Below are 51,961 nucleotides of genomic sequence, written 5' to 3' on the forward strand. Positions count from 1 at the left end.
AGCTCGTACATCGCTGGGCACGTCCCAGCCGGCTCGGCCGGAGCCACCTTACACCGCCAGCGCTCCGCAGTCACCCAAACCACTCGTCGGTCTGAGGCGGAGCCTCGTTAGTTCTTTTCCCTGCCCACCGCGGAGATCGCATCTTCATACGTCGCTCAGTCATGCGGTTGATCAACTGCATACGCAGCACTATCTTCCATATGCGTCGAGAGTAATCCGCTGCGAAGTTCTCGCACCGGATGCCAGACCCGCAATAGGAATAGCATGCCACGGACCAACGAGATTCGGCGGACGTTTGGACAGCATCATGTCTACAGCGCCGGTGGCGGTCGGAGAACGCGTAGCCGTCTGCAACTTGCCCCGGTTCAGCAGGATTTAGGAATCGCGATCGCTTCCGGTGGGAAGGCCGGATTGACATAAGCGCGCTCACTCAATGCGACAAACGATGAGCATCGGAGGTTGCTTTTCAGGAGCGCACCCTTGTGAGGTGTCGTTTGATCAGGGACGTTGGATGTAATATCACTCAAAAGCTTGTTTGCGCCGTCTTCGAGGCAGGAGTCACTAATATGAGCACAAAGGCCGAAGTAACGGATGAGAGCGCGCGAGCCGCTTTGACAGCGTTTTATCGCGCTATGTCACAGAGGGATATGCGTTTGTTTCGTTCAGTCGTAACGCCCGACTGGCAATACATCCCGCCGTCTTCCGGAGCAGCTTCGGGTCCTGACTCAATGATCCCGGTGTTTGCAGATCTGTCGTCTGCGATACCTGACATGGACATCACGATTCTGGATGTGCTGGTTCACGGAAACAAGGTAGCCGTGCGGGCGAGGGTAACCGGGACGCATTCGGGGCCACTGATGGGAATCGCACCCACGTCGAGGCCGATCGATTTCGCGATTCACTCGTTTCACGAATTGCGCAGGGATCGAATTGCTAAAACGTGGCACCTTGAAGACTGGTTGGACGTTTTCCGGCAAGTCGGAGAGTTGCCGTCGAACCTACCGCGAACATAGGTCGACCGACATGTCGCGAGGTTGCCTGTTGCGGGTACGGCTATTGACGATGCGAACGCCGCTCTGCGATCAACGCGCCGAGAAGGAAGAATTGCACGCTAGCATCGACGGCCGCGCCATGCACGCAGCGAAGTCAATATGTTGGTCTGGTCTGCACCGACGACCAACTTTGTCGCACCGACGCTGCCCACGACAACCAGTCAAACACCGTGGTCGGCCCTATATCAACTTGGAAGACATGTTATGGAAAGTCAGATGAGGCATCAAATCCCCGCAACGCTGATCCCCGGCGATGGAATCGGTCCGGAAGTGGTAGCCGCCACGGTTCAGATTCTCGACGCTTTAGGATCTCCCTTCATCTGGGATGTACAGCAGGCCGGAGTCGCTGGGGTCACGCACTGTGGCGACCCGCTACCGGAGGCGACGCTCGCGAGCGTTCGCAAGAACAAGCTTGCGCTCAAGGGTCCGTTGACGACTCCGATCGGCGAGGGCTTTCGTTCTTCGAACGTTCGGCTACGAGAAGAGTTTCAGCTTTTTGGCAACGTCCGACCGGTGCGTACCATCATCCCCGGCCGCTACGATAAGGTTGACCTCGTGTTAGTGCGCGAAAATCTCGGTGGGTTCTATGTTGCCCACGAATACTACGTTCCCGTCGGCGATGATCCGAGAGCCGTCGCGGTCGCGACAGGAGTCAACACGCGCGACGCATGCACTCGAATCGCAAAATTTGCGTTTGAGTACGCCGTGAAGCACGAACGAAAGAAAATCACCGTCGTACATAAGGCGAACATCCTGAAGGTGCTCACCGGATTGTTCCTCGAGGCCGCTCGAGACGTGGCCCGGGAATATGAAGGCCGAGTAGAAATGAATGACGTAATCGTCGACGCCTGTGCCATGCAACTGGTGATGAATCCGTGGCAGTTCGATATGCTTGTCTGCACCAATTTGTTTGGGGATATCCTGTCGGATCAATTGGCGGGACTTGTCGGCGGACTGGGTATGGCGCCGGGTGCGAACCACGGTACTGACACCGCGATTTTTGAAGCCGTGCATGGGTCCGCGCCGGACATCGCTGGCAAGGGTGTTGCCAATCCCATCTCCATACTACTTGCATCAGGGTTGATGCTTGACCACGTCGGCAAAAGCGATCTCGCCGTACGATTGCGCACCGCGATCACAGAGGTACTCAACACTGACCAGATTCGTACACGAGACCTCAAGGGCACTGCATCAACGCGCGAGTTTGCTGACGCAGTGGTTCGCCGGATCGAGAACAGCTAGGCCAGTGCGAGGCGCTGGATCCCCGTGGACAGAGCACATTCTGCTGCCAACGGACGGGGCCGGCGATATCCGGGGAGCCATTTGCCGGGCGGTGGCCACGCCGGGAGGCCGGAGAAATCAAAAAATCAAAATCAGTCGTCAATAGCATGCGGAGCGCAGCACCGACACTTCTCGTAATTGCCGGCATGTGGTCATCCCGGAGGGCGACAGGGCGCGCAGTCAGAAGCGTTGGCGGGGGTTGCTGCCGCCGCTCACTTATCTCGTGTGAATTTTGCACCCCGAGTGCATCGAACCGTTGCCTGCACTGAGCAGAGAGATTGACCTTGTCGAGATCAACCAACCACTAGATTCACAACGAGAAGCAGCAACGCAATGAATGCCCCCAGTGCGGCGATTGCGGCAATAACAACGACCATAGGATTCAGTTGCGTTGCGTCCGCTTCAAGATTTTTTCGTTTGTTGACACCGAGAAATGCCCAGAAGACCGCGCGGAACGCACGCACAACCTGGGCTTTGGCGCTTTCAGCCATCCCTTGACCCTCCTTCAGAAATCACAAACGAGCTCGTGTAATCGTCGGCATTCCTTTTCCTCGGCCTTTTCGGCAGCCGCATCCACAAGCGGGTTTTGCCGTGGATCACCATGCACTCGGCGCACGGTGCTTACAGCAAAATATGCGATGCCCATGTCGCTGAAGGCACTGATCATGTTCTCAACAAGGCAAGGTTGCGCGAGATGTGGCGTCGCTCGCGGCCGCGAGAGGTGCATCAAATTGCAGCCGCCGTTATCCATAGTTGACTTCGCGAACCGTTGGATTAAACCGAACACCTCAATTTTCCTGCTGTCGCCCTGCTGATTTGCGGAAAACAGATCGCGCAACATACCGCTGGGCCGCGCAACCTAACCTTGCGTGCAGAACAGTTCATGGTAATGTCATTACCATGTTCTGTAAATGTGTTTCCTGGAATCATTGTTCCGTAAAGAGCTGTTTCGCCGTCCTGTTGATGCTCGCCATGTATTCCTACCGATATGGAAAACTCCGCGCCGGGCTTGACCGACATCCGTCTCAACCGGCTCAGATGGGACGGTTTTCCATCGGCTCAACGACCAATCGGAATTCCGGTCGGGTCGATGTAACCTAGCCAATGTCCCACCCATAAACTGAGAAACAGAGTGATCGATAGCCCCACCCGCACCGCAAGTGACCAAGCCATCCGTCCGGTGCGTCCACGGTCGTGGTTCATGAAATACAGCGCAGAAATCAGGCTACCGATGATCAGCGCGAATGCGATTGCTACGAGAACATCCTTCATTTTTGCTTTCCCGACAGGTACGGATCTGAATAAACCAGGACAGCCAGTTTGTGGCGCTCCGCTACCACATCACTTGCGCCGGTCGCCGGCCAATCCAACGCAATACCATCCCTCAGCGATTGGCGTGTAAGTGCCTGATAGTCCCAATCATTAATGCGGTCATGCTTCATTGCATTGGCAATCTCGCGGCGAAATTGCGGCGGAAAGTCCGTATACGCGTCCGACAGTGCCGCGTATTGTCGTGCATCGATTTCCTTTGAAGAAGGTATGGAAGTCCAGATGACCACGACAACGATCGCAATCAGTGGCACTGCGGTATAGCGAAGTACGAACTGAGCTGGACTCATGAAGTCTCACTGTTTTCGATCACTAACTAATGCTTGACGCTAGGGATCGCTACTCCGTGCGTTCAAGTCCCGGGTCTCGCAGATTCCCACCACACGGGAAGCGCTCTCAATTTTTAATCGTATTCACCTTGTCGCCGAGGTGTCGCCAAACAGACGGGCGGACTTACCTAAATTTCAGGCGTCGATTCTCCACTCGCCGTCTAAGCGAGCTATGTCGGCTTCGCCTGGAAGGAAGCGCGTCATCTGCTGTCAGAACAAGCGTTGCTGGACCATTCGAACATTCTATGTCCATGATCTCCGTTTATCCGCAACGGCTAGACGCCTGAAAGTGATGCCTATTCATACACACCTGATCAGACCCTCCTCAGATAGCAGGCCTTAAGCAGGAAACTGCCCGCGTCCATCCTGCAGTCCACTTCGTGATCACCTTCCGTTAGACGAATGCTCTTGATGCGGGTACCCACCTTCAGTGTGATTGAGGAACCTTTGACGCGCAGATCCTTTACCAGAATCACCGAATCTCCGTCTGACAGGGCATTCCCATTTGCGTCCCTGATAACGGTCGTCTCCGGCAGGTCGTCCGAGGCCTGCATCGCGTGGGGTGACCATTCGTGACCACAATCGGCACAAACATTTAGCGTGCCGTCAGGGTAGGTGTTCTCCTGGGCACAGTTTGGACACGGCCGTACATCCGACATACATTCTCCCTTTATTCGAAGCGCGCAAGAAACCAATGCGTAAGCCGCTTGCGTGGACCCGCCCGGCCACTCGGAGTAACGTTTCAATATACACATGTTATTATAATAGAATTCGGCTGTAATTACACTTTCTGACGCAAGGGTCAGTTACGTCCTGACCTGGCGTTGCTGAACACAACCGGAACCAGCCCGACGAGGACATCACTATGTTTGATCTGGACGGAGCATTGCTATCACCTTACCGTCGACCGACTTCGCTGAGGGAGCAAGTGGGTATCCGCGGAATTGTCGTCGTTGGCGTGGGCAAAGGCGGAGAACGCGGCTTCCAGATGGCCTATCGGTTCAACTGCATTGGAAAACAGTTGGTGAAGGCGTCAATCCGGTCCTGATCTACCATCCTCACGACACGTGCTGGACCCGTTGTCCGTCGCAAGTAGCCGCTCCCAAAGCAGCCCCGTTTTGCTGCTCGACGGGGATGGACATTCCTTCCGACGGCCGCAGCAGGCGCGCTCGTTGAGCGTCACACACATGGATCGCGACCGGACAACGCATGCGCCGCTTCGCTGCAGACATTCCTGTCCAGCACCCTGGAATCGGTGGTGATCCAGCAATACAGATTGATTGTCACCGTAGTACGAGGTCAGACTCACAGTGCCCGCCTTGAAAAAGCTTTCCCGACGGGCCCCGGTATGCGGGGCGTGCCGTCTCCGCGGATCTGCCGAGCGTAATTGAGGTAGAGAGCTGTATGTTCCGAGCCGGGCCGGATGCGGTTGCGCTCGGTCCTGCAGATCGATATTCGCTGCGGTGATCAGTCGCAGGCCAGGCGAACCGGGATAGGCCTCGCGGTGGTGCGCGGCGACCAGTCGCACATCGGAACGATCGGCCTAGGTGACGCATCGCTTATAAAATACTTCGACACGCTGCGAGGTGACGGATTTTACTCTGGAGGCGCAATGGGCGCTCGCATGCAAGAAATTGCACAGGGGCCGTGATACGGCGTAACGGTGGCGAGGTACTCATGTCGAGTTTCCTGACAGGCGATTGTCGTTGGGTCGCCATCGGGCCGAACTGTCTCAAGTGTCCGGATCATCTGTCATCATCGTTCTCGCGGAAAGTAGCCCAGCTGCCTGGTTGCGCTTGCCGAAAACGTGCTTCCGTTCCACTTCTGGGGATATTAGCCCGACGCGTCGCACTCTAGATGGGCGACGGTCGCATAGATCGTTTGGACGCGGGAGGCGCATCAGCAAAGACCGACAGCGCGGTCCGGCGACGCTGAACCTCTCGAGCTGCTCGCGAAACACCTTATCCGTCGCCCTCCGACAGATAGCAAAACCGTGAAGATGTCGTGAACGACGAAAACAGACCGGATACCCGCAACCTTTCCCCGTCGGCCATATGGACGCTCCCAGTACCTTGCCGAAATTCACCATGACCGGGGTGTGCCCGCCCTTGGATGGGCGGTGACCCGAGAACTCATTAGCGCCGGACTCGTTAGCTATGGCGCAACAGGGCGAACCAGCTTGTCGGTTGCCCTCGCAGGCAGGACGTTCATGAAAAACCGAGCCTCGTCTTTGAGGCCGACACCAGCCCCAATTGCGACGGCAATGACGGAAGTGCACTGCCAGCAGGCCAATGACCTGGCAAGCCTGCTGGGCCTTAGGTGTTGTCGGGGAATCTCCTGAAACGGACAGGCTTCTGAATAAAAGCCCGTGAACCCGCCGGCAAAAGCGGTTTGCTGGTTTCGAGGAGCCGACGAACCTGAGAGAGGCTGCGGTCTGGCGCGATGGACTCAGGAGGGGCAAAGGGCTCGTCACCGGCATCACTTGCTAACGGGCCGGCGAAAGGGCCATGACTCGCATGCCGATGCAAGGGCGCGTGGTCCCAATTGCCGACAACGCCGGTTACGCCTTCAAACAGCGAAGCACAAACAGGCAGAATTTTTATGGCACGCAAGAATTTAGGGAATGCTCTGGCCACTCGGGGCAAAGCACTCTTCCTTCCCATGCCACGGGCCGAAGTAGATGCACTCATGCTCCAACACCGGTTGGCATTCGAGGCTGCGCGCGGCAGATACGGCGACGCTTCCATTACGCGGCGGCTTTATATGGTTATCCTGATGACCCGTTATCTCACGGAGGACGGGCACGGACTACTCGCTCTCGACAGCGTGTGTGAGGCGGAGCAGGAAGTTGCCGCGATTTTTGATCGTGGAGAAGCCGTGAGCGACTGGAGCTACCCGGACAAAGTGATTAAGCTGATTTCTACGGTCATCAACGAGTATGACAGGCAACTCAGGGAAACCCGTCTTGAGGCGATTCTTCTGGCGAACGAGCGCCTGGGCCGCCTGATCGCACGCGGAGCTGCCCTTGCCGCAGCGGAAGACAGGTGTTAGTGGATAGAAGGTATTCCGCGTCGCGGCCTGAAAGAACGTCACGTCGTCAGAACGACTGGAACACACCGTCCCGCCGCGTGGGTCTCGCCATGCGCTTCCCGGCGGCCCCGTCGCGGTGATCCTCCCGCTCTTGCGTCGGCGATCCGCAATCCGCATCCACGACGCGCGAACCACGCATGAAAATCGTCGGCCGCACGCGCACCTGTCCCGGAACACGTGCACACGACAAGTCAGGTATGACGACTGCGACCTTGCGTGTCTCTGCGTTCTTCTCGCGTGAACGTGGACTTTTCGCCCGCCCCACAGCGGGCGTTTTTCTTATGCATGGCAGCCCTGCGCCTAAGCTGCAGAAGTATCGGGCGAGCAGGCCGGATCGTGCGAGCGCATGACCACCCAAATGTTGCCCAGCACGACCCCCAAGCGCGCAATGCGGCGCAATGTTGACAGATGCGCTTGTATCGTTACGCGTTGCACGTCGACCCCGTCACACAAACAAGAAAGCAAGATGTCTGAGGTTGCGAGTGCGTGGCAACGCAATGGTCGAGCTAAAGATCGAGCGCGGTGGCGTCTCGCTTTCCTTTGCTAAATCGCCGCGGGGCGCGAAACGCCACCATCGAGTATCGTTGAATGATGCCAAACCTCCAACGGCATGTCCGTTTCTCCCCCGTTCTTCGTTGTCACCGGGCTCACTCCCTAAACTTGATGCGTATTCGTGTCTCGGGAAAGATCGCACGCCTGGCACGGCTGCTTGGGTGCGTTCGCTCGATGTCGACGCCAGCAGTAAAGCACCCTTCATAAAGGTCTCGCGCAAGCTCTTAAAGCATCGACTGAGCATATTTACATAAAGGAATTTAGCGTCAATAAATAGGATTACTATGCAAAAGAGAGCTGGGCGTCTATTGACAATAACAGCCGTCTAGACTTGACGTAAACCCCAACTCGAGCACGAACGCATCTGTCTACGAGGCTTCCTCGTCGCCGTACATGAGCCTCTGCGAACCGGGAAAATACACATCGCACCGCTTGTTGTGCGCCGCGTCCTCGCGATGCGGACAATTCGCTAGCTCCGCGCCGAGGTCCGTCATGGCGAAGTCAGCGCCGAGGGCGTGTACCAGCCTCGCCAACTGATATCGGCCCCTCCGTTCACAACGCGAACAGGCCACGTCGAGATGGCTTGCTCGTGCTGCCACGTCGCCCAGGTCGATGCTTCCGTTCGTCATCGCCTCGCTCGCCTTCCGTAGTTCTGCTGCGCGCCCACAATCCGCACGATTTCGATAATGCCGGTTCGCTTCAAGATCCGATACACCAGCACGTAATTGGGCGCCAACACCATTTCGCGCGTGCCGCGACGGCGGCCGACGCGGTATAGCTCGGGATGCTCGGGCAGGGCGTCCGTCTGTTGTTCTAGCCGGTCGTCCAGCTCGAGCGCGGCTGTCGGGTTATCCTCGGCGATGTAATCAAAGATGTTGCTGCGGTCCTCGCGCGCCTTCGCGCGCCACTCGACGATCAAGCTTCAGCCTCGCCGCCTGCGAGCCGTTTGCGCAGCGCGGCCTTCTTGTCGGCCATCTCCTTTTGCACCTGTGCATGCGCCACGTTCGGCCGCGGATCGTTCAACGATTCCTCGACCTGCTCGCGGAACCACTTTTCATAGGCGGCCGCGTTCAAGTGCGTCTGCTTCATGGCTTCCGCGCGATCGGGTCGGCTGGCCCGCTCGCGCTCGGCTTCGTCGGGTCGCCACGCTTCGAGTGAGAATCGGCCGTTTTGCAAGCCGAGCTCGCGGATCACCTCGAGCGCCTTGATCGGGTTGCGAAACGCGCGCGGCCGGCGATTGTTTGAGGTCACCAAGACGGCGGTGCCTGCGGTGCGGGTTTCCAGCTCGATAAAGAACTGGCCGCCGTCGGCCCGAAGGATGGCATTGAGCACCCCACCGGCTTGGGCGGCGGCGGTGGCCTGCGACACGTCGAGGGTTTTCATCGCGCACTCAATAAATGAAATTTCCACGATCAACAGTATAACGTGTCTCGAACAACCGTCGTCGGTGGCGCCATTTTGTCATAAGACCCCTACGCACCGGAGGCGCATTGTTTCTCCGCGAACGCCGGCCCGCAAGGGGTTGAAATGCTTCCGGACAGAGCCGTCGAACGGTATCATTCACGGATCATTCGAGATGGACCTAATTGATGGAAGCCCGGTATTTTCAACTACTCGATCAGCTTGCCGATTTTGGTGAGGACCTGTGCCGCTCGCGCATCGCTCCTGACACCTGGCACGAATATTTGCAATCGGGCTTCGACCAGTCTCACGTGCAGGATTTGATACGAATCCTGGACGACGATACGCTGCACGAATCGGAATTTACTGGCACTGCGATGGCCCCGATCCATGCGTGGCGCATTCTCGCCGAGCTGAAAGCTGTTGAGGCGATCCCAACCTTGATCTCCCTGATACATCGGATAGACGAAAATGATTGGATCGGCGAGGAATTCCCCGATGTTTTCAGCAAGATCGGCCCATCGTCGCTCGAAGCAGTCGAGCTGTATGCACGGACTTCCCGAAACGGGGAGTTCGCTAGAATCTGCACGTTTCGCCTGATTGCCAAGATGGGATGTGACCACCCAGAACAAAGAACGAAATGCGTCGAGATTCTGACCGATCTGCTACGCGCCCATGGGACAAACGATCGGGATATCAATGGCTTCCTCGTTTCGGCATTATCCGATCTGGGGGCTCTCGAATCTTTTGAGGTGGTCCGCGAAGCCTACGAAAAGAATCATGTGGCGTTGAGTATTCTGGGCGACCTACGGGACGCCGAATACTATTTCAGGATCGGCGCTAAAGACTACGAAGACATTGATACCTTTAGAGAGGCAAGACTCAATCGCCTCCGCGCGTTGTCAGAATCTCAGCCATTCGAGCCGACCCGGATCATCGAGAAATCCCGGCCCATCGTTGCCGCGCCCAGGATCGGGAGAAACGATCTCTGCCCATGTGGAAGCGGGAAAAAGTACAAGAAGTGCCACGGGGTTGCAGGGACGTTGCACTAAGGAGACTCACATGACCCTACTGAAAAGCCGCATGGCAGCAACAGACTCAAAGCTCAAAGAAATCAAGGACGCCAAACAGGCATCAGACAAAGCGCGACGTCAGCAGTACAGGCAGACGAGGGCTGATCAGGAACGCCAGGTGGTGCTGGTCGGCGAAGCTGTGATGCGCCGTCTTGATCGTGGCGAATGGGACGAAGCCGATTTCCGGCAGATGATGGATGAGGCTTTATCCCGGCCCGCTGATCGTGCTCTTTTCGATCTCGACTGAGCAGCCATGCTTTACCTGCACTGTACGAAGAAGCTTCTTGACCGGCTGAAACCCGAAGTAATCGCCGGCGGCACCAGTACAACGGGGCTCGGTAACTGGTATGCCACGGCTTTGCTGTGGAAGCCGCAAATTGCGCTCTTCGTCAATGAACGGACGTTGCTACCGGTCCTGATCCCTTTGGCTCCAGCAGCTGGCCTGGCCACCAGATTTCCTCGCCTCCTGGCTCACGTACTCGCGGCCCACGGCATTCAGCCGCCGTTCATCGAGCAAGAGCTATTGCACATGCAGGACGTGCGATATACCAAAACGACAAACCGTAGCGTCGTCGGCATCATGACGCAGTTTTCCCAATTCGCGGAAGGCTATCGTGGCAGCGGTGAGATGAACGACCTTGTAGCGTTGTCAATCAGGTTGGCACGTATTCCTTGCAGCCCGCTGTACAAGGGGCCGGTGTTTCCGGACAAGGCACTGCACGAATTGATCGGCAGCGAATCATTGCAATAGCCGCCCCGGCAAATTGGAGTGCCCTCAAGATCGGATTATTCGTACGCTAAGCGCCCGGACCAAACGTTTCGAATGTCTCTGCGCGACCCCTTGCCGTCATTCGGATCGCGGCGACGGCAATGACCGTTCTCATAGTGGAACGGCCATTCGCTCGCGTCGGACTTTGAATTCCCTCGCGCTCCTGCGTATTCACCGCGTCATCGAAGGCGTTGCAGAAGATTCACTTGCGAATGGCTGCATCGTCGATGGGACGCCGAACCGACTAACCGCTGTCGAATTAGTGAGCCCAGACTGGCGCAAATCCAGGTAGTGGACAGCTATGCACCCTAAAAAACGGCGGCGCACGCTGGCAAATCTGAAATGAGCGTCTATCCTTAGGCCATGCTGCGCCGTCTTCGTGGAAATGCCGCCTCATGTGACCGCTTACCTCCTCGCTTACGGTTCACTGTCGATTGCCGAAGTGCCTAAGTGACAAGGAATCGGAGAAAAATATGAAGAGGCAGGATATAAGTTTTGTAGAAAAGATAGGTCCGCATTGCCAAGTTAAGGCGGAGCAGCCTCCGCTCTTCTTGGAAGAGCAAATCGCCCCATTACTACATAAGACTACCCGGTCATGCAGAGCCAGTAAAAGAAGAACAATCATCGAACATGAGACCGATTTTTGGAAAGCAGCACAGTTGCTTCCATTTTCTGCCGCAAATATAATGGGATTCAATCTGTCAGATTGGTTCCCTCGAGCACCCGGCGTCTGCTGGTCACGTTATGGCGTCAAAGCTAGAAGAAGCCTTGACGGCTGTCACGAAGAAAACGACCCGTTACTCGGCACAATCTATTCGCCGCAAGGCAAACTCTCTTTTATTGAGCATGGCGGAGTTGGGACTATCCGTCTTCGTCCGCGACTTATCGATGAAATTCCATGCCACCTTGCATCCGCCGTTGCAGGAGAGCAGTGCGCGGGCGGGATTCTGTTGGCTATTCCGTTGGATATATTGGCAAACATAGCCGAAAGCGTTGGGTGCAAAGCCAATATATATGCTGAGGTCCGCTTTTTGGACGAGTTAGAGTTAGAAGAACCCGCTGCAGCGGTGCACCTCGCATCACCACTTAGGCTTGACCGTAGAAGAGTCGCTCGTCGACCGCCGAAGATCTCGTGCCATGGGCGGACGAAATGGGTCGCGTTGAGAAGCGACCCGAGAACGACATCACCTTCTTGCTTGCAACAGCCGATCGGCTAAACGCGTTTGCTTTGGCCACGCGAATTCACCTAGGCGTTGATTTGATGCACTTGACAGGAATCGAGACATGTCGCAGAACTCGCCGTCAGCGTCGAACGAAAAGTTTATTCCCCGCGTATCGCCCGCCGACCTGTCCGCAGCGATCAAAAGCCAAGAGATCGATCCGTCGTCGCAGAACGTGATTGCGCAGGAGCTTCCGTATCTAAGCAAGTGGCGCAAGCAGAACAATCGCCCGACCGATCCAGCCTCCATTGCCGAGGGACTGAGCGGCCTCGCGATTTCGGGTGGCGGTATACGCTCCGCGACGTTCGCTCTCGGTGTCGTACAGGCGCTCGCTCATCAAGAAAAGATGCGGTACTTCGACTATCTCTCCACCGTATCGGGAGGAGGCTATCTGGGCTGTTCGCTCACGTGGCTGACCTCGCCGTTGTATGCACAGCCCGGGACGCAGAAATCTAATTTCTCCATGGCGAAAGAGCGGTTTCCGTACGGCACGGATTCTCCCAGCGAGGCGAAGGTCACGCAGCGTGAAGCGGATCCGGATCAGGATCAGCAACTAATCTACTTGCGCCAACATGGCAAGTATTTGGCGCCGGGCGAAGGTATCGATCTCGTTTCCGGCGTCGCCGTGCTGCTGCGCGGCATGGCGCTAAATGCACTCGTGTGGTTGCCGCTCGCGGCCTCACTGTGCTTCGTACTGTTTTTTATCGCGCGTGGTTCGCTCTGGCCATCATGGATGGTGGATCTGTTGTCCTTCATGTTCCCGCCGAACTTCGAGCCTGACGGTTTCACTGTTGTTGCCGCTATCGGCGGCGTTGCGCTGGTATTTTTCGCGGCCTACGCCCTTGCATACTCCGCCGCCACCTGCATTACGGGTAAAAAATTTGCCCGGCGCTACCAGTGGCGGCGCGACTTCGAATCGATTATTCGCTACCCACTCTGGGTATTCGTCGCGTGCATTCCGATCGCGCTGCTTCCGAAGGTCTTCGCGTTCTTCGATGGCTCGACCGCAACAGGCGTCATCTCAACGTTCATCGGCGCGATCACCGCGGTCTGGACGCATCTGACTGCGCGCAACTCAAGAACAAGTCAGGGACCGTTTCTCAGCATCTTCGCCACAGTCGGCGCGTTTCTCGTGCTTTACGGCCTCGCTCTGACGGCCTATGCATGGGCGTACACCGCGTTCGATGAATTCGGCTGGTGCATGCGCCGAACCGCGAATCCGTACACGCAATGCTTGAGCGAGAGCCGCTGGACCGTCGCTTTGCTCCTCTTCGCGATCATCGCGCTTCTGTCGGGCTGGTTCGCGAACATCAACCTGATCAGTATGCATCGCTTCTATCGGGACAGACTGATGGAAGCGTATATGCCGGAACCTTCCGTGCCACCCAACAAGATGGCCGCATTGCGTTCGGGGCGCGCGCCCGCCGCCGACAAAGCGAGGCTTTCTGAATTCTGTAAGGCGGACGCTGAGCCCTATTGCCCGTACCCGCTCATCAACACGAACGTGATTCTGACGGGTTCGGAGGAGAGAACCTGGCGGCTGCGAGGCGGTGACAGTTTCCTTCTGTCGCCGCGCATGTGCGGCAGTAATGCGACGGGATGGTGCGACACGACGCAGTTTCTTGGCAACGACATGACGCTCGCCACAGCGATGGCCATCTCCGGCGCAGCGGCCAATCCGGATGCCGGCGGCGAACTGTTGCGCAATCGCTTCGTTGCCTTGCTCATGGCATTCGCCAACGTGCGGCTGGGCTACTGGGTTGCTAATCCCGGTCAGTTCAGAGGTAGCGCCAGACACCGGAACCACTTCACCGTGGGATGGCGGGAAGTGTCGTCCCATTTCAACGAAAGCGCGAAGCTGGTTGAGCTGACCGATGGCGGGCACTTCGACAATCTCGGGCTTTATGAACTGATCCGCAGGCGGGCGCGGTTCATCATGCTCTGCGACGGCACGGCCGACCCGGACTTTTCCTTTCGCGATTTTATCCAGACGCTGTCCCGCATCAAGGCGGATTTCGGTGCGAGCGTCGACTTCATGTCGGGCTCAGGCCTCGCAACCTTCATTCCGAAGGATCCGGGCGGATACCCGCAGACTGCGCTGTTCGCCGAAAACGGATTTGCCGCCGCGAAGATTGTCTACGCGGACGAAACGGAGGGCGATCTGTTGTACATTACGTCGACCCTGATTGCCAAGGTGGGGCTCGACGTGCGAGGCTACAAGGCCGCCTACAGCGACTTTCCGGACCAGACGACCGCCGATCAATTCTTCGACGAAGCCCAGTTCGAGGCGTATCGCGCGCTTGGCTATACCATCGCAGAGAGCATGCTTAGGGACCGGAGTTGTCGCGAACTCATCGATAAGTGGCTGGGCGATGTGACACCCGAAACGGATTCGCATGGCGGCTCACCGCTCCCGGCTGACAGATAGGGTCTGGCGCTCCGCGGCAGCCAATTAGCAGAGACCAGTCGCGGCTTCTTTCTCACGCGGCCGGTGGCCGAACTTCTGTCGACGGTGACCAAGCAGCAACTCGACTGCCGGAATCGAACCTCGTAACGAGCGTTTTCCAAGCAGCTCTACGCACATTTGAAAGCGCTGCGACCTGTCGGTACGAAAGTCCTTCCTTGCGCATCTGAAGCACCAAGCTCACTTGAATTCGACGCTGTATCGAACGCAGCTTGTTCTTGTGCGAAGGCCTTCCTCGCCGTGCGCATGATACGCCGGGATCCACTTTCGAAGTGACGACACATCCACTTGGTGACAGGCCGCGACTCTTTTCAGATGAACATGGCCAGAGCAGTAGTCCTTCGTCGCCGACAGTTTTTTCGATTCGATGTATTCACCAAAGATTCCCCCGAAAAGCGTCCAATTTTTTGGGGGCAGTTCATCGTTAGGCGGACACGATACTCCCAAGCGCTGAACCGAAACTCAAATTGAGTTGCCGAGCCGCTTACAAAGTCGGCCCTGCAAAATTCACCTGCCCCCCGGAACGCGCGGGTACGCGGCAAAGGCCCGGATCAAGGTTCACGGTTTCCGCGTCCATAGCCTGCGGGCGACCGCCGCCACCAATGCGCTCGAGCACGACGCCGATCTTGCCAAGGTCCAGGAATGGCTCGGCCACGCGAACATCGCGACCACCCGCATCTATGACCGGCGCAAGAGCCGGCCGCAGGATTCACCGACCTTCAAGGTGGCGTACCGATACGTCGAAGGGGAGCCGCGCGCGCGGCGGCTGGCGGTGTTTTCCGCGCGAGAAATTTGGCGGTAGGTCCGCCCGCGCGTGTGCTGTCTCTATTAGAAACGCCGCTGCGTTAAAATGTAGTTCCAGCCGCGGCCGTTCGCGGGCCGCACACTTCAGCTTCTTCGCCAGCTTTCCATGCCTCGCAGCGCCATCCGAAAAACTGGCCGATCGACCGGCGCCCGCCGCCCGATGACTCGCTCGATGCTGCTGCCATTGTCCGCTGCGTCAACGCAGAGAATGTCGTTGCAGATCCATCTCGCGCTGGCGGCTTGCCGCAGGATGGGCTGCGGAAACTCGCACCAGTTCAATGAATTGCTGCGGGTCCTCTACATCACGCACCACTTGCAAGAAATGGGGTTTGGCTCCCTGCCCTTGCAGGTTTATGCGCCGGCCGAGCTGGCACTGAACATCGCGTTGGCAGGCGCGAAGCGAGAGCAGCTGTGGCTCGTCGACGCGGCGACCGCCTCCCTGCTCGAGCAGATACTTACAAAATACAAAACCGATTAAAAAGGACAAGTCAGACCCATGGTCGCAAGTTGCACTTCGCACGTCTGCCTATCGGCTAAACGGGTGCCTTAGCCGCTTTGCTGCAGGTCCGTGGAGCGCAAAGCGGCACGGGCACCCGAAGTGTCGGGTTGGCGAGACGGGTGATAAGGTTACTGACGCCTACGAATGGCTTTCGCGGACTTCGCTACGCGAGATTCAATATCAGGTGGACGTGAGGCCGCGGCCACGGGAGCAACTGGAAGGCTTCGGCGCGCGCGCCGCTCAAGCTCTCGCGAAGCCTAGCCTTGGGGTGTCTGAGTGCGGATCCGAAGCGTTGAGTCTGCCGGATTATGCCCACGATTTCGATCCGTGAATCGAAGAATACTCTCCGGCGCCGTCGGCTGAATCCGCGGCGTCCATCTGCGACCGTAGTAGCCCGATTGCCGCCTGTCGTCGATCGGCGCCGCGTCCCGCTGTGGGTCCGTCGAGTAACACGCGTGGCTCGCGCACAACCGCACAACTAGGCGTCTGTGTAGTTGTCCCGGCGCGCAAGGCTGCCGGACGATATGGCAGTTCGCTCGCGCCAGATCGCTTTTCCTTCTTCGCATCCGGCAAGGTATGCGTCGCACTGCGCGGTACCAAGGGTATATGGCACAACCATTTGGCGTCCGTCGATACGCATGGTCAGACCGGCGCGCACGCCCTCCTTGTACTCGGCGCTGCGCGGATCGCGACCTGGCATGAATGCCGCAGCCATGAGGGTTTCAACGGTGGGCGCCGCGCGATGGAGGGTCGCTCCTCCGACCCATTCGAGGGTCGCCGTCGCGCCACAGGCCGAACAAGCAGTGTGCTCGCCTTCGTGCGAGTCGTCGTCGAGATGTACTTGGCCGTGATGGCTGCAGGCGGCGCAGCGATATGTGTAGCGGACTGTCATCGCGTGGCTCCCTTCGCTGTGCCGTTTAAGAGCCGATACAACGTAACTCGGCTGATCCCCAGTGATCGCGCTACCGCGGCCTTTCCCTCTCCGGCGGTGCATCGTGCTCGCAGTGTGGCAATCTGCTCGGCGTCGAGCTTCGGCTTTCGGCCCTTGTAGACGTTCCCTTTTGCCTTCGCGAGCGCGATGCCCTCTCTCTGCCGCTCGCGGATCATGGCGCGTTCGAACTGCGCGAAGCCGGCAAGCATTGTCATCATGAGATCGGCCATCGGGTCAGCGACGTCGGCGCGAAACGTCAAACGCTCTTTCACGAATTCGACGGTCACGCCTTTGGCGTTCAGTGACTCGACCATCTCGAGGAGGTTCACCGTGTTGCGCGCGGCCCTGTCGATGCTGTGCACGATCAGCGTATCGCCACTCCGGACATACTCGAGGGCCTTCTTGAGCTCCGGCCGGTCCATGTTTTTTCCGGATGCCTTGTCTTCGAATTCCTTGTCGAGCTGTACACCGTCGAGTTGCCGCTCTGTCGATTGATCCGTCGTACTCACTCGCTTGTACCCGACTCGATGGCCTTTGCTCATTTTCGCCTCACGTGTAAGCTTAGACTCTAAGGTGCTTTTAAGAACGTGTAAATAAAATTACCTATATACCCTATAGTTACGCTACCCGCGAAGGCCGCCGATCGGGTAGGTGATCCGAATGGGTGTACCTCAGCTTTACGCTTCTGTGGTGCGCTGTGTTCGGATCGGCGCCAGAATCCTGCCCCGCTCGCGCGCCGTCACCGCATCATGCGTGCTGTGTGCGTTCTCGAGGGGGCGCCGCCGCACCGCCCGCTTGGCTTCCGCGAGTTGCGCCAGAAATGCGGCGCGCTCCTCAGCGTTTAGCATGGAGTAAAGCGTGCGTGCTTCGGCGATGAATGCTGATTCGTTTTGCTGGTTCGTATCTTCATTGTTGGCCATGATTTTTGGTTTGTGTTTGCCGGAGATGATCCGGGCGTCGGTCCTGCATTCGTTATCAGCCGCCGTGTTGAGGCAACGTCGCGCGGCTCGATTCATCGATCATGCGCCAGAACTAGCGTCTTTTCGCAGCGCGCTTAAATTTAGGGATGACACCACATACTTGAATATCGGCATCGCTGCTACTACAAAGGTAAAGTCTCCTTCGCGTTCTCCTCGACGTGATGGATTGCCCGCCCTGTGCGGGCTTCTTTTTGGCTGATCTCCGCGTTTTACCCAAACGACGGATTGCGTCCTCAAGGGAACGCATGTAGATCGTTGGCCTTGGGCCCGCTGCGGCGGGCTTTTTTGTCCGTGGGTGTCCGAGCTGGGCGTTGCGCCTGCCCGTGCGTAGCGTATAGCTACGGGACCGTCGCCGAGCGTGGGGCGGGACGGCGAGGTAGCCACTAGAGTGACCTGTGCGACCGACCTGGGCGTCCAGTGTCCGAGCCCAAGAAGGCCCCGCCGCGGACGCAATGCGGGGCGAGTCAAATGCGCTGCGCATCAAATCGACACTGAGAACTTTTGTACCCGAGCACCCTTTATCGAGGGTGAGAAGTTTTGTGCCGGGAGAGGGCTTCACCCCTGTCGCCACACGGAAAATCAGGTCGCGGGGGCGCCTCGACGGCAACCACCGGAATCGACGAGATCTCTGCGGACGTTGTGGCGAGGCGTTCAATCTGGACGAGCAGACGCCTTACGAATAAGAAAAGTCCGCTGGATGGCGGGTCATTGCGGTCTGAGTGCATGTGTCCACGCGGACACATAGCTGCAGAGCTGTTGTCGCCGGCGTCAGTTTGACGCGTGTGCCGAAATTAGGGTCCGCTGTAGCGCGGCTGTTTTCGCTGTGCGCGGTGCCGCGCTTACTCTGCCTTCCGATAGATAGGTGAGCGTCGGTTACGGAAAGGCTCACCTTAGTTGAAAAAAACGAGCTGATCTTCCGCCGCGCCGGAGTAGACGAAACACGACGCCGCCCCGGCGCGCACATTCAGAAGCACGCGTTCATTGCCGCTGACTTCGAGGCCGTCCATTCGACGGCCGACTACGGTGATCGGCGAATAGGCTGCCGCTGCGACCTCGCGCCTGATCGCCAAGAGGCGCCGTATGGCTCCTTGCGCGTGGTGAAATACTGGTCCATAAACAAGCCCTACCGATTTCTACCGCATATTTGTAATCGCCTAACGATTTTGTGGTTTAGTGAACGCTGAAAATAAATTGGCTTCGCTGACGCTTCGCGGCACGAATAATGCTCAGACGATTGGTTCCATTGCCCACAGGCCGGCACGCCAAATCCGCTCACCGAACCACTTTCGTCTTGGAACGAACGATCCTCGCTCCGTCTGGCCCGGCGCACACGCAACCGGTTGGCGACTTTCGACAGAGATAACCGGCGCTATGACCGCATGATTGTGTCCGGGTCGATCTTCATCGCACTGGCGCCGGCGTGGATGATTATCGTTGGCTGGGTTTCGCAATCTGAGCGGTTTCCTATCAACGGCTTGGCGTTTCGCCTAAATAAGTGCTTCTGACTGGACTTCACCGCTCAGGATTTGCTCGCCGCCCTGGCGCCCCCGAGGGGCGCGGGACCCGGGGCGCGCTCCCTCACATCTGGCCCGCGGGGCCCGCCCCGGCGTCTACCTTGCCACCTCCCAAGCCGCGATCGACGCCTTCCTGGAGTCTACGAGAACGCCACCGACGGCGCGCTGCTCTACGCCGAGCGCGCGGGCAACGAATGATGGGCCAGCAGGATGTGCACGTTGCACCGTTGCCGGGTCCGAGACGGCCGCATTGTTGGTCGCTATATCCGGGCATTGGCGACTACGAGTTGGTGCGGCGTAGCGTGGCGAGCGCAAAGTAAATCACGGCCGCCGGCGAACGGGCACCCGATCTAAATTGAGAAATCGAGAAGGTAAAGATTGTTCAGATAACGTGCGGTCAGTCGCAGGACGCGGACAATAGATTGAACGCAAAATTACAGGGTAGGTGGGCATGTACCGATTCGAAGATTACGACCTTATCATCGACGCGCGCAGCGAACGCGAGTACGCCGTGGATCACATTCCTGGGGCGGTAAATCTCCCCGTGGTCAGCAATGACGAATACGCTGAGGTCGGTACCCTACATCGGACCGACAAAATGCGGGCGTATCTGATCGGCGTGTCCTATTCGCTGAGAAACATTTCGCGTCACCTTGACACCGTAATTGCGGCCCATCCGCGTCATGGAAGGGTGCTTGTATATTGCTTTCGTGGCGGAAAGCGCAGTCGCCTTTGGTTCGATGCTCTCGATACGATCGGTTATAAGGTCGACCGTCTGCCTGACGGCTGGAAGGGCTATCGACGTTGGGTCAACGAGCAACTGGCAACGCAGCCGCGCGAGTTCTCGTATGTGGTTCTGTCAGGCTCGACAGGTAGTGGAAAGACTCGATTGCTCGATCAACTCGAAGCTGTCGGCGCGCAGGTGTTGAACCTGGAGGCGCTCGCATCTCACCGGGGCTCGGTCATTGGTGCGATACCCGGTACGCCGCAGCCCACGCAGAAATACTTTGATAGCCTCCTGCAACAGAAGCTTTGTACCTTCTCGCCCGGCCGCCCGGTGTGGGTGGAAGCGGAGAGCAAGAAGATTGGCAATGTACAGTTACCGCCAGCGCTGCTCGAAACGATGCATATGAAGGGCAAGCTTGTCTGCGTGAACACACCGATGGCCGAGCGAGTCATGTTGTGGCGAGAGGACTATCACCATTTTGAGCAAGATCCGGACGCGTTCGTATCGATGCTCGCCCCTCTACGGAGCCATGTCGGAGGCAAAGAGTTTGAGGTGTGGCAGGAGATGGCCAGATCCCGGCAAATACCCGAGTTGTTCGAGCGGGTCATGGTCGCGCACTACGACCCCGCCTATGCGCGTTCGACAAAGCGCAGCTATCCCGCACTTGCAGAGGCACCAGTGATTGACTTGCAGGAACTGTCGCCCGACAGTCTTCGCGACGTGGCGCATGCGCTCATTGCACGCTTCGGCTAAACGGCCTTATCCCAAATTTGCGAAAGCTCCATCGCCAATCATCCGCGAACGGAGTGGGATAGGGCATATTTGCCAGATCTCGTGCAAAAAACTCCAGCATGCAGAAAGATTTCCGGCTTGTGATGTGGATGCCTTTCTTCGTGTATCCGTTTGTAACTGAATTGGCGGAGACAAAGCAAGGGCGCGTATGTTCATATCTTATGAATTGATCTAATCGGGACAGATTGACTGATTGGGATTTCTTCGGAATATGACCACGACAATCGAAGACCGCATGATCTTGCTCCTGAATGAGCAGGCACGCCTCGCGCCAGGTGAAGAGGAACAGCCAACGGGGGCGTTGCGCAGGGCATCTGCTTTGCTACCGAGGCCCGAGCCTGGCCGGGGATACTTGGAGCGGCTGACGGATTACACTCGTATTTCCGTTCAGCGTTGGCGTAAGGTGCTTCATCGTCGACAACGACCCACGCCAGACATGATCGAGGCGCTGGCGCGTCTTTTCCCGCACTATGCTTTCTGGCTAGTCACGGGCATTACAGACGCGACCAATGGCCATGTTGCACCGGATAATGCGCAAACATTTCCGGAACGCTTGTATCAGCAGTCAGATGGCGCATCCCAGTATTTTCGCAAATCACTAGTTCTATTTCGCCGACTATTCGAGGAGTCGGGCGTCAATCTGGAAGATGACCATCAGCGCATGTATGCAGCGGAGCGCACTAGGCCGCTCGCTCACTGGCACGACAGCCCGCTTGTCGATGCGGCTTACCGGATCTCTCAATCGAGGGAGTACAGCGAGCTGGGCGAGATCTGGGAATCCCGTGAGAAGTACAGGGCTGATGACCTGAAGCGCATTTGGCCAACATCCCCTGACGATCGGCCGTGGGTTCAGCGCGCCAAGGATGCAAAGGAACAGGGACTTTCCTTTCCCATACTGGGCGTCGATCCCCGCACCGCGCACCAAGACCACTGCGATCTTTACTACGTCCCGCGAGGGCCTTGCCCAACGCGCTTCGCATTGAGCGTTCTAAACACATCGCCGGCGGAGTTGACTGGCGAGGAGTTGGAACGCCTGCGGACGTGGCTGAAGCAGCTGCAGGACGATGACCTGTCGGTGTTCTTTCAGTATCTCGAGCATCACGGCATCGACCGCGAGTTAATTTTCCCGTGGGAGCCCGGAACCATACGATTCGCGTGGCTCGGGATGGCCGAGTCCGAGATAGAGCGGTTCGTCAATTACGTGCAAAAACTGCGTTCGAGTCGATCGCGCGAGACGTATCCAGCACGGGCTGGATGAAGGCTGGCGCCGCGCTCGGGGCGCATGAGGTGGCCCGGCGATTTGCCGGAGTGAAGATGAGATTTGTTGGATTGGGAACTATGAGCGACTGTATCAGCATTGTGTGCCCTTCTTGTGGGGCCGATCATGGCGATGATGGATGGGAAGTCTTGCAGGACAACGAAGTCCATCGGATGAGGTGCGAAGTCTGCTGCGCGGAATTTTTCGTGTCGATCTTCGAGTGCGAAAGATGTGTGGTAGACAATGTGATTTCGTCTCTGTCTGAGCATGAAGTCAAGGATAGAACGTGTCGTGCGTGTGGACATCGCCCCGAGATCGAAGGCGAGGATTATGAAGAACCTTGTCTATGAGCGAGCTGTTAGCGCCGATGTCGAGAAGGTGGGCATTCGACTCTATCAGGTGCCAAGCGGTTTCATTGCGGAAAGGTATCTGATTCAGGGTGACGAACTGATGCTGGTTCAGATCTTGCCGGTTTCGTCAAAAGGCGAGTTTGAAAAGTTCGTGCTTTCGGACCCCTATCATTCGGTGATGCAGGCAATTTATATGGAAGTGCGAAACATTGTCTGGGCGGATGGGGTCAGTGAAGTAATCTAGACGGATCGATCGCAATGGAACTGAGCTTTGATGCGGTTATAAACGCAGCGGATGAATTGGAGTTGATACCGCTTGTTAGAGACGCAATTCGATCGAAGGGGGCCGAATGGTTTGTGTTCGTTTCGTTGCATCCTACCGATCATTCCGCTAGCCGTTCCACCCATCGATTCTTGATCGGTTGTCGCCCTGAATGGTGTCAACTGTACAACGCGAACAGGTGGTATCTGACGGACCCTTGTCTCGATTACGCACGCTCGAACACGGTGCCAGTGTTGGGTTCGGAGTTGCCAGTCCGGACTCCTGGGCAAAAGCGGATGCTTGAGGTGGCCGCGGAACACGGCTTTTTCAGCATATTCCTCATTCCTGCGCACGCTAGCAAGAAAGGGCGGATTGGAGTTCTCTACCTCGGCTCGAGCACCAGGCCCGAAGAAGGTGAGCCGAAACTCAGGGAGGGGAGAGCATTTTTCCGCGCGCTGGCGCTGGAGCTTCTCGATTGGTCATCGCGAGCAGTGCGAGAAGATGCGATAAGAAAGTGCGGCCTTTCGCACCAGGACGTGCAGTTGATTGGATTCGTCAGATCTGGCTTCAACGCGGGTGCGATCGCCGATGAACTCAAGGTGTCTTCCACAACTGTCTATAGGCAGTTCCAACGGATCAACGAAAAGATTGGCGTTTCGCACATTACCGCAGCGGTGCGGTTTGCGGAAGAAAATGACATCTTCGCGCAACAGTAAGGGCGGGTTTTGGCTATCGACGCTGTTACCAGCGACTGCGGCGGCATTGTTCTTTTACCGGCATCCCTGGCTGTTTTTGCTGTTCTTGGTTGCGGTGGTTCCGGCCGCCGACGCGCTTATCGGTCAGGACGCGGCGGTTGCAGACCAGAAGGCGAGCCAAGCGCCCATGGGGCCTGTGGTTCCGGTCGCTTACATTTGCGTGTGGGGCGTCGCGGTGCTTGTTGCAGTCGAAAGAGCGATGAGCGCGAGACCGCTGGAGTTTGCCGGCCTGGTGATTGCCTGCGGGGTGGTGAGTGCTTTTGCGATGGCGCACATTCATGAGGTAATGCACCGGGGCGGGCGTGGGTCGAAGTTGACCTCCGACGTAGCGCTAGCTGTCGCTGGATACCCTCACTACCGAGTCGTGCATCAACTCCACCATGGCCACGTCGGCGATCCGCGATTCGGCTCGACGGCCCATGTTGGCCTGTCGGTCTGGTGGCACGTGGGCCGCTCCTTTTTCTCGGCGCTGAGATCTGCTATCGCTTACGAGCGGGGCCAGGCCCGCAGTTGGAGGGAAAGCCGGCTCCTGCAGATCGTCCTTGTCACCGTAGCGGTCGTGACTCTTTTCGCGTGGTTTGGTGGCTGGCATGGGGCCGTCTTCTACGTCGGGCAAGGCATAGTCTCCGTTTTCGTCGTAGAAACGGTTGGCTATCTGCAGCACTATGGCCTGTGCGGCAGTCCTGATGAATTGGAAAATCAGGTCGCGTGGGATGTCAATTTCTGGCTGTCCAACCGGTTATTCATAAATAACGGTCTTCACACTCACCACCATCTAGAGCAGACGCGTACCTATGATCGCCTGGTCCACGCCGGGAGAGCGCTTCCTGGCGGCTATCTGCACATGTTCGGCCTGGCGTTAATTCCACCGCTCTGGTTCTCGGTCATGAACCCTAGGCTGCCAAACGCAAACGATTAGCATAAAACGCTGGCGGTAGCAAGGCTAAGCGGACCTCTTGAATTCGTCACCCCATCTGCCGGAAAGTGTCACTACGGTGTTGTCTTGGTAGTGCGCTTGCGTGCGGCAATAGCGAGCATGCGTTCGGCGAACATCGTTATCTCATCTGGGGTCATGAGCTCGGCGAGAGACATTGTAGTGACGGTTTCACGCATTTCGTCGACATCGGTATCCTCGCGGAGAACGCTGAGCCCGGGATAGGTCGACTCCAAACGAGCGACCAGCTCAGCGTTGAGTGGGCGCCGATTCTTCGTGGCGGATTCCTTCAACTGGTAGTAGAGGGACCACGGTAGCCGGAATTGTGAGCGGTAGCTGTCTTTCATAGTGACATTTGACACTATGGTGACGCTGGAATATAGTGACACGGTGTCACTATATAATAGTGACTAGAAAGCACTAGAGGAGACAGAATGGGTGACATCGTTCGCTCGCAGTGTCGACTCCCCCGAGAGCTAAATGAGTGGCTCGTCGAGCGAGCAAAGCAGGAGGCGCGGTCGAAAAATGCGCAACTGGTCGTTGAACTTCGTACTCGTCGGGCCGAACTCGAAGATGAGGCGGTCTGCAAGGGATGCGCATCGGATGCGCCGGTGTCGCCAACGTCGCGACAGGAGGCGGTGTCAGAAGATTAATTTGGGTCCCATCGCGATCCGGCCAGGTTGTTGATGGCACCCGGAGAGCGATAAGAGCGGTTGATGTCGGTGCTATCAACACCGACATCAACCTGACCATTTCGCAACTCTGTGAGGAATAACTATGGCTACCGCCATTATAGGCGCGGTCACGCTCGCCCCTGCCATTCGGCACTTCTTGCTTAGCAAGTCGCCCCCGTTGGCGCGCTCGGAAACAAGGTCGACGGCCACGCTGGTCCTGTTGTTCGTTGCTGCGGTGTTCCCCGAATACGCCTATGCGATGGATTACAGCACAGGCACTGCCTTGGTTCGCGATTTCGTTAGCTGGCTGTTCGTCGACGCGGGTCCCTATGTCTTCATGGCGATTCTCGGCATCTGCGTGATCGGGGTGCCGAAGGGTTGGATTCCAATGAAGAGCGGCGTGGTCGCAGTTATCTGCTCATTTGTATTCTTCGCGGTCCCTTCGATCGTCCGCTATGCGGCGTCGGTCGCTTCCTCGCAGATCTGAGGTGAGGTTATGCGTGATGTACACGAAATCCCGAAAGGCATGGTGCAACCCTGGATGATATGGGGCTGCCTGGCTGAGCTGTTCCTCGGCTCGCTCGTACTGCCCGCGGTTGTCTTCATGTTCCTCAAATGGTGGCCGGTGATGCTCGCCGTGCCCTTCCTGGTCATCGGCGCCTATCTGATTACCGCGAAAGACATGTTTGCGTTTTCGGTCGCTTATCAGAGTTTTGGCGCGACGGCGAAGCCACGTAGCCTCAAATACTGGGGCGGAGCGAAGACCTATGTCCCTCGGTGACTTTCTTGATCGTCATTTCGGCGCGTCTCCATTCGTTCAGCGGAGCGAGGCAGACAAGGATGATGCGGCCGATCTGCACGCCTCGCGCGAACTTCCGTTCGGTCGGAACGCGTACTACAACGGCCATACGTTGCGTACGCTCGACAGCGGACTGGTGCAGATTGTACGTCTCCAGGGGCTCTACGCTGAAATGCTGGATGACATCGGCGTCGATGCGTACAAGCATCAGCGGAACACCGCGCTGGAGTCGATCGCCGACAGCAACGTCGGTATCTACGTGTACGAGATCCGGCGCAAGGCGCACCGGTGGCCCGCCGGCAAGTATTCGAACTGGTTTCCGAATTTCCTCAATGAAAAGCTGAAGGCGCGTTTCCAGACGCGGTCGCTGTATCAGCACGAAATTTATATCGCCGTCGTGCGTTACCGGCACTACGGCGGGGTAGTGGGGCGGCTCGACCGCGTATTCAATGCGTTCGATCCTTCTGGCGCCAACGACAAGCTTGAAAAGGAGTCGCGGCAGGCGCGTGACCTTGAAGAGAAGGTCAATTCGCTGATTAAATCGCTGGCTCACTACGCGCCTCGCCGGCTGGGCCGCGTCGAAACGGAAATCGGACCCTGTTGTGAGATTGCGCGTTTCCTGCGCTATCTGCTCACGCAGGAAGACGGCCCCGTGCTGGCTGACTCATACAACCTAGCCCAGGCGATCGCGAGTTCGTATCTCCATTTCGGCCGCAACCCGATCCTGGGGAAAGACGTTTTTGAGGTCAGCGGGCTCAACCATCGCCGCGTCGGACAGGTGCTCGCCATGTCGCGCTGGCCCGATGGCGCCGTCGCCGGGATGGCAGACCGGTTCCAGCGGCTGCACGCCGAACTGATCGTTACGCAGAAGTTTTTCCCGATCGACAAGCTTGACGCCAGCATGGCGACATCGACCAGTGAGGCCCGGCTGTCGCACGACCGGACGACTGCCGGTATGTCGGCGGAAATCACCGCTCTGCGCATGCGGCAGGCGGCCAACAAGGCCGTGCTCGGCACGCATCACATGAGCGTCCTCGTTCATGTGCCGGTTGAAGGGCGCTCGCAGGATGCTGCGGTGAAAGCGCTCGAGGCGCTGGACGATGCCGTCGGAAAGACAGGCGAGTGTTTCAAGAGCTGGGGTGTGAAGCCTGTTGTTGAGACCACCGGCATGGAGCGCGCCGTGTGGTCTCAGATACCGGGCGCCACGAAGCGGCACAACGGCCGGGTCGGCAAGGTCGAGACGATCCAGTTTGCCGCTTTTGCATCGCTGCACAGCTTTCCACAGGGACGCTTCGACGGGAACCTTTGGGGGGAATGTCTGATGGTTCTGCCGACGGAAGGTCAGACCGGCTACTACCTGAATCTTCACGAGGAGCGCGCCGGGATGGTGCCCGGACACTGCAATTTCGCCGCGAAAACGGGCGTCGGCAAGACATTGTTTGTGGCGATGGTCGTCAGTCAAGCTGACAAGGTGGAGCCCCGGGTGCATTGGTTTGACCGTGAGAATGGCGCAACCGTGTTCATGCAGGCAATGAACGGCGCCGACATCGTGCTCAGCCTATCGCGGTCCCTTGGCAATCCCTGCAAGATGCCCGACACGGAACAGAATCGCGCGATGCTGCGCGAGCTGTTGCAGATGATGGCGACGTGCTACGGCTACAGGCTCACCGTCGACGATATTGAGCGCATTGCCACGGCGGTCAATGACAACTTCGATGACAGCAAGACCAGGTTCGAGGATCGGCGCCTGCGGAATCTGGCTTGGCGTTTCGGTGCGAAAAGTTCGGACCTGTATCGGGCGATTGCAGTGTGGCACAGCGACGGCGCAAATGCCGCGGTTTTCGACAACGAACATGACACGCTCGATGTGACAACGCACCGTCACTACCGCTACGAGATGCGGGAGCTGATGAAAGACAAGGAGGGAAGGCCAGAGCTTCCCACCCTGCTTAACTACCTGACGCACCGCATCGAGCAATCGCTTGATGGGTCGCCGGCGATCATCGTGTGGGACGAAGCCCAGACGTACATCCGCAATCCGTTCTGGCAGCAGAAGGTCGAGCTATATCGCGAGACATTCCGTCGGCGAAACTGTCCGACTGGCTTTATTACGCCAGAGGCGAGTGCCCTGTACCGGCCGGTGGCGGCCGTCAAGAATCAGGCGGTGACGAGCTTCTACTTTGCCAACGACAAGGCCGATCGGCGGGACTATATCGACAACCTGGATTTTTCGCAGAGCGAGTTCGAGTTTATCGAGCGTGCGGTGCCAGAGGACTACAAGGTGCTCATCAAGAAGGGCAGTGGAGTCAGCGTGCGCGCCTCGTTCGATATGTCGGACATGCCTGAGCTCGTGGCCGTGCTGTCGTCGAATGACAGGTCGGTTGAGTTGATGAATCGTATTCGCGCCGAGTTGGGCACAACGGACCCGAGTCGGTGGGTCCCAGTGTTCATGGCGCGGGCGCTAGCTGAACGGACGCACAACGTTTGACTTGAGAGGTGGGGTGAACCTGTGATCGGACAGATTTCAATCGGTGTACTTGGTGCCGCGAGTGTTTTCCTGTCGCAGGACCGACGCGAACACTGGCGGAGATGGGCCTGCATCTAAGGGCTTGCAGGGCAACCGTTCTGGTTCCGGATGGCGTGGGACTCGCAGCAGTACGGCGTGTTCGCGCTTTGTTTCGTGTATGCGTGGTCGTGGGCGCGAGGCTTCAGGGTGCACTGGATGGCTAGCCAAGAGCTGCGTCATGCAGTTCACGCTCGGTGAAATAGAAGGGGCGATCCACTGGTGGCGTGTGCGCGCGTCATCGGATGCCGGGTTTGCCGGCAGCGTCGTGGGATGCGCGCTGGCGCGACTTTATGGCGAGACGATCACTGACCATCGCGTGGTGGCGGATAACGAACTTGACGACGTGCAGCGCGATGCTTTGCGCGTCTTCGTCCGGATGTCAACCGCGCAACAGGAAGTGGAGGTGCAGAAATGAAAGGTATTTCCGTAGCGGCCATCACAATGATGGTCATGTCGACGACAGCTTTCGCAACGGGCGTCCCAGTCGGCGACGCCGGGACGTGGACAGCGCTGGCCGCGCAACTCGCCCAGCTCAAGCAGGAATACGACACGCTCAAGCAGCAATACGGCGCGGTAACCGGTTCGTACGGGCGGGGCGGACAGGGGTTGACCGACGCAATCGACGCGTCGTCCATTGTGCCGGGCAGTTGGCAGGACGTTGTATCGCAGCAGAAGAGCGGCGTCTACGGCAGCCGACAGGCGACCTACGAAAAGGTGATGAACACGATGTCACCCGATGACTTCGCGGACAAGGGCGAGGGCGCGAACTACAAGATGAGTACCGACTCGGTTCGCTCGGCACTGGCCGGCGGGGAGTCGCTGTACGACGAGGCGCAAACGCACCTGCGTAACTTCCAGAACCTGTCGCAGCAGGTCGACACCACGCAGAACGTCAAGGATGCAGCCGATCTGCAGAACCGCATGTCGGCCGAGTTCGGCATGGCGCAGTCCGCGCAAACGAAATTGCAGGCCATCAATGCGAATCTGACCGCGAACCAGGTGAACGAAAGTAATCAGGCTACGGCGGCTCGCATGAAGTTTTTTCAGAACGTATCGAAGTGAGGGGCGACATGCGACGCATCGCTTTTTACCTACTGATCGCCGGGGCCACGTGTCTGGCGGGTTGTGCGCATTCCGGCACGATATCGAAATCGCCATGCGCGTGCGATTTTCATCTGATCGTGCAGCAGGCGTAGCAGGTGCGCCGTGGCGCCTGCCGGCGCACGGATGACTGAAACTGGAGACAGGCGGATGACTTGGACGGGCAAACTCACTTGGTTCCTTCTCGCGGTCGCAGTCGTTGGATGCGGCGGCTTGATTTTTTACGTCGTTGTGCATACCCGTGGCCCGGGTGGCAGCACTATCGAACCCGCCGCGCAGACTGTGCCGGCGTTCGAGCCGAGGACCGAAGCGTATTACCTCGCGCATCAGGGCGAGATGAAGCAACGACTGGCTGAATGCAAGAACCACGGTATCGGGGTCGGCGCCGACACGCCGGAAGCAAGGGATTGCACGGCAGCGGCCGCAGCGCTTAACGATAGGTTCTTCGGGGCGCGCAAGTGACATGGCCGATCCGGTAGATCAATTCATCCAGACGCTGTTCGACAGCATCCCCTCGCGGACGGAAGCGTTTTTGTCGACCAACTATCCGGTGCTGGGGCACGCGGTCACGCAACCCGCGTTGTACCTCGCGATGATCTGGGTGGCCGTGAAAGTGATGCGGGTTCATTCCGGGCGCGATCCGGCGGACGTATGGCCTTTGGTGAGGATGCTCCTCACGATCATGTTCGTGTTTGCAGCATTGAACTGGGGCGGGCTGGCCGGACAGATCTTTCACTCGTTCCAAGAGCTGCGTGACGACACCGTAAGTTCGCTGATGGGTGGGCAATCGATGACGCAATATCTGGAGAACGATTACGACAAGTTTTCAGACGCATCCGGCCAGATGATGAAGCAGTCCATGCTCAATATCGGCATCGTGCTTCTCGGATTGGCGTTGCAGATCGTCAATTCAGCGATGGTCCTGATTGCTCTCGTCTTGAAGGTTGGGTCCGACATGGGCTTTGCGGTCACGATGCTGCTGTTCCCTCTGTTCGTGCCGACGTTGTTGTGGAACAGCACGCGCGGATTCGGCATGAGCTGGTTCGCGGCAATGGCGAAATTCGCACTGGTCGGAATCCTGCTCGGCGTCATCGTGAAATTCAGCTTCGATATCACCGACCAGTTTGTCTCGAAGATGGATCCCAATGCGATGACGGCCCAGGATGCCTTCGCCGCAATCATCATTGCGGGGGCAATAACGCTTTTCATGGCCTTTACCATTCGCCCCCTGGCGGCCGCCCTAACATCGAGCGGCGCCGCCGGCAGCGGCATGGCGGACATGATCGGCGGCTTCATGATGTCCCAGATCATGTCGAAGTTTTCCGGCGGTGGGCGAGGCGGCGCCAGCGCAAATCCGGGCGCGGCGACTGCACTGACCAGTATCAGCAACACACAAACAGCTCACGGCAATCAGCTTGCGCGGATCGAGCGGGCGCTGTCCTCAGGGGGCGCGACGGGCACTTCAAGCATGTCGAGCCCGTCGGGTGCCGGACAACCGGGTGGCCCGGGGGGCAGCGCTCCTTCGAGTGGCGCATCTGATGGAGTTCGATGGTGAGCGCGATTATCCAAAAATCATCCAGGGTACGTAATGCGCCAGCGCCTGACATACCGCCAGCTGAATCCAATGAGGCGATTCGCGTATCCCGGAACCGTGCTTATCTGCTTGCGCTGGCCGCGTGGCCGATCGCAGGCCTCGCACTGGCTTCGATGGCCTACGACAAGGCCAATCTGGAATATGTACCACCCGTGGTGCTGACCCTCGACAGAAACAACCACGTCGCAAAAAGCGAGATCGGCACACCTACGGTGCTCAGCGCGAAAGATGCCGTGATCGAAAGCGAACTTGCCCGCTACGTGACTGAACGCTACACGCTCGATCGCGCGTTTCGTCAGGACCATATTGATTATGTCAGGCTGCATTCAGCGTCGGACGTGGCGGATCGCTTCAATCACGAGATGGACGCGAAGAACAGGGACAACCCGTACTACAGCATCGCCGAGACGACGGTGCGCCGGGTCAAGGAGGTTCGCGTGCGGATTCTCGACCGGGACGACCGCAAGGCCGAAGCAACGTTCACGACCTACAGCGATGGGAACAGCGACAGCAAGACGGTGTACTGGCATGTTCTGGTCCGCTACGACTTCGTGAAGCAGGCGTTGACGCCGCAGAATCGCTACATCAACGGGACGGGATTCATGGTGACCGGCTTCGAGCCAAACACAGAACCGGGTGCGCCGGCTCCACCCGGAGGTTGAAATGGGAGCAGGAAGTGATGGCGGCCGATCCCGTGCTGCGCAGTACTGCAGGTATTGTGCAGTGCCTGCCGTACATGCCGGACCAGATATACGACCTGAAGATTGCTGACAGGACCTTGCCGGCGACGGATTTTCCGCGCGACGAGCACATCAAGGCCGTCGCGCAGAGCACGGCGCCGGTCTTTCATGTTCAAGGAACGGGCCACGCGCTTCTGGCGACGGCCGAGAGGCCTGGCGAAGAGATGGGGCTGAATGTGACGACGACGCGCGGCACTTACCACATGCAGATAGCGTCGATTGACGCTGCGCTGCAGGCCGCGCACATCGTGCATTTCGTGACGCTCTCGGGGTACTAACCGGTAGAGGGAACGACATGAAAACGATTCGCCACGGCATGCTGGCATGGTCAGTCGGTATTGCGTGCGCCTTTATGGGTGTGAATGCACAAGCGGCCAAAAATCCGCGCTGTGTGATCACGGACAACCGGGTATGCCAGCTTCAGTTCGATCCGAATCAGGTCTACGAAATCACCGGTGTCTATGGTTATGCGACGACGATCGAGTTCGCGCCTGGGGAAAGGATCCTCAACAAGGCGATCGGCGATTCGATCGGCTGGCAGGTCCTGAAATTTCGCAATCATCTTGTGCTCAAGCCAGTCGAACCTGATGCAAGAACCAATCTGACGGTCACGACCAGCAACCACGTCTATTACTTCCGCCTGTCCAGTTCGAAGAATCCGGAACGCGCGACCTATGCGGTGCGCTTCCTGTATCCGGCTGACGGAAACGATGGATGGAGCGACGATTCGGGCGGAGTCTCTGAGGTGTCATATTCGCAGCCCCGCATGGTTAACAAGAATTATCAGGTGTCGGGTGACGAAAGTGCGTTCGGGCTGCAGCGAGTGTTTGACGACGGGCAGTTCACTTACTTTCTGACCACCATCGGCAAGCCCAAGCCGACCATCTACATAGTTGACCGAGACGGCACCGAGGCGCTTGCGCCCATGCGCAGGGAAGGGCCATACCTCGTGATCGAGCAGATGGCTGACCGCTTTACGCTGCGCGATAGCGATCGCACCTTGTGCGTGATCCGGTCGCAAGAGGGTGCGGTGACGCAGGCGCAGCGTTCGCCCTGGGGAGGCGGACATTGACTACGACTGAAAACCCGAATGATCTGCCTCGTGAAAGCGGGCAACCGGGGGGCGAGCCGGGCGATGCAGACGACAGCCTGAACGAGCGCCGGCGCGCAGCTGATGTGCTCCGGCAGACGTCGCTCGCGGCCGATCCTGCCCGCGGCCGACGTCAGACCTTTTTCACGGCCGCAGGCGTGATTCTGTTTGTGCTGGTCGTCGGCGGGTTCTACGCGATGAAGCATGACTCGCCAGCATCATCGAGCAGTTCCGACAAGCCGAAGATTGACGAAGACACGACGAAGGCTGCGCCGCTGGATGCTGGTCGGCAGAAACTTCCGGCGTCGATGGCGGCAGCTGCGTCGGCAACAGCGGCAAGCTCGGGCGGTTATCCGGACGAAGCGCGACGGGCTGCGGAGCGTCAACGTCAGGCGGCCGCAGCAGCTGAACAGGCACGCAGAAAAGCCGAAGCACTACGTGAGGCACGGATGAAATCGGGCCTGTTTGGTTCTGACACGGGTGGCGATAGTTCAGACGATGCGGGCGCGCCCGCTGATGGTCAGCAGGGCGAGGCGGGTCAGGGGCGTCGACTCGGCGGCGACGGTCCGAATGATCCGAATTCGGTCTTTGCGCGCAGTGTTGCGAACGCCGACGATTCGATTGTCAAGGCGCAAAAAATCGAGAACCTGCAATGCAAGATGGAGCCGGGTTCCATCCTCGAAGGCCACCTGCTGCCCCGCATTATCTCCGACCTGCCTGGCTCAATCACGATCATGCTGGATCGGGATGCTTATGGAGAGAAGGGCCGCATTCCGCTGCTGCCGTGGGGCACGCGCGTTACAGGAAAACCGAATTCGTCTGTGCGCAAGGGGCAGGAACGAACCTTCATTGCAAGCGCCGTCGCCTTGCGTCCGGATGGCGTCAAGATCCATGTCGACTCACCGGTTGCCGATCAGCTCGGATCGGCGGGCATCGATGCCGACGTTGATAACCACGTTGGCCAGATCCTCGGCATGAGCGCGGCGTTGGCAATCCTTGGCGCGGGCGCATCGAATTACGGGGTGTCGTCCTCGGACCGCAATAACTCATCTGCGATATATCGCGAGAACGTCCAGTCGTCGATGGCCCAGTCTTCGCAGCAGCTGCTGGGTAGCTACGTCAACATTCCGCCGACGCTCAAAAACGACCAGGGCACGCGCGTGCGCATTCAGGTCGAGCACGAGCTGGACTTTTCCAACTACTGCAAACCCGATGACGAGGGAGATTGATGGCAACAGATATCTCGCACGTTCAACGCGAACTGCGCCGCCAGCTCGACGACGCGGTCGCCGATGCGTTGCAAGCACAAATATTCAGGGACTTCGCCCGGGATGGCGAAAGGTACCTCATGCTTGCGCAGGCAAAGCTTAAGGCCGTTGCCCGCCAGTGTTTCGATGCGCAGGTGTGCCTCGATCGTCCGTCGGTGCAGCAGGCCGGCGCGGTGGCTCGCGCCGAACGCATCCGGAGACACTGACATGTCGATTGTGCCGGCATTCTTCAACCGCACCGAATCCATCCGGCCGCTCTTCGATGACGTCGATGTTTCGGAGATCGCGGTGAATGGTCCAGGAATCGTGTGGGCCGGCCGGAAGGGCATGCGTTTCATGGAGCGAGTGGATACACCGGTACTGACCGAAAGCACGTTGCGGGACTTCGCCGAGCTGGTGGCGCATCACTCGGATCAGGAGACAAACGCGCAGCGCCCACTCCTCGCGGCCTCGATACCTTCGGAACTGACAGGGCCGGGTAATCGCGACTTCCGGATCCAGGTTGTTCAACCCCCATCGGTGCCTGCCGGCACGATTGCGATCGCGATCCGAAAACCTTCGACGCTCGATCTGGCGATGCGGTACTACGAGGAGAGTGGGGCCTTTGATCGAGTCAATGAACCGCTAGCAGACTCGGAAGACACCGATAAGAAGCTGGCGTCGCTATACCGGGACTGTGCGTGGCCGGCCTTCCTGCGACTCGCCGTCAAGACGAAGAAGAACATCGTTGTGAGCGCACCGACTTTTGCTGGCAAGACGGAGTTCATCAATATGCTTCTTAAAGAGATCTCGCCAGCTGAGCGGATCGTGACGATTGAAGACGCGCGCGAGCTGCGGCCGCCGCAGGCCAATGCGGTGAACCTGCTGTATTCGCGGGGCAATCAAGGCACTGCGAACGTGACGCCAGTTGAATTGATGGAGGCGTCATTGCGGCTGTCGCCGGATCGCGTGATTCCGGGCGAACTGCGCGGCGCCGAAGCATACGTCGCGCTCGAAATGCTCAATTCGGGGCACGGTGGCTGGATGACGACGCTGCACGCAACCAGCCCCGAACACATGTTCGATCGGCTCGCGCAGATGGTCATGCGCTTCGGTTCGACCTTGCAGCGTGCGGAGATTGTCGACTATGCCCGCAGTCTTATCGATGTCGTGGTGCAAATGCATCGCTACGACGATGGGGTACGAGGAATCAGCAAGGTGCTCTATGCCCCCCATTAAATCGCTCGTCGTGCCTCTGGCGTTAAGCCTGATGCCGCTGTCCGTTCAAGCGGTAAAGACGGATATGGAGGTGGCTGCGCCACCGGTTGCGGCGCCCTTTGTTTCGCTGGCCCGGGATTGTGCCCTTGACGTTCATCACGCCCTGTTGGGGCGAGTGGCGACCGTTGAGAGCAGCGGCAATCCGTTCGCGATCGGCGTCGTCGCCGGTCATCTTGCGCGACAGCCGAAGAACCTTCCGGAAGCGCTGGCCACCGTCAAGGCGCTCGACGCCGGCGGCTGGAATTACAGCGTGGGCCTGGTGCAGGTCAACGTACACAATCTGGCGCGTTACGGACAGACCACCGAGAGCATTTTCGAGCCCTGCACGAACCTCAAGACCGGTGCCGCGATTCTTAAAGCGTGCTACGCGCGCGCGAAACTGCAGTTTGTGCAGGCTGATGACGCGGTACGCGCGGCGCTGTCCTGTTATTACAGCGGTGATCTGACGCGAGGCGTCGCCTATGCCCAAAAGGTGGCGGCTGCCGTCCCGGCGTCCGGCGTGCAGGGGGCGCAGCCGATCGATGTTGTCCCAGACGTTCTCCCTGCCCGCGGACCCGCACGACGCCCGGCGGCACGGACGGAGCGCGCCGCAAGGTCTGTGGCCAAAGACGACTGGTTCACGACCTATGGGGACGACGACGAAGACGGTCAGCTTAATGGGCGACTCAACGACCAGACTGGCGGCTCGCGCAAGGCAGTGCGGGCAAGCGGAGCCGTTGATGATCAATAACCGGTATCGGATGCTCGCTGCGGCCCTCATGTTGGACGGCTATGCCGTCACGGCGGCCGTGGCGGCATCGAAATGGTGGCATCACCAGCCTGGGGCCGGAGGGCAGTTTGCGGCGCTCATGGTGCCTATGTCTTTTTATCTGATGGCGCGACTGGTGCGGGAGAGCGGTGTCTGGGTCCTGCTGCCGCCCGTGCTTGCCTTGATGTGGTTGGGTGCACTGGCGGCTTCGCCATTCTGTTTGTTGGGCCTGGCCGTGCGCAACACGTGGAGTGCCTGCCGAAACATGAGGGTCGGGCGCAAGGCGCTTGCCTGGAAACGGGGTGGCGTATGACGATGAAAAACAGAGGTCGGCTGATGTTGCTCGCATCTACGCTCGCTTCAGGCGGTCACGCCAGTATGGTCCGTGCCGATGACGATTACGGATGCCGCGTTGTGATCTGCATGGGCAACTCGTCATCGAATGGCGGCCCGTGGGCACCGGACACCTGTGGACCGGCAATGGATCATCTGATGGACGATCTCCGCCACGGCCGCGGCTGGCCGCAGTGTAAAGACTCGGATATGACCGTCCGTCAGAACAACACGCCGTACGATCCATGCCCTGCTGGCACAACGGCCGCGGCGGCCGGCGCCTGGGTGGCCGAAGGGCAACGCACGGCCGGAGCTCGTCCGTACAGCGGCATGAGCGGTTTCGCACCGATCGGAACGCCGAGGCCTTCGGTGGCGGATCTCAGCAGCGGCTATGCATATTACGGGCCGCAGGCCTGTGTGGGAAGCCAGGTCGGCGCGTATCAGGTGTACGGCGATCCCTCGGGCGATGCGTCAGCTGTGAGGTGGCGAAACGGGCGTGACGACGGCGGATACGACGGCGATCCAGTCACCGTCACGGTGTATGACCACATCGTCTGGCTGCAGCCGCAATCGCCGAATGCGGTCGACGTGTACGAGGCCGGCCAGTTCCAGACACGAATCCATTACTGACAGGGTGGCGGGCATGACTTACGCGGCAGCGCATGGTTGGACACGGGTTGATCCGTATGAACTGGTTCATCCGGCCGGATGGCGGATTGCCAGCTGCATTATTACGGGTAAGCCTAGACACATTCTCGGGCACGGTGGCGACACGCAGGGCAATTCTCCTGGTTTTGACGTTGCCGTCGCGAAGCACGTCGAGTTATTGGGCTCGGGCCGGTGGGGGCGAGGGTGAGCAGCCTTTATCGTTCTCTCAGATCTGCAGCCGTCACGTCAACCCTGGCGGTTCTTGCCTTTCCCGTTCCGACCTACTCGAGCAGTGCCCGGGCCGCATGCGTAGCCCCTGTCGGTCCTGCGATCGACACGGGCTTTTCGCCGGAAGGTTCTGCCGAGCGGCTGGTGCTCAAAGCCATTTGTACGGCCCGGCATTCGGTTCACCTGTCGGCGTACAGCTTTACGTCGCCGGCGATCGTGCAGGCGTTGATCGACGCGCATCGGCGCAGCGTTGACGTGGCGGTGGTTGCTGATCGGAAGAGCAATCTGGTCGAGGATCGCAGCGGCAAAGGCCGCATCGCACTCGATCTTCTGTCGGGTGCGGGCGTCGGTGTCCGGACCATCGATGTGTATCCGATCCATCACGACAAGTTCATGGTCATCGATGGTGAATCGGTCGAGACGGGCAGCTTCAATTTCACGACGTCGGCCGCCAGGTACAACAGCGAGAACGCCGTAGTGATGTGGCATGTGCCGATGGTCGCGCAGGCGTACCAGCAGCACTGGCAAAGCCGGTTTAACCAAGGGCGCCCCTGGTCCGGGCAGGCGTCTAACTGACGGAGGCTTTTATGTTTGAAGACACCGTATTGCGGTTTAGCGACAAGGAGCGTCAGCAACAGCTTGCGGAGCAGGAACAGGCGCTCGCGCAGCGCCGTGCGAGTCTCGAGGCGCGCCAGAAGAATCTCGCATATCGGCAGGACTGGCTTAAAAGGGAGCCGCACGCAGTCGCGCAGGCAGTAGAGCGCGAGGACCTGCAGCGCCGTGAGGACAAGCAGCTGGCGATCGATGCCAAGGCGCTGAAGGCACGCTTCGGCCTGAAAGATGTTGAGCTGATCGACACGGCCGCAATGCGGGGTGCGCTCGAACAGGCCTTAGCAGAAAAAGAGGTTGAGCAAGCACAGCGGGCAGAGCAGATTACTGACCGGGCGTCGCTCTTGTCGGGTCTCAACAAGCTCGCGTTGATTGACGCAAAGAAGACTGCCGAGATACTGCACGCGAACAAGGATCTGAATGGACCGCGCGAATGGAGTCGCCAGGAAATCGCCGATCTGTTCGCGAAGGCTCAATCGCGCGTCGACGACAAGGGCGCCACTCACACCTACCCCAAGACGCTCGAGGGCTGGGCGAAATCGCTGGAAGTTCGCAATCGTGAGCTGGAGCTTGCCGAGATCAAGCTCGATGCGCAGGAGCACGCGTTACGGGCGCAGGTGCGCCGTGCGATCGAGAGCCCGGAGAAGGCCGCGGCGCAGCCCCTCGCGGAGCAGGCCATGCAGAATGCCGCCGACCGCACGGTAGAGGCAGCGTCGGGCAAGGGTGCGGCAGCGACCGCGACAGAGAGCGTCAGTATTGATACGTCTCTGGAGACCCTGAAAGATCCGGTCAAATTTGCAGCGACTGTGGATACGGTTGCGAAGACCACTGCGGTCAGTGCCGAACAGGCCAAAGCCACGCTCGAAATGCTGCGCGAAATGAAAGAGGCCAATGCCGGCAGGGCGCCGGATGCGGTGGCGTCTGACAAGGTCGCGATCGATGCTGCGCGTAATGCGTTCTTCGCGCGCGGCAGTGAGAAGAGCGCCGTGCCCGTCGAAAAGGTAGTCAAGAAGGCCGCGGAAAGACCGGCGGAGCAAAAGTCGAACGTCGTCGAAATGGGCGCTGGCAAGCGAACGCCGTCAGTTGCGCCAGTGGAGAACAGTGGCCAGGCGCCGGAGGCAAGGACGTCCATCGACGGGGTCGCTGGCTTCAAGAAACTTGGTCGAAACAAAACGAAGGAGGTCGCCGATCGGGGTGCTCCCGCTGCCGGCAAGTCGGCAGTCGCGGGCAAGGTGCAACAGGTGGAAGGGACCACCGTCGCGCGTGCCGATGCAGGACCACGTAAGAAATTTTCCGAACTGAATGCACACGAAAAGCTCGAGCGTCGCGCTGAGTTCTTCGGAAACCTGCGCGAGTCAGCCGGCTTTACGCGCGACGGCAAGCAGTCAGTCTCTGAGCGGGCCAAGGAGGCCTTCAGGCCGGGAAAGCAACGTGAAGGACACGGAATCGGCTGACCATGCAAAAGCACGAGGTCGTGATGGTGCAGTGGACTGGCGCAGCGTTCGCGCTTGTCCTTGGCCTTTGCGTGTCCTTCACCCTCGGAGGGTATCCGCCTCTGCCGTTTCCTGCGGGGATCATTCACGGTTGCATGGCGGCCGTGCGTGATCCATTACTGCTTTGGGGCGCGGTGCCGGGCGCGGCGCTCGCGGCGGGGGTCGCCTGGGCGTGCCACGAGTACCTATTCAATGGCTTCGAAGGCTACCGGTACGCCAAATTCATTCGTGGCACGAAGACGGAAAACCGGCACCAGTTGAGCAGCCGGATCGGGCGGCATAACAACAGTTATCGCAAGCTCGCAGTGAAGCACGGTGATGCACCACGCGCGCCGGTTGTTGTGTGCGGTGTCGAGATGCCGACGGATCTGGAAACGCAGAACCTGATCATTGTGGGCGCACCCGGTACAGGGAAGAGTCAGGCGATCAATGGTCTGGTCGCATCGGCACTGCGCCGCGATGACCGCATGGTGGTGGTCGATCCGAACGGCTCGCTCATGTCGCGTTTCTATCTGCCTGGCGACTTGGTGATCAACCCGTACGACGCCCGGTGCGTCGGCTGGTCGCTGTTCAATGAGGTCGATCATGGCTTCGACTTCGAACGCCTCGCGCATTCGGCGATTCCGCCGCAGAACGGTGACCAGGCCGAAGAGTGGGCAGGGTATGCGCGTGCGGTGCTCGCGGACACGATGAACAAGCTTGACCAGGACGACATGCGCGACATGGTGACGTTGACGGATCTGCTTGTGCGTGAGCAGCGCCCGGTATTGCAGAAGTACCTGGAAGACACGGATTCGGTGGGTTTCTTCGCGAAGGATGCGGACCGGGCAACGGCCAGCATCATCTTTACGCTGAACAAGTACATCCGGCCGTTGCGGCGCATTCCCGATGGAGATTTTTCAATCCGGCGCTGGATGAGCGATGAAAAGGGCGGGAACATCTGGCTTACGTGGCGCGAGGATCAGCGCACGGCGCTAGGTCCGACGATCCCGGTCTGGCTCGATCTGATCTACGCGATGATCCTCAGCGAAAGGCCGACTTTCGACCGGCGACTGTGGGTGTACAAGGACGAACTGGCCTCGCTCGGACGCCTCTATAGTTTCGAGGCTGCGGTCTCGAAGGGGCGTAAACATGGCCTGTGTGTGGTTGGCGGTGTTCAGGATCTGGTACAGCTGGACATGCAACTGGGCGAACTGCCCGCGAAGGCAGTGCTCTCGTGCTTCCGCAGCCTGCTTGCGATGGGCGGCGCCAATGCCCTGACGACCAAACGTATGTCTGAGATGATCGGTACGCACGAAGTGGAGCGCCACCCGATCGGCGTGCAGGGACAGTTGCGTATCAATACGCGCGAGCGCCGGCGCGAGTCGGAGCCTGTCGTCACGTCGTCACAGATATCGAACCTGCCCGACCTGAACGGCTACCTGAAATACGGCAAGGATTGGCCGCTCGCAAAGATCAGCTTTGGTGTGCGTGATTACCCGGTACGGGTGCCTGCCTACATCGAGGCGCCGCCACGTGCGGTGCTTCAGTAAACCGCTATGCCTGCACCGGTCCATCCAACGCCGCCTCCGCAGAACGAACCTGGGGCGACCGCAATCATCATCGGCGCGGCCCTCCCTTCAACGCAGTCGTAACGACGTCGTCGAGGTAACGCTATGAACGAGTTTCGATTCGATAACCTGATTGTTGCGGCTAATGCCGTTGACATGCAGGCGTATCTCGCCGATGCGCACGGCGAGAAGATTCGGCCGCTGTGCATGTGTACGCCGGGCGGTGTCCCGATGTATGTCGCAAAAGTAGGCGAACACTACGTGATCAAGCGGATGCCGAATACTGGGGGCGCACATGCGCCGGACTGTGCGTCGTACGAGCCGCCGGCGGAACTCTCCGGACTGGGCGAGGTGAAAGGTGAGGCTATTCAGGAGAGCACCGACGACGGCATTACCACGCTCAGGCTCGATTTCAGTCTGTCGAAGACCGGTGGTAAAGCTGCGCCGGCACCTTCGGTTGTGGCGGCCGACACGGTGCGCACAGACGGCGCAAAACTGACGCTGCGTGGCACCTTGCACTACCTCTGGGAAGAAGCTGGCATGAATCGCTGGTATCCGGCGATGGAGGGCAAGCGCAGCTGGTACGTCGTGCGCAAATTCCTCCTGCAGGCTGCAGCGGGTAAGGTGTCCAAGGGAGAGCCGCTGGGGCGGTCACTGTATGTACCGGAGTCATTCTCGGTGGAGCATGCAGCAGGCGTGACGCAGCGCCGCATTGCTCACATGGCGGAGCTGGCCATCAACAAGAAAGCACGCAAACTGATGATCGCGATCGGAGAAGTGAAGGAGATTGCGGAATCGCGTTATGGCTTCAAGATCGTCGCAAAGCACCTCCCGGATTTTCCGTTCATGCTGAGTGAGGATCTGCATCGACGGCTCCAGAAGCGTTTTTCGAATGAACTGGCATTGTGGGACAGCGTCGAGGACGCGCACCTCGTGTTCATTGCAACTTTCGGCCTGAGCCCTACCGGCATCGCGTCGATCGAGACGCTTGCCGTCATGGTCGTGTCGTCCAACTGGATTCCATTCGAGCACGCTTACGACAGGCTGATGCTCGATGCTCTCACGGCGCATAAGCGCCGCTTCGTAAAGAGCCTTCGTTACAACCTGGCGGAAAGCAAGCCGCTCGCGTGCGCGGTGCTTGCCGATGTATTACCGAAGCCCGTTGCGCTCTATGTGCAGCCGCCCGGCATCGAACAGGAAGACGAGGATGCGCTGTCTGCGCTGATTGAGCAAAGCGACATACCGTCGTGGATCTGGCGCGCGGGCGAGGAGATGCCGGAACTGCCGCCGTCGACGTTAAGCCGCGGTGCGAAGTCATTGCGGCGTGTCAGAACACTGGACGAGGTCAATGCGGCGGCGGCGGATGCGGCCGCATCGTCAGGCGCGCAGGAGCCTGGGTGGTGAAGCGAGCCTTATTTGTCCGGCGGCTCAACGTAGTTGTTGCAAACAAATGTCATGAGCCGCTTCGATCGGAAAATTTTTTATTCTCTGTCAGTAGGACTGCGTAGCGCACGGCGAAACCGAACCTACAAAAGAAAAACCCCCGCCTGGCAGCGAGGGTAGTTCTTGATGAGAGCCAGCACAGAAGTGCTAGAGACATCGGATTCAGCGAATTGAATTCGATTCTAGCAACACTTCACTCTGTGTCAAGCGTCGTCCGTGGGCGTCCGATCGTAAAAAAATGAGTGATCGTATGAATCGACAAGCCAACCGGGCCGGACGGCCCGTACCCGTTCCAATCGCAATATCTGCGCCGCCCTACCTGACGGGGCCATGCAGGCGAAGGCCGATTCTTTCATCCGTGTTCCTGATGCCAGCGCCGACGCGGTAGCCTGCACCGGTATGTCCGGTCGGTTGCACGCACGGCGCGTCGCGGCGCTCCCGCCAGGGTTGCCGAACCCGCCCCGAACCGGGGCGGGCGGACACCCGCGCGTGCTGACCGAACTAATGCACCGCCTCGGGCGCTATCTCGATGCGCCCGACGAGTGGTTGCCAAGCTTGAACCGCGCGAACGGTTCGACGCGTCAGCAACGAACTGAACGCAGCGTCGCGTGCGTGCAGTTGCTGCGCGCGAGCCTCAAATACCTCGATTTGGTGACCATGCGCGTGGGTGTTCCTTCGACGGGCGGCGGCATGCAGAACCTGACGCTGCCGTTTCTGGCCAAGCAGGCTGGACTTGACCAGCGGCGCGCGGAGCGTGCAATGCGCGACCTGCAGAAGGCAGGACTGACCTCGGTGTGGCCGCGCTGCGAGCGTATCAATGACGGTAACTACAGGGGACTTGCTGCGATCAAGTATGTGCCGCCGGCCCTCTTCGGCGCGTTTGGACTCGCGAAATGGCTTCGCCACGAACGTAGCAAGGCGCAGCTCCGTCAGCAGATGCGGGCGGCCGCCGACGTGAAACAGCGCCGGGGCGATACACGCGAGCACGCCCGTGGCCGGCTCTGGATGGCGGGCTTGAAAAACGGTGTGGCGGAATGTGCCGACCGCTCACGGCCCGGCCCGACTGGGGCGTCCCGCGGGAAGGTCGTCGATGCTGAAGCCGAGTTCGAGCGGCAGATCCAGATCCGCGCCGGCCAGATCAAACAGGCCGATCCTTCCTTGGACCACGAGACCTGTTTCAGGCTAGCACGACAGCAGCTCGCGCTCCCGCGCCGCTAGCCTTCTTCTCCCGCATGACCAGTCTATCGTGCCCTGCGAGGCACTGGCTCGTCCGGATTTTGCTTGTCAGCGGCCGCCGTGCGTTCCTAGACCGTTTCCGGCGGATTGGCGCACGCACGGATCCGGCTGAAAGCCAATTTCGCAAACGCGCCAGCAGAGTTATCCACAGTTGATGCAATGCACAATCAAATAAGTGTCGTGAAACCCGCGATTTAACTGTCGGTTCTTAATCACCGTCTCTTTTCACTACCGTCCGGTGAAAAAGTGCCTACCCCACCGGATCCGCGGTCCTTCGCCCCGACGCTGCGGGTCGGCCCGCGCGTGCTCCGCACGCATTTATCCGGTCCTCAGATCTCATCCGTAAATCAGCACGCTCGTGTGCTCGCCTGATTGCCGTGCACGCGTTATTTACTACCAAGCCCCACGACGTCGCGAGAGCAGGCGATAATCCGCCGTCGTAGGCCACCTGAAAACTGCCACCGACCGAACCTCGAAATATCGGGCCAAATTATAATCGTCACTTCGCATCGCGAGGCGCATCCGGCAAGCTTAACCGTCGATTTCGAAAGGCAAGATCAACGATTAGCGCTGCGTCAAAGAGTGCCGTCGGCGGAGTTGTTGCGTGGCGATTCGACCGGGAACGTTTCGGCGCAAAACCGTGCGATTCCGATAGGAAGGGTTATCGAAATAGCACGGGCGAAGCGCCCGTTTGTCCAACGGCCAAAACCGCGGCAGCCCACCCTGGGATTCGTGAACCGCCGGATTCGGGCGGGACGACCGGCTCTTGTCGACCCGGACTCGACACTCGCGCTTCCTCAAAGCAGCCGTTCGTTTGGCCGCACAATTGCCAAAAATCGACGTCGCCACGCTCATCAAGATTTAGTAGCCCGTCGAATTCGTCAGGAACGTGACCACCGTCGGTTTTTGGTTGCCGATACTCAACTGTCTCCGTCGCAAAGCCGGCGTGCGTAGGTATCGATTATGGTTATACGCGCGGCTATGAATTCTTGGTAGGTTGCGTTTTTGTAGTCAAAAGCAGAGGGAAGCGGGAGGAGATTCGAAGCAAAAAACTGCTCGCTACACTGTCCAAGAGTTTCAGCGCTTGCTCATCTTCCCAAACATATGGCCGTTGGAATTTCGGGATCTTAACGCGTCCTTGTTTAATATCCTCAATCAATGACGCAAAAAGACTGTATCGGTGCTGAGTCGGTTTGAAATGTTGGTCGCCATTATTCTCTCTTCATTTGCCGAAGCGTGTAGTTCAGCGGGTACGCTCACCCAAAATTGGCGTATTCCTGCCGGTCTGGATTGTCGACGATTTACGCATTGATGTCGAATGACTGAAAGTGGCCGGCAACTGCCGCACCCGGTCGACCGTAGTCGACCCTCAACCGACGGCGGACCAGCCGCCACCGAATCGTCAGCTTCCAAGGTTACCGAAGCGGTCATTTACGCCCTTCTTGTCGCTCGGCGGTCCCTTGGAAATCCGACAACACGACTGCCCAAAAGTCTAGCCGGATACGCCACCAAGTGTCGCCCGTGCCCGTCGAATGGCCGACGTTATTGCGTCCAACGCCCGTTCTGTGTTTTCCGTGCTGATCCAGCAATTCGCGGAGTGCTTGTTCTTGTCTGTTGCGTTAAAGACCCCCTGACTATCCCGCAGGAGGTCGTCGCGTAACGTACGGCGTGTTTCGGCGTCGACCATACTAGCCTCGAAGTAATACTGCACCTTGTCGGGCAGATAACAGTTGGCCACTGTCACCCGTTTGCCTGAAGAGCCAATCGGTAACCTGATCGCGAAGCTCGTGCCTCCCCACTCGGCCACCGCTTGGAGATCGTTGAGCCTGGCAAGCAGGCGGCGGTGAAATTCTCGCGCCGGGCCGGACGACCGTTCGAAGAAACCTTCCTGATCAAGTGTGCGTGTCTTGTCCTTGACGATACGTGCAAGGGTCGTAGCCCCGACCAGCTCTGGCACCAGCACCCGGTGCGAAAAACCGGCCAAGTGGTATTGCTTTACTTCAACCGCCAGCACCTCGACGTTGATCAGTTCCTCGTTCAAGAACTCAACCAGCCGTTTCAATTCTGGAGCGATGCGATCCGCGACGAAGATTAGCCGTATCTTCCGGTCGCGCAAGCTGGACTCCACCCTCTCCCAGTACGTGTCGGGGAGCAGCGCTTCCTCGCCGTCAGGCTCCCCCCCCGCGAGAAACGCTGCAAGTACGTCCGCAGCAACTTTGCCATCCGCCTCGCAGCGCCTCTCGAAAGCCTCCCTGATATGCCCGGTCTTCCAGTGCGCCACGCCGTTAGCCGCATAGTCGAGCATCTGTGCTACGACTTCGCGGCGCCCACGCGTATCCGATGATCGTTTGCATTCGATGAATGTCGGCATGCCGTCCTGATCGAGAAACAGGTGATCGAGGCTCCATCGTCCGCCTGATTCAGCGCTATCGGGCACGCTCACTTCGCGTGACACAAAGAGCCACCGACGCGCTTGTGTGGATATCCTGTCGCCGGGCAGCAGATCAGGATATCGCGCCAGGAACTGCTGTAGGTCCGCTTCCTTCTCATACAAGGTCTCATATAGTGGCGTGAGTTCCGCGCTTTGCTCGTCCAACAGGAATATTTTCGACTTACTTTTGCTCATAATTGCTCCTGTCTCATCGAGACGACGCCACCTGTCTCGCGGGCGCCCTGACTTCCGCATAATAGCGCCACGGAAAGTAATGAATCTGTGCGCCCCCGAGCAACCCTGATGTTTTCGGTCTCGATGGGCCAGCAAGCGCGGGTCCGCTGTTAGAGCGGATCAGCCGTCTGAATGTCTAGATGAACGGGCTGGCGGACGGCGGAAACTGGCCGAGAGCAGTCCGATGCAGGACCGAGGATCCGACTGCTCTATCAGGCAAGCTTCGAGTTCTGACAAACGAAGAAATACTGGATAACATCATTTAGAGCGTTCCACATGGAGAAAGCAGTCTGTATTTGCGCCGCTCCGATAGAAAAAGAGAAGAATCCGGCGGGCCGTGTTGCTTGCCCCCGAGCTGATTTGCTCGCAGGAATGTGATGTCTTCGTTGGTAAGTCTCACCGTGGTGCGGGTGACAACCGTACGTGGTCGCGTGCCGTCACTACTTACCTCGACGGTAAGCGAATAGTCGCCCGCTAGCAGTTCGAAAGGGTGCTCCGTTGCAAGTTGCAACCGCTTGCTCAAGGCATCGCCGCCGGGAATTGAAAGTGCACTGGGGAAACTCTCGAAACGGCTATTGGTTTTGCGCCGGCCATCCGTCTCAGAAAAGACCGTTGTTAAATTTTCCTCCCATATCAGACTTTCGCGTGAGTCATCCGAGAGCCTCCGCAACTCCCACGACAACCGGTGAACAACCGCCAGTGTACTGCCAGGGTTGTAAAGCATTAGTTCCGGCTTGACCCTCAAGCGATCGTTTTCTGCAAGCTGCAACATGAGTGTTTCACCAAAGCGTGGTCTGAGGCGAGCCTTGCGGAAGAAGCTAAAATACGCATTGGTACCGGCGACCAGCAGCGCTACCGATGATATAACTTGCGCCCACTGAAATTCGCCCAAAGCCATCTTTGACCTCGCCGGAAATGTAACGCGCGTTCTTGTTCTTGCCGCAGCGACGGCGCGTTCGGCCGTGCGGAGCGCGTCGACTGAGTCAGGAAAGCATAGGATGCTAGATTGAATTTTCAAGGGAGCAATCGCCATCGACCTTGCCCAGGTGAAGGAGGATGCGAAGAGCGAATCGATTGCGACAGCTTTTGGAGAAGCGATTGAAGGGCGGCTATTCGATACCAACGGACGTCGCCATGCCCATGCGATCGCGTATTCGGACGACCGCAACTGGCCGGCTATCGCCGGATACGTGGGTAAGATTAGGTCGAGTTAGTACAAGACTGCGAACAGTCACGGTTGCAACTGACAGCGCTTCTGCCCCAACCTTTTGTCCCGTGGCTGTTGCGCAAAGCCGGTCGCCAGAGGCCCCTGCAAAATTCCCGATACAAACTCTTGCACGAATCCGGCTGCCCGCCAAGCGCGTACCTGGTCGTCAGCAAACGCGCAAACCGAAGCCGGGCCTGCCAACGGGTATGGGACCAAAGTCCAATTTCGGCGTTTCCTCGAATCGCATAGTCTGTTTTCATATCGAGTACGGTAGAGCGTGTATTTTCATGCGGGCCGCGCCGATAAAGTCGACGACAACGCAGTTCAGAAGGAATTGCGGGTTCATTCTCGAATGACTTCTCTTTATGGATCGAGGGGCAAATCATGACCAGGCGTGCTTTATGGATTGGGATCGCGCTAGCGTTGCTGCAGGCGAATTCGGCTAATGCTCAGCAATACCCCAATGCTGGACACCGTAGCGGCCAAGATTGTGCAGAAATATCAGCAATCGAGTTGCGAGCAACTATGGCAGGAAAGGGCCCAAAAACAGGGGCAGCCAAAGCCCGCGGGCGAACAACGGGCGGTGGAGATGATGCGCAACGATCCGCAGATGCGAGCGGCGTTTATCGACCGGGTGGCAGCGCCGATTGCCAACAAGATGTTTGAATGCGGCATGATTCCGTGACCGCCGGCCGGACGCGCCAAGCGGGGTTACTCACCGAGGCTGTGATGACCTACAAGAAACTGCAGTGGGGCGCAACCGTCGTTGTACTGAGCATGCTGCTGGCCATAAGCGCCCACGCGCAGCAGCCGCAGACCACCCAGCATGCGCACAAGGCGGCGGCCAAGCCGGACGCGAACGCCGCCGCATCGACGTTTCAACCCGGACTGGAGCCGCGCGCTATCGACATCCTCAAGGCGGCGTGCGCCCGCCTTGCAGCCGCGAAGACGATGTCATTCACGGCGGTGGTGTCCTATGAGAGTCCGAGCCGGCTCGGTCCGCCACTGGTCTATTCGACCAGATCGGAGGTCACGTTACAGCGGCCGGACAAGCTGAGGGTCATTACGCTTGGCGACGGGCCCCCGTCTGAGTTCTATTACGACGGCAAGACCATGACTGCTTTCGCACCCAAGGAGAATCTGATCGCCGTCGCCGACGCGCCGCCCACCATCGACGCGGCATTGGAAGTGGCATACCACACCGGCGCGACCTATTTTCCGTTCTCCGACGTGATCGTCGCGGATCCTTACAAGGACATTGCCGACGGGCTCAAGATCGCCTTCTATATCGGGCAATCGAGCGTGGTCGCTGGCACGACGACAGACATGGTGGCTTACATCACCGGCGATGTGTTCGTACAGATATGGATCGGTGCGGAGGATAAGCTCCCACGTCGCGTCTACGCCATTTACCTGAACGATCGCGCGCGGTTGCGCCACGTTCTGGAACTGTCCAACTGGGAACTGGATGCCACCGTTCCTGCCGACGCCTTCGTTCCGGCCAATACGGCTGGCGCCTCACACATTGCGTTCGCACGCCCCGACGCAGTGGATCCGACCGCCATGAAGCCCCCGCCGAAAGCCCTGCCCGCCCAGGCGCAATGAGGAGACGCATCGTGAAGCAAGCTGTCATCCGTCTGGCGGGTCTGATCATCCCGGTCCTCGTAGCTGGCCATGCTGGCGCGTGGTCGCATGCGGACAGGTATGGGGGCACCGCCTCGCATACTCCTGGGTCGCAATCGCTCACCCGTACCGACGCCGGGGGCGGCAGCCTGACGCAAACCGCCGGTGGGGGCGCGACCGCAACCGGCCGCTACGGCGGGACGGCGTCGCATCAAGCGGGATCGAATCAGACGACCTATAACAACAAGTACGGCGCCAGCGCGACCCACACCTATGGGCAAGGTACGACCGCCACCAACGCATATGGGGGGACCGCCAGCCACGCAACTGGATCCGGGTATTCGACATACACAAGTGCATCAGGCGCCACGGCTTACGGCAGCGCTTATCACGGAGCCGCGTACCCCGCCTACCATCCGCCGGTCACGGTGAACAATTACGGCTCCGGGTGCTACAACTGCGGCGGCTGGTCGACAGCGGGGGCGGCGGCCACGGGTGTCGCGGTGGGTGTCGTGGCCGGCGCTGCCGTGGCCTCGGCCAATAACACCGCCACTGCGCAGAACGCTTACAACGATGGCTATGTTGCCGGGGCAACGACGGCCCCCCCTCCGCCCGCGCCGGTCCATACCTCGTTTGAAATGGGTGCGATCTATGCGGCGCTACCGGCCGGTTGCATCAAGCCCAAGGTGCAGAGCGGCACCTACTATCTGTGCGGGAACACGTGGTTCCAGCCCTCCTACGGTGCGAACGGCGTTTATTACCGTGTGGTGCCCGCGCCCTGAAGGACGCCCAGCGAGACTCGCTGCACTCGCGCGGCACAACTTCCCAGACAATAGCGGTGAACCAACTCGTCATTGCCTTGTTCGTGTTTGGGTGCACATTAGTCAGCGCTCTGCTTGGCGGCCGTTGAGAGTTGCCACGTCATCGACGTGGGATGCTCTCGTGCGATGGCAGCGTGCGTCGATATGATTGACGCTGTGTCTGTCATCGGCGCATGGGATTAACCACTGCGTTGTAGCGACTTCACGCCACTGACGACGGCTCCACGTCAAGGATGAACTGATGGGTCAACGCTTCACGGCGTCTGAACGGCGGCTTCATGCGTTGGAGGGGACGGCCAAAGCGGCGAAGCGAACGTCGCGTCCTGGCCGACGGCTGCCTTTGGGTGCTGGCTCCGCAAAGCCGCCCTTCACCGAGATGTGGAGATCATCTTTTGGCTGCGTTCGACGAACATCGCGAACCGCGGCTCTCGGCCAAAAAGAGCCTTTCGGGAATTGGATTCGAGCGACGGAAATCAGGTTGATACCGGCCGTTCGACCACGGCCGGCGAGAGTTTCGGTAGGAGCCTCTTGCGCATGCACGTGGCGGTTGACGGGCAGAGGGCCGCGAACTGCCTGCACAACCGCACCTCGCTGGGTACGTCATCGCGGCTTACCCGTTCATAGCCAGCTCGCTCAAAAAAGCGTTGAGCAGTTGTTGTCAGTAGCCAGACCTCCTGTTGACCGAGTAAGCGTGCGTTGTCTTCGACCCGTTCGACCAGTTCCCTTGCGACACCTGTCCCGCGCCATTCTGACGTGAGGGCGAGCGATCGCAAGAGTGTGCTCGAACCAATCTGCTCAAGACCGCCGCTACCGACAACCGTTCCACTTGCGTTTTCGGCGACCAGAAATCCTTCGATTAGTGTCGTCGAAACGTCCTCTACAGGTAAGCCATGCTCGCTTAACAGGTTTCGGATTTCGCCCAGGTCGGCATCGTTGGCCTTTCTTATCTGCATGACTGTCTGCTCACTCGAAATTTGCCTGATGCTCGCCAAACTTTTTGCCAGAGGTGAAGCGTATGGCGAGGATGAACGCAACGGCCGAAACCAGCGACACCACAAGCACGGTCCATTCGACAGCTACATAGTTGCCGCTCGCCGTCCAGATTGCCGCAGCCGAGATCGGTGCGATGCCCTTGGCAATGTTCGAAGGCATCGATAGCAGTCCGCTCACGGCTCCATAGCCTTCCGTCCACAACACGTCCTGCACGATCGTCCCGCGCAGGATTGTCATCATCCCGTTTGCGCCGCCGTAGACGACTGCGAACAGGATCAACAATACTGGTGACGTGCCTGCGCACATGAGCACAAGAACCGACGCCGAAAAGGCCGTCGTGATCACCAGCCCGACAACTGAAGGACGGACGTTACGGCCGATCGTGAACCAAAGCACGCGCGCGAGAACCTGCGCCGGACCAACGACCGCCATTGTGGCCAGAATCAGTGCCGGCGGCACCCGCCGTTCCGCCATGAGCGGTACCAGGTGGAAGGTTAGCGCCGCAAATGTCGCATAGTAGGCGGTGAAGCACACAGCCAGCGCCCAGAATGTCGGCGTACGTAGGGCGCGCCCGGTTGCCGCCGCATTGGTCGCCTTCAGCGTGGCCTTGTAGTCCCGATCGTCTTCGCGGGGCGCATCGCGGCCGATTGCGAAGATATGGATGGGAAGGCAGATCGCCAGATTAAAGCCCGCGAGTGCGAGAAGCGCGTCGCGCCATTGAAGACGATCGACCAAAACCTGTGTCAGTGGGATAAAGACGGTACTGGCGAAACCTGCTACCAGCGTGACCAACGTAATCCTTGTGCGAAAGCTGCGGGGAAAGTCTCGCGTGATCACTGCGAAAACCGGATCGTATAGCGTCGCGGCCATTGCGACACCGAGGCCGATCCAGACGACGAATAGCGTTAC

57 protein-coding genes and 1 pseudogene are annotated in these 51,961 nt (G+C 58.8%); 38 read left to right on the top strand and 20 right to left on the bottom strand.

Features of this window, described 5'->3' with window-relative positions; genetic code table 11:
* Positions 1-566 precede the first annotated feature (566 nt).
* Entirely contained in the window at positions 567-1,013 is a 447-nt protein-coding gene (locus tag AWB68_RS21925; RefSeq protein WP_087646452.1) for an ester cyclase, read from the top strand.
* 243 nt (positions 1,014-1,256) lie between these two features.
* Positions 1,257-2,294: an isocitrate/isopropylmalate dehydrogenase family protein gene (locus AWB68_RS21930; protein ID WP_087646453.1), complete on the top strand. Its 1,038-nt coding sequence runs from the start codon at positions 1,257-1,259 to the stop codon at positions 2,292-2,294.
* A 332-nt stretch (positions 2,295-2,626) separates the two neighbouring features.
* Here AWB68_RS21930 and AWB68_RS21935 read toward each other — a convergent pair whose 3' ends face one another.
* From AWB68_RS21935 to AWB68_RS21955, 5 genes are all read right to left on the bottom strand, one after another.
* Positions 2,627-2,824 (bottom strand): DUF2970 domain-containing protein, encoded by a 198-nt coding sequence (locus AWB68_RS21935; RefSeq protein WP_087646454.1) that lies wholly within the window; start codon positions 2,822-2,824, stop codon positions 2,627-2,629.
* A 14-nt stretch (positions 2,825-2,838) separates the two neighbouring features.
* On the bottom strand, positions 2,839-3,174 hold the full coding sequence (locus tag AWB68_RS21940; protein ID WP_087646455.1) for a hypothetical protein: 336 nt from the start codon (positions 3,172-3,174) through the stop codon (positions 2,839-2,841).
* A 218-nt stretch (positions 3,175-3,392) separates the two neighbouring features.
* Positions 3,393-3,605 (bottom strand): twin transmembrane helix small protein, encoded by a 213-nt coding sequence (locus AWB68_RS21945; RefSeq protein ID WP_087646456.1) that lies wholly within the window; start codon positions 3,603-3,605, stop codon positions 3,393-3,395.
* Positions 3,602-3,952, bottom strand: coding sequence for a hypothetical protein (locus tag AWB68_RS21950; protein ID WP_087646457.1), 351 nt, complete (start codon positions 3,950-3,952; stop codon positions 3,602-3,604). Before AWB68_RS21950 ends, AWB68_RS21945 begins: the two co-directional genes overlap by 4 nt.
* 353 nt (positions 3,953-4,305) lie before the next feature.
* Positions 4,306-4,650: a zinc ribbon domain-containing protein YjdM gene (locus AWB68_RS21955; protein ID WP_087646458.1), complete on the bottom strand. Its 345-nt coding sequence runs from the start codon at positions 4,648-4,650 to the stop codon at positions 4,306-4,308.
* A gap of 1,942 nt (positions 4,651-6,592) precedes the next feature.
* On the opposite strand from AWB68_RS21955, the gene AWB68_RS21970 reads away from it, so the two are divergent.
* The gene (locus AWB68_RS21970; RefSeq protein WP_087646460.1) at positions 6,593-7,042 is read left to right on the top strand and encodes a hypothetical protein; all 450 of its coding nucleotides are present in this window, start codon (positions 6,593-6,595) and stop codon (positions 7,040-7,042) included.
* Positions 7,043-7,382: 340 nt separating this feature from the next.
* Here AWB68_RS21970 and AWB68_RS51455 read toward each other — a convergent pair.
* The 3 genes and pseudogenes from AWB68_RS51455 to AWB68_RS21985 all read right to left on the bottom strand — a co-directional run.
* Positions 7,383-7,534: pseudogene (locus tag AWB68_RS51455) on the bottom strand (GlxA family transcriptional regulator); the annotation flags it as partial.
* Between the two features lie 724 nt (positions 7,535-8,258).
* Positions 8,259-8,552 (bottom strand): type II toxin-antitoxin system RelE/ParE family toxin, encoded by a 294-nt coding sequence (locus AWB68_RS21980; protein ID WP_087646462.1) that lies wholly within the window; start codon positions 8,550-8,552, stop codon positions 8,259-8,261.
* Positions 8,549-9,016, bottom strand: a complete 468-nt coding sequence (locus tag AWB68_RS21985; RefSeq protein WP_087646463.1) for an antitoxin PaaA2 family protein — start codon at positions 9,014-9,016, stop codon at positions 8,549-8,551. The genes AWB68_RS21980 and AWB68_RS21985 overlap by 4 nt, the downstream gene beginning before the upstream one ends.
* 206 nt (positions 9,017-9,222) lie before the next feature.
* On the opposite strand from AWB68_RS21985, the gene AWB68_RS21990 reads away from it, so the two are divergent.
* The 5 genes from AWB68_RS21990 (at position 9,223) to AWB68_RS22005 (ending at position 14,524) form a co-directional block, all read left to right on the top strand.
* Complete coding sequence (locus AWB68_RS21990) at positions 9,223-10,086, top strand: SEC-C metal-binding domain-containing protein (protein WP_087646464.1); 864 nt, start codon at positions 9,223-9,225, stop codon at positions 10,084-10,086.
* A 10-nt stretch (positions 10,087-10,096) separates the two neighbouring features.
* Positions 10,097-10,354: a hypothetical protein gene (locus AWB68_RS21995; protein WP_087646465.1), complete on the top strand. Its 258-nt coding sequence runs from the start codon at positions 10,097-10,099 to the stop codon at positions 10,352-10,354.
* 6 nt (positions 10,355-10,360) lie between these two features.
* The gene (locus AWB68_RS22000; RefSeq protein ID WP_087646466.1) at positions 10,361-10,858 is read left to right on the top strand and encodes a DUF6933 domain-containing protein; all 498 of its coding nucleotides are present in this window, start codon (positions 10,361-10,363) and stop codon (positions 10,856-10,858) included.
* Positions 10,859-11,349: 491 nt separating this feature from the next.
* Positions 11,350-12,093, top strand: a complete 744-nt coding sequence (locus tag AWB68_RS46720) for a hypothetical protein (RefSeq protein ID WP_125482999.1) — start codon at positions 11,350-11,352, stop codon at positions 12,091-12,093.
* 67 nt (positions 12,094-12,160) lie between these two features.
* Entirely contained in the window at positions 12,161-14,524 is a 2,364-nt protein-coding gene (locus AWB68_RS22005) for a patatin-like phospholipase family protein (protein WP_087646467.1), read from the top strand.
* A 216-nt stretch (positions 14,525-14,740) separates the two neighbouring features.
* Here the strand turns inward: AWB68_RS22005 and AWB68_RS51460 are convergent, their stop codons facing one another.
* A complete protein-coding gene (locus AWB68_RS51460) occupies positions 14,741-15,007 on the bottom strand; it encodes a helix-turn-helix domain-containing protein (protein ID WP_374729596.1) in 267 nt (88 codons plus the stop codon).
* A 25-nt stretch (positions 15,008-15,032) separates the two neighbouring features.
* On the opposite strand from AWB68_RS51460, the gene AWB68_RS22010 reads away from it, so the two are divergent.
* Positions 15,033-15,362 carry a tyrosine-type recombinase/integrase gene (locus AWB68_RS22010; RefSeq protein WP_235028446.1) on the top strand — a complete coding sequence of 110 codons (330 nt, stop codon included), beginning with the start codon at positions 15,033-15,035 and terminating at the stop codon, positions 15,360-15,362.
* A 216-nt stretch (positions 15,363-15,578) separates the two neighbouring features.
* Positions 15,579-15,842: a hypothetical protein gene (locus AWB68_RS22015; RefSeq protein ID WP_143281968.1), complete on the top strand. Its 264-nt coding sequence runs from the start codon at positions 15,579-15,581 to the stop codon at positions 15,840-15,842.
* Between the two features lie 499 nt (positions 15,843-16,341).
* On the opposite strand, the gene AWB68_RS22020 is transcribed toward AWB68_RS22015, so the two are convergent.
* The 4 genes from AWB68_RS22020 to AWB68_RS22035 form a co-directional block, all read right to left on the bottom strand.
* Positions 16,342-16,755, bottom strand: a complete 414-nt coding sequence (locus AWB68_RS22020; RefSeq protein ID WP_087646469.1) for a hypothetical protein — start codon at positions 16,753-16,755, stop codon at positions 16,342-16,344.
* On the bottom strand, positions 16,752-17,336 hold the full coding sequence (locus AWB68_RS22025; RefSeq protein ID WP_087646470.1) for a recombinase family protein: 585 nt from the start codon (positions 17,334-17,336) through the stop codon (positions 16,752-16,754). Before AWB68_RS22025 ends, AWB68_RS22020 begins: the two co-directional genes overlap by 4 nt.
* Positions 17,337-17,471: 135 nt before the next feature.
* Entirely contained in the window at positions 17,472-17,810 is a 339-nt protein-coding gene (locus tag AWB68_RS22030; RefSeq protein WP_125483001.1) for a hypothetical protein, read from the bottom strand.
* 854 nt (positions 17,811-18,664) lie between these two features.
* On the bottom strand, positions 18,665-18,844 hold the full coding sequence (locus AWB68_RS22035) for a hypothetical protein (protein ID WP_087646472.1): 180 nt from the start codon (positions 18,842-18,844) through the stop codon (positions 18,665-18,667).
* An 895-nt stretch (positions 18,845-19,739) separates the two neighbouring features.
* Here AWB68_RS22035 and mnmH point away from each other — a divergent pair.
* The 5 genes from mnmH to AWB68_RS22065 all read left to right on the top strand — a co-directional run bounded on the left by mnmH (position 19,740) and on the right by AWB68_RS22065 (position 24,351).
* On the top strand, positions 19,740-20,768 hold the full coding sequence (mnmH, locus tag AWB68_RS22045) for a tRNA 2-selenouridine(34) synthase MnmH (protein ID WP_087646473.1): 1,029 nt from the start codon (positions 19,740-19,742) through the stop codon (positions 20,766-20,768).
* A gap of 250 nt (positions 20,769-21,018) precedes the next feature.
* Entirely contained in the window at positions 21,019-22,065 is a 1,047-nt protein-coding gene (locus AWB68_RS22050; protein WP_200828759.1) for a hypothetical protein, read from the top strand.
* Positions 22,066-22,395: 330 nt separating this feature from the next.
* On the top strand, positions 22,396-22,659 hold the full coding sequence (locus AWB68_RS22055; protein ID WP_087646474.1) for a hypothetical protein: 264 nt from the start codon (positions 22,396-22,398) through the stop codon (positions 22,657-22,659).
* Between the two features lie 14 nt (positions 22,660-22,673).
* Complete coding sequence (locus tag AWB68_RS22060) at positions 22,674-23,393, top strand: helix-turn-helix transcriptional regulator (RefSeq protein ID WP_087646475.1); 720 nt, start codon at positions 22,674-22,676, stop codon at positions 23,391-23,393.
* Positions 23,371-24,351 (top strand): fatty acid desaturase, encoded by a 981-nt coding sequence (locus tag AWB68_RS22065; RefSeq protein ID WP_160110043.1) that lies wholly within the window; start codon positions 23,371-23,373, stop codon positions 24,349-24,351. Before AWB68_RS22060 ends, AWB68_RS22065 begins: the two co-directional genes overlap by 23 nt.
* A 71-nt stretch (positions 24,352-24,422) precedes the next feature.
* Here AWB68_RS22065 and AWB68_RS22070 read toward each other — a convergent pair whose 3' ends face one another.
* Positions 24,423-24,713, bottom strand: a complete 291-nt coding sequence (locus AWB68_RS22070; RefSeq protein ID WP_087646477.1) for an Arc family DNA-binding protein — start codon at positions 24,711-24,713, stop codon at positions 24,423-24,425.
* 430 nt (positions 24,714-25,143) lie between these two features.
* Here AWB68_RS22070 and AWB68_RS22075 point away from each other — a divergent pair, with 430 nt between their 5' ends.
* The 11 genes from AWB68_RS22075 to AWB68_RS22130 all read left to right on the top strand — a co-directional run bounded on the left by AWB68_RS22075 (position 25,144) and on the right by AWB68_RS22130 (position 34,159).
* The gene (locus tag AWB68_RS22075) at positions 25,144-25,527 is read left to right on the top strand and encodes a mating pair formation protein (protein ID WP_087646478.1); all 384 of its coding nucleotides are present in this window, start codon (positions 25,144-25,146) and stop codon (positions 25,525-25,527) included.
* A gap of 9 nt (positions 25,528-25,536) precedes the next feature.
* On the top strand, positions 25,537-25,821 hold the full coding sequence (locus tag AWB68_RS22080; protein WP_087646479.1) for a VirB3 family type IV secretion system protein: 285 nt from the start codon (positions 25,537-25,539) through the stop codon (positions 25,819-25,821).
* Positions 25,808-28,327: a VirB4 family type IV secretion/conjugal transfer ATPase gene (locus AWB68_RS22085; protein ID WP_087646480.1), complete on the top strand. Its 2,520-nt coding sequence runs from the start codon at positions 25,808-25,810 to the stop codon at positions 28,325-28,327. The genes AWB68_RS22080 and AWB68_RS22085 overlap by 14 nt, the downstream gene beginning before the upstream one ends.
* A gap of 256 nt (positions 28,328-28,583) precedes the next feature.
* Complete coding sequence (locus AWB68_RS22095; protein ID WP_087646481.1) at positions 28,584-28,820, top strand: DUF3717 domain-containing protein; 237 nt, start codon at positions 28,584-28,586, stop codon at positions 28,818-28,820.
* Positions 28,817-29,467 carry a TrbJ/VirB5 family protein gene (locus AWB68_RS22100; RefSeq protein WP_087646482.1) on the top strand — a complete coding sequence of 217 codons (651 nt, stop codon included), beginning with the start codon at positions 28,817-28,819 and terminating at the stop codon, positions 29,465-29,467. The genes AWB68_RS22095 and AWB68_RS22100 overlap by 4 nt, the downstream gene beginning before the upstream one ends.
* Positions 29,468-29,656: 189 nt before the next feature.
* Complete coding sequence (locus AWB68_RS22105) at positions 29,657-29,968, top strand: EexN family lipoprotein (protein WP_087646483.1); 312 nt, start codon at positions 29,657-29,659, stop codon at positions 29,966-29,968.
* Position 29,969: 1 nt separating this feature from the next.
* Entirely contained in the window at positions 29,970-31,061 is a 1,092-nt protein-coding gene (locus AWB68_RS22110; RefSeq protein WP_087646484.1) for a TrbL/VirB6 family protein, read from the top strand.
* Positions 31,055-31,762 carry a VirB8 family type IV secretion system protein gene (locus AWB68_RS22115; protein WP_087646485.1) on the top strand — a complete coding sequence of 236 codons (708 nt, stop codon included), beginning with the start codon at positions 31,055-31,057 and terminating at the stop codon, positions 31,760-31,762. Before AWB68_RS22110 ends, AWB68_RS22115 begins: the two co-directional genes overlap by 7 nt.
* 17 nt (positions 31,763-31,779) lie before the next feature.
* Positions 31,780-32,118 carry a TrbG/VirB9 family P-type conjugative transfer protein gene (locus AWB68_RS22120; protein ID WP_087646486.1) on the top strand — a complete coding sequence of 113 codons (339 nt, stop codon included), beginning with the start codon at positions 31,780-31,782 and terminating at the stop codon, positions 32,116-32,118.
* Positions 32,119-32,135: 17 nt separating this feature from the next.
* Positions 32,136-32,912, top strand: a complete 777-nt coding sequence (locus tag AWB68_RS22125) for a TrbG/VirB9 family P-type conjugative transfer protein (RefSeq protein WP_087646487.1) — start codon at positions 32,136-32,138, stop codon at positions 32,910-32,912.
* The gene (locus AWB68_RS22130; RefSeq protein ID WP_125483002.1) at positions 32,909-34,159 is read left to right on the top strand and encodes a TraB/TrbI/VirB10 family type IV secretion system protein; all 1,251 of its coding nucleotides are present in this window, start codon (positions 32,909-32,911) and stop codon (positions 34,157-34,159) included. Before AWB68_RS22125 ends, AWB68_RS22130 begins: the two co-directional genes overlap by 4 nt.
* On the opposite strand, the gene AWB68_RS46725 is transcribed toward AWB68_RS22130, so the two are convergent.
* Positions 34,129-34,431, bottom strand: a complete 303-nt coding sequence (locus AWB68_RS46725; protein WP_125483003.1) for a hypothetical protein — start codon at positions 34,429-34,431, stop codon at positions 34,129-34,131. The genes AWB68_RS22130 and AWB68_RS46725 overlap by 31 nt on opposite strands.
* Between AWB68_RS46725 and virB11 the strand changes: the two genes are divergently transcribed.
* The 9 genes from virB11 (at position 34,406) to AWB68_RS51875 (ending at position 43,725) form a co-directional block, all read left to right on the top strand.
* Positions 34,406-35,416, top strand: a complete 1,011-nt coding sequence (gene virB11, locus AWB68_RS22140; RefSeq protein ID WP_087646490.1) for a P-type DNA transfer ATPase VirB11 — start codon at positions 34,406-34,408, stop codon at positions 35,414-35,416. The genes AWB68_RS46725 and virB11 overlap by 26 nt on opposite strands.
* Positions 35,403-36,185 carry a lytic transglycosylase domain-containing protein gene (locus tag AWB68_RS22145; protein ID WP_087646491.1) on the top strand — a complete coding sequence of 261 codons (783 nt, stop codon included), beginning with the start codon at positions 35,403-35,405 and terminating at the stop codon, positions 36,183-36,185. The genes virB11 and AWB68_RS22145 overlap by 14 nt, the downstream gene beginning before the upstream one ends.
* Entirely contained in the window at positions 36,175-36,516 is a 342-nt protein-coding gene (locus AWB68_RS22150) for a hypothetical protein (RefSeq protein WP_087646492.1), read from the top strand. Before AWB68_RS22145 ends, AWB68_RS22150 begins: the two co-directional genes overlap by 11 nt.
* Positions 36,513-37,166, top strand: coding sequence for a hypothetical protein (locus AWB68_RS49585; RefSeq protein WP_235028447.1), 654 nt, complete (start codon positions 36,513-36,515; stop codon positions 37,164-37,166). Before AWB68_RS22150 ends, AWB68_RS49585 begins: the two co-directional genes overlap by 4 nt.
* Positions 37,167-37,388: 222 nt before the next feature.
* Positions 37,389-37,988, top strand: coding sequence for a phospholipase D family nuclease (locus tag AWB68_RS22160; RefSeq protein WP_087646494.1), 600 nt, complete (start codon positions 37,389-37,391; stop codon positions 37,986-37,988).
* Between the two features lie 11 nt (positions 37,989-37,999).
* Positions 38,000-39,475: a hypothetical protein gene (locus AWB68_RS22165; protein WP_087646495.1), complete on the top strand. Its 1,476-nt coding sequence runs from the start codon at positions 38,000-38,002 to the stop codon at positions 39,473-39,475.
* 2 nt (positions 39,476-39,477) lie between these two features.
* Positions 39,478-41,046, top strand: coding sequence for a type IV secretion system DNA-binding domain-containing protein (locus AWB68_RS22170; RefSeq protein WP_087646496.1), 1,569 nt, complete (start codon positions 39,478-39,480; stop codon positions 41,044-41,046).
* A 123-nt stretch (positions 41,047-41,169) separates the two neighbouring features.
* A complete protein-coding gene (locus AWB68_RS22175; RefSeq protein ID WP_087646497.1) occupies positions 41,170-42,468 on the top strand; it encodes a DUF1173 domain-containing protein in 1,299 nt (432 codons plus the stop codon).
* Between the two features lie 528 nt (positions 42,469-42,996).
* Positions 42,997-43,725 carry a hypothetical protein gene (locus tag AWB68_RS51875; RefSeq protein WP_235028448.1) on the top strand — a complete coding sequence of 243 codons (729 nt, stop codon included), beginning with the start codon at positions 42,997-42,999 and terminating at the stop codon, positions 43,723-43,725.
* A 997-nt stretch (positions 43,726-44,722) separates the two neighbouring features.
* On the opposite strand, the gene AWB68_RS51470 is transcribed toward AWB68_RS51875, so the two are convergent.
* From AWB68_RS51470 to AWB68_RS22195, 3 genes are all read right to left on the bottom strand, one after another.
* Positions 44,723-44,902 carry a DUF262 domain-containing protein gene (locus AWB68_RS51470; protein WP_087646498.1) on the bottom strand — a complete coding sequence of 60 codons (180 nt, stop codon included), beginning with the start codon at positions 44,900-44,902 and terminating at the stop codon, positions 44,723-44,725.
* A gap of 333 nt (positions 44,903-45,235) precedes the next feature.
* A complete protein-coding gene (locus tag AWB68_RS22190) occupies positions 45,236-46,369 on the bottom strand; it encodes a PDDEXK family nuclease (protein WP_087646499.1) in 1,134 nt (377 codons plus the stop codon).
* A gap of 301 nt (positions 46,370-46,670) precedes the next feature.
* Positions 46,671-47,306 (bottom strand): hypothetical protein, encoded by a 636-nt coding sequence (locus AWB68_RS22195; protein ID WP_087646500.1) that lies wholly within the window; start codon positions 47,304-47,306, stop codon positions 46,671-46,673.
* Positions 47,307-48,060: 754 nt separating this feature from the next.
* Between AWB68_RS22195 and AWB68_RS22200 the strand changes: the two genes are divergently transcribed.
* The 3 genes from AWB68_RS22200 to AWB68_RS22210 are packed head-to-tail and all read left to right on the top strand — an operon-like array spanning position 48,061 to position 50,020.
* Positions 48,061-48,300: a hypothetical protein gene (locus AWB68_RS22200; RefSeq protein ID WP_235028449.1), complete on the top strand. Its 240-nt coding sequence runs from the start codon at positions 48,061-48,063 to the stop codon at positions 48,298-48,300.
* Between the two features lie 44 nt (positions 48,301-48,344).
* Complete coding sequence (locus AWB68_RS22205) at positions 48,345-49,220, top strand: DUF2092 domain-containing protein (RefSeq protein WP_087646501.1); 876 nt, start codon at positions 48,345-48,347, stop codon at positions 49,218-49,220.
* 11 nt (positions 49,221-49,231) lie between these two features.
* Positions 49,232-50,020, top strand: coding sequence for a hypothetical protein (locus tag AWB68_RS22210; protein ID WP_087646505.1), 789 nt, complete (start codon positions 49,232-49,234; stop codon positions 50,018-50,020).
* Positions 50,021-50,532: 512 nt separating this feature from the next.
* Here AWB68_RS22210 and arsN2 read toward each other — a convergent pair.
* Both arsN2 and AWB68_RS22220 read right to left on the bottom strand, forming a co-directional pair.
* Complete coding sequence (gene arsN2, locus AWB68_RS22215; protein WP_087646502.1) at positions 50,533-51,012, bottom strand: arsenic resistance N-acetyltransferase ArsN2; 480 nt, start codon at positions 51,010-51,012, stop codon at positions 50,533-50,535.
* Between the two features lie 10 nt (positions 51,013-51,022).
* Positions 51,023-51,961, bottom strand: a 939-nt coding sequence (locus AWB68_RS22220) for an MFS transporter (RefSeq protein ID WP_087646506.1), incomplete at its 5' end; no start/stop codon positions are given.

The sequence above is a fragment of the Caballeronia choica genome, assembly GCF_001544535.1.
Taxonomy (GTDB): domain Bacteria; phylum Pseudomonadota; class Gammaproteobacteria; order Burkholderiales; family Burkholderiaceae; genus Caballeronia; species Caballeronia choica.

What these genes read in the sequence shown, in the direction of transcription:
- AWB68_RS21925 (WP_087646452.1), top strand. Translation starts at nt 567, where the DNA reads ATGAGCACAAAGGCCGAAGTAACGGATGAGAGCGCGCGAGCCGCTTTG.
- AWB68_RS21930 (WP_087646453.1), top strand. Translation starts at nt 1,257, where the DNA reads ATGGAAAGTCAGATGAGGCATCAAATCCCCGCAACGCTGATCCCCGGC.
- AWB68_RS21935 (WP_087646454.1), bottom strand. Translation starts at nt 2,824, where the DNA reads ATGGCTGAAAGCGCCAAAGCCCAGGTTGTGCGTGCGTTCCGCGCGGTC.
- AWB68_RS21940 (WP_087646455.1), bottom strand. Translation starts at nt 3,174, where the DNA reads ATGTTGCGCGATCTGTTTTCCGCAAATCAGCAGGGCGACAGCAGGAAA.
- AWB68_RS21945 (WP_087646456.1), bottom strand. Translation starts at nt 3,605, where the DNA reads ATGAAGGATGTTCTCGTAGCAATCGCATTCGCGCTGATCATCGGTAGC.
- AWB68_RS21950 (WP_087646457.1), bottom strand. Translation starts at nt 3,952, where the DNA reads ATGAGTCCAGCTCAGTTCGTACTTCGCTATACCGCAGTGCCACTGATT.
- AWB68_RS21955 (WP_087646458.1), bottom strand. Translation starts at nt 4,650, where the DNA reads ATGTCGGATGTACGGCCGTGTCCAAACTGTGCCCAGGAGAACACCTAC.
- AWB68_RS21970 (WP_087646460.1), top strand. Translation starts at nt 6,593, where the DNA reads ATGGCACGCAAGAATTTAGGGAATGCTCTGGCCACTCGGGGCAAAGCA.
- AWB68_RS21985 (WP_087646463.1), bottom strand. Translation starts at nt 9,016, where the DNA reads ATGAAAACCCTCGACGTGTCGCAGGCCACCGCCGCCGCCCAAGCCGGT.
- AWB68_RS21990 (WP_087646464.1), top strand. Translation starts at nt 9,223, where the DNA reads ATGGAAGCCCGGTATTTTCAACTACTCGATCAGCTTGCCGATTTTGGT.
- AWB68_RS21995 (WP_087646465.1), top strand. Translation starts at nt 10,097, where the DNA reads ATGACCCTACTGAAAAGCCGCATGGCAGCAACAGACTCAAAGCTCAAA.
- AWB68_RS22000 (WP_087646466.1), top strand. Translation starts at nt 10,361, where the DNA reads ATGCTTTACCTGCACTGTACGAAGAAGCTTCTTGACCGGCTGAAACCC.
- AWB68_RS46720 (WP_125482999.1), top strand. Translation starts at nt 11,350, where the DNA reads ATGAAGAGGCAGGATATAAGTTTTGTAGAAAAGATAGGTCCGCATTGC.
- AWB68_RS22005 (WP_087646467.1), top strand. Translation starts at nt 12,161, where the DNA reads ATGTCGCAGAACTCGCCGTCAGCGTCGAACGAAAAGTTTATTCCCCGC.
- AWB68_RS22020 (WP_087646469.1), bottom strand. Translation starts at nt 16,755, where the DNA reads ATGACAGTCCGCTACACATATCGCTGCGCCGCCTGCAGCCATCACGGC.
- AWB68_RS22025 (WP_087646470.1), bottom strand. Translation starts at nt 17,336, where the DNA reads ATGAGCAAAGGCCATCGAGTCGGGTACAAGCGAGTGAGTACGACGGAT.
- AWB68_RS22030 (WP_125483001.1), bottom strand. Translation starts at nt 17,810, where the DNA reads ATGAATCGAGCCGCGCGACGTTGCCTCAACACGGCGGCTGATAACGAA.
- mnmH (WP_087646473.1), top strand. Translation starts at nt 19,740, where the DNA reads ATGTACCGATTCGAAGATTACGACCTTATCATCGACGCGCGCAGCGAA.
- AWB68_RS22050 (WP_200828759.1), top strand. Translation starts at nt 21,019, where the DNA reads ATGACCACGACAATCGAAGACCGCATGATCTTGCTCCTGAATGAGCAG.
- AWB68_RS22055 (WP_087646474.1), top strand. Translation starts at nt 22,396, where the DNA reads ATGAAGAACCTTGTCTATGAGCGAGCTGTTAGCGCCGATGTCGAGAAG.
- AWB68_RS22060 (WP_087646475.1), top strand. Translation starts at nt 22,674, where the DNA reads ATGGAACTGAGCTTTGATGCGGTTATAAACGCAGCGGATGAATTGGAG.
- AWB68_RS22065 (WP_160110043.1), top strand. Translation starts at nt 23,371, where the DNA reads ATGACATCTTCGCGCAACAGTAAGGGCGGGTTTTGGCTATCGACGCTG.
- AWB68_RS22070 (WP_087646477.1), bottom strand. Translation starts at nt 24,713, where the DNA reads ATGAAAGACAGCTACCGCTCACAATTCCGGCTACCGTGGTCCCTCTAC.
- AWB68_RS22075 (WP_087646478.1), top strand. Translation starts at nt 25,144, where the DNA reads ATGGCTACCGCCATTATAGGCGCGGTCACGCTCGCCCCTGCCATTCGG.
- AWB68_RS22080 (WP_087646479.1), top strand. Translation starts at nt 25,537, where the DNA reads ATGCGTGATGTACACGAAATCCCGAAAGGCATGGTGCAACCCTGGATG.
- AWB68_RS22085 (WP_087646480.1), top strand. Translation starts at nt 25,808, where the DNA reads ATGTCCCTCGGTGACTTTCTTGATCGTCATTTCGGCGCGTCTCCATTC.
- AWB68_RS22095 (WP_087646481.1), top strand. Translation starts at nt 28,584, where the DNA reads ATGCAGTTCACGCTCGGTGAAATAGAAGGGGCGATCCACTGGTGGCGT.
- AWB68_RS22100 (WP_087646482.1), top strand. Translation starts at nt 28,817, where the DNA reads ATGAAAGGTATTTCCGTAGCGGCCATCACAATGATGGTCATGTCGACG.
- AWB68_RS22105 (WP_087646483.1), top strand. Translation starts at nt 29,657, where the DNA reads ATGACTTGGACGGGCAAACTCACTTGGTTCCTTCTCGCGGTCGCAGTC.
- AWB68_RS22110 (WP_087646484.1), top strand. Translation starts at nt 29,970, where the DNA reads ATGGCCGATCCGGTAGATCAATTCATCCAGACGCTGTTCGACAGCATC.
- AWB68_RS22115 (WP_087646485.1), top strand. Translation starts at nt 31,055, where the DNA reads ATGGTGAGCGCGATTATCCAAAAATCATCCAGGGTACGTAATGCGCCA.
- AWB68_RS22120 (WP_087646486.1), top strand. Translation starts at nt 31,780, where the DNA reads ATGGCGGCCGATCCCGTGCTGCGCAGTACTGCAGGTATTGTGCAGTGC.
- AWB68_RS22125 (WP_087646487.1), top strand. Translation starts at nt 32,136, where the DNA reads ATGAAAACGATTCGCCACGGCATGCTGGCATGGTCAGTCGGTATTGCG.
- virB11 (WP_087646490.1), top strand. Translation starts at nt 34,406, where the DNA reads ATGTCGATTGTGCCGGCATTCTTCAACCGCACCGAATCCATCCGGCCG.
- AWB68_RS22145 (WP_087646491.1), top strand. Translation starts at nt 35,403, where the DNA reads ATGCCCCCCATTAAATCGCTCGTCGTGCCTCTGGCGTTAAGCCTGATG.
- AWB68_RS22150 (WP_087646492.1), top strand. Translation starts at nt 36,175, where the DNA reads ATGATCAATAACCGGTATCGGATGCTCGCTGCGGCCCTCATGTTGGAC.
- AWB68_RS49585 (WP_235028447.1), top strand. Translation starts at nt 36,513, where the DNA reads ATGACGATGAAAAACAGAGGTCGGCTGATGTTGCTCGCATCTACGCTC.
- AWB68_RS22165 (WP_087646495.1), top strand. Translation starts at nt 38,000, where the DNA reads ATGTTTGAAGACACCGTATTGCGGTTTAGCGACAAGGAGCGTCAGCAA.
- AWB68_RS22170 (WP_087646496.1), top strand. Translation starts at nt 39,478, where the DNA reads ATGCAAAAGCACGAGGTCGTGATGGTGCAGTGGACTGGCGCAGCGTTC.
- AWB68_RS22175 (WP_087646497.1), top strand. Translation starts at nt 41,170, where the DNA reads ATGAACGAGTTTCGATTCGATAACCTGATTGTTGCGGCTAATGCCGTT.
- AWB68_RS22190 (WP_087646499.1), bottom strand. Translation starts at nt 46,369, where the DNA reads ATGAGCAAAAGTAAGTCGAAAATATTCCTGTTGGACGAGCAAAGCGCG.
- AWB68_RS22195 (WP_087646500.1), bottom strand. Translation starts at nt 47,306, where the DNA reads ATGGCTTTGGGCGAATTTCAGTGGGCGCAAGTTATATCATCGGTAGCG.
- AWB68_RS22200 (WP_235028449.1), top strand. Translation starts at nt 48,061, where the DNA reads ATGCTCAGCAATACCCCAATGCTGGACACCGTAGCGGCCAAGATTGTG.
- AWB68_RS22205 (WP_087646501.1), top strand. Translation starts at nt 48,345, where the DNA reads ATGACCTACAAGAAACTGCAGTGGGGCGCAACCGTCGTTGTACTGAGC.
- arsN2 (WP_087646502.1), bottom strand. Translation starts at nt 51,012, where the DNA reads ATGCAGATAAGAAAGGCCAACGATGCCGACCTGGGCGAAATCCGAAAC.